This is a genomic window from Dyadobacter sp. 3J3 (assembly GCF_009801115.1).
GTDB lineage: Bacteria > Bacteroidota > Bacteroidia > Cytophagales > Spirosomataceae > Dyadobacter.
The window spans coordinates 57,672-115,342 of record NZ_VTOL01000012.1; the positions used below are offsets into that span (position 1 = coordinate 57,672).

Sequence of the window (57,671 nt, forward strand, 5' to 3'; positions counted from 1 at the left end):
TTTTGGCGTCTTTGATGATGCAGAACTGGTTGTGGGCGTTTGTGCTCCCGGCTGCGCTGTGTATACTAGAAAACAAATGGATGAGCTTACCGACTGGGTGAAACGTCCTCAGATTGGCGCAAAAGGCTTGATTTACGTTCGTTACAATGAAGACGGAACGGTTAAATCTTCCGTTGATAAATTTTATTCAGAAGAAGATCTTAAAAAATGGGTTGTTGCATTTGATGCAAAACCTGGCGATTTGATTCTATTATTATCCGGACAAGGCGACAAAGCGCGCAAGCAGCTTAATGAAGTCAGACTTGAAATGGGATCACGTCTTGGATTCCGTAACCCCGACGATTACCGCGTACTATGGGTTCTGGATTTCCCGTTACTGGAATATGGAGAGGTAGAAAACCGCTGGTTTGCAATGCACCATCCGTTCACAAGTCCGAAACCTGAAGATATTTCTTTGCTGGCAACCGATCTTGGTGCAGTTCGTGCCAATGCCTATGATATGGTAATCAACGGTGTTGAAGTTGGTGGTGGTTCTGTACGTATATTCGAACGTGATTTGCAACAGCAAATGTTTGAAGTGCTGGGTTTCAGCCCGGAAGAAGCACAAAATCAATTTGGCTTTCTGATGAACGCCTTTGAATTTGGAGCACCTCCACATGCTGGAATTGCCTTTGGATTCGACCGTCTGTGTTCTCTTTTTGGAGGCGTTGATTCGATCCGGGACTTCATTGCTTTCCCAAAAAATAATTCTGGACGTGACGTAATGATTGATTCACCGTCTACTATATCTGATGGTCAGCTAAAGGAGTTGTCAATTCGCGTTGAGAACAGGATTTAATAGAAATTTTAATGTATAATTTCTGTATGCAAAATAATCCAAAATATATACAAATGACCATCCCCCTACTCTTGGAAGAGTAAAATTTCAAAACACACTAGAAAACGATAATCGAAATATTAACTTGAAACTGAATTGCTAAACTTTATTTTTTAGATTTGTGAAAAGAATTGATTCTGATAAGAGGTTTTACTATTTCAATTCCATAATATAGTAGCATCACACTAATTTACCGATTATTCGCAGGTTACTCCATGTCATGTACTGAGAGTAACTTTGCGAAAATTGGATTAACATTAAACTTGTTTGCCCTCTTTTCGTGAGAGGTCCTCAATCTTTTGACCCATATGACAATAAAAAAACAGGCCTCTTTCATTTTTGCATTTTCATTTTTTTTGACCTTTTTCTTTGTAACAACTCAAGGACAAACACAGGATCAACCACAAAGAAACTCAGGCGAAACAAGCAAACAGCAATCCAAAAGCAACAATCTCGGCGGTGTCAATGAAGGTAATATGTCCGATGCGGAGGTTCAGGATATTGTCAAACGTATGCGTGATTCGGGATATAGCGAAGCCGAATTGGAACAAGCGGCAAAAGTGAGAGGTATGGACGCAACCCAGATACAGCAGTTCAGAGATCGTGTTAAAAAGCTCGAAAACACAAAAAAAACGGGCACAACAATAGAAGAAAGTAAGAAGCAAGAACGCAGTGAATATAAAAAAAATACTAATGAAAATGATGTAAATGTCTCAAACCGGATATTTGGTTCCCAATTTTTCGGCAGTGCTTTTTCTTCATTCGAACCAAATCTGAACATGCCTACTCCGGCGAATTATGTTATAGGTCCAAGTGATGAACTTTTACTGGATTTAACAGGAGATAATGAAGTAAGCTATAAACTCAGGGTTTCGCCGGAGAGTTTTATTTCAATTGAATATATAGGTCGTGTATCAGTTGGTGGATTAACCATTGAACAGGCAAAAAACAAGATTAAGGCGCAAATGGATAATACCTACCCATCATTACGAAGCGGTAGAACACAGCTTTCCCTAAACCTTGGAAATATAAGAAGTATAAAAGTGATTATTAGTGGTGAAGTCATGAAGCCAGGCACTTACACACTACCTTCTATTACAAGTGTTTTCAACGCTTTATACAGTTCTGGAGGCCCTAACGACAAAGGTTCTTTCAGGACTATTCAGGTCATTCGCAATAATAAGGTAGTTGCTACCGTGGACTTGTATGATTTTCTTCTTAATGGTATCCAAACTGCTAATATAAGATTACAGGATCTGGACGTAATCCATATACCTATATATCAAATTCATGTTGATGTAATAGGAGAAGTGAAAAGATCTATGATTTACGAAATCAAACAGAACGAGTCCCTGTCCGATATTTTAAGGTATGCCGGTGACTTTTCTGACAATGCATATAAAGCAAGAGTTAAAATAATTCAAAATACATTTAATGCCCGCAAAATTGTTGTAGTTCCTTTATCAGATTTCCCAAACTACATACCGAAAAATGGAGACAAGATTTACATTGATTCTATATTAGACAAACTTGAAAACAAGGTTCAAATTAATGGCGCGGTAACCAGGCCGGGACAATTTACATTTAAACCAGGGCTTAAACTTTCAGAGCTAATAAAGCAGGCTGATGGCCTTGCACCTGATGTATTTATGAGCAACGGATATATTATTCGTTTAAATGCTGATAACACTAATTCCATTGTTTCATTTGATTTAGCCGAAGTAATGAAAGGAGGCATTTCGGATATAGAATTAGAAAGAAATGATGTCGCACAAATTTCATCAATATCTGATTTACGTGATCAATATACCGTATCAATAGATGGAGAAGTAAGAAGACCGGGTTCATTTGAATTTGCCGGTAATTTGAGCGTTGAAAACCTGATTCAAATGGCCGGCGGCTTTAAAGAAGGAGCAAATCCAGCAGATATTGAAATTTCCAGAAGGATTAAAGGTGCTGATCTCAGCAAGAGTACCACCGAAGTAGCTCAGATCTTCCATATTGCAGTAGATAGCAGTTTACGGGTAATTGATCGCAATTTTTTGCTTCAACCATTTGACATTGTGTCTGTGCACCCTGTTATAGGTTTTACGCCGTTGCTTAAGGTACAGGTTTCAGGTGAGATAATACGTCCTGGCGTTTACACTATCATTTCAAAAAATGAGCGCATTTCCGATATAGTTAAAAGAGCTGGTGGGTTAACAGCATTTGCCTATCCAGAAGGAGCTTCACTAAAGAGACCAGCCGCCAATATTGTTAATACTGGATTGGATGAGGAAGAAAAAACAATACGGCAATTAAACTTGGCCCGGTTAAGTGAAAATGGAAATGATGAAGGAAAAACTAATCCCGTGGCTCTGGTTAATGTCTCTTCTGATCTGGTAGGTATTGAGCTTGATAAAATTTTAAATAACCCTATGTCGAGAAATGATTTAATACTAAAAGACGGCGATGTAATAGTAGTTCCAAGTTTATTACAGACAGTGAAGATCAGTGGTGAAGTATTACGCCCAATAAGCGTTGTTTATGAACCAGGACGCTCGTTTAGATATTATATCAACAGTGCAGGTGGTTTTACTCACAATGCATTTAAAAAAGGCTCTTTTATAAGCCACTCCAACGGCTCTGTACGAGGAACAAAAAGAGCCTTACTTTTCAACAACTATCCGGAGGTAAAACCTGGATCTGAAATTTCCGTACCCCGAAAGGCCGAAAGGGAAAGAATGTCTGTACAATCATGGGTAGGTTTAAGTACGGCAATAGCATCTTTAGCAACTCTTGTCTTTGCAATAATCAGACGCTAGTTTATCTAATACAAAAAATAATGGAGTAATGCAAAAAAAAGTATACCTCTCGAAAAATAATTTTAATGATGACGAAAATGCTTCGTTAAGAGAGTTAATTCATAGCATACAAGACTGGACGCACTACTTTTCCCACAAATGGCGTTTAATACTGCTTTCTGGTGTGTTTGGAGGAGCTTTGGGCTTAGTTTACGCAATTCTTAAAACGCCTGTCTACACAGCTACTACCAGTTTCGTACTAGAAGAGGGTAACAAAGGTGGCGGGCTTCGAAGCTATGCGGGGCTGGCATCAACCTTTGGTGTGGATCTGGGGGGCGGGGGTGGTGGACTTTTTGAGGGGGAGAATATTCTAGAGTTATACAGGTCCCGCAACATGATAACTCAAACGCTTCTTACGGAAGGAGAGTTTGGTGGAAAAAAGCAATTGCTTATAGATCGTTATATTCAATTTAACGAGCTAAAAGAAAAGTGGGATAAAAAACCCACATTAAGAAACATTAAATTCATTCCAAATAATATTTATAGTACACCTCAACTGCAGCTTTTGCATGACAGTATTATTGGAACCGTTGTGAATACTATAGATAAATCATACCTCAACGCTTTGAAAAAAGATAAGAAGTTAAACATTCTGTATGTGACAGTCACCAGCCCTGATGAGCTTTTTTCAATGACTTTTAATCAAAAGCTCGTTGAAAATGTGAATAATTTTTATCTTGATACGAAAACAAAAAAATCTCTGGAAAATGTGGCCATCTTACAGGCGAAAACAGATTCGGTAAGAACCATAATGACCGGAGCTATCAATAAAGCTGTTGTAATTGCGGATGCCACGCCTAATCAAAATCCAACGCGTATGGCACAACGGATCGCACCTATTCAAAATGCAAAACTTAACGGAGAGATACACCAGCAAGTTCTAGGAACGCTGATACAAAATTTGGAATTAGCTAAAATCTCTCTTTTGCGGGAAACTCCACTTATACAAATTGTAGACTTTCCAGTATTACCTCTGACCAAAGAAAAAACAAGCAAAGCAAAAAGTATTATTTTGGGCGGTATAACTATTGGCTTATTGTTTCTCTTTTTCTTGGCAATCCGACGAATCATAAGAATAGCCTTAGCCTCATCTCCTTTGGTCAAAACAAATAAACTGGCAGACGAACCTATAAATTAGTATCATTTAAAGATTTATTTAGAAAACCATTTTTCAAAATACCCACTATTGCTGGTAGGCTATGTATTCCGGTTTTTTCATAAAGAAATATTATTTAACTAATTACAAGCGGCTGGAACTTATCTTATTTTGAGTTTTGTAGACTAAGCTGCTTGGTCTACAAAGTAAAACTAATCATGAAGTTTAACGTAATAATTTGAAGAACCGACTCATAAGTATTATTCAAAAACTGGATATAGATAGCTCTATTTTTTGGTCAGTCGTAAATAGGGGACTTGGGGTTATCAGGGCGCCACTTACCATTTTTTTTATTGTAAAATATCTTTCCACTGAGGAACAAGGTACTTGGTATACCTTTACCAGTTTGGGAGCCCTGACGATGTTAGCTGACCTGGGTTTTGCCACAATAACAACACAATTCGTTAGCCATGAATATGCACATTTACGTTTTGAAGGAGACCTAATAGCAGGTGATGACGATCGACTGGATAGGTTTATCGCATTTATTTACTTTTCGGTTAAGTTTTACATTAAGGTCTCACTTGCCGCAATAGCTATTTTGATAGGCGCCGGAGTATTGTATTTCGGACCAGTTGATACCCACTTACTGTTCATCTGGATTGCCTATTCATTTATCGGTGGGCTTGGAATGCTTACGGCAATGTTTCAGGCAATATATCAGGGATTAAATAAGGTTAAAGAGATACATATCAATATTCTGTTCAATAGTTTTCTTGTTACATTTTTCACCTGTTTAACCTTATTTCTTGGGTTCAAAATATGGGCATTGGTGATCGGCATTTTTCTAGGAACCCTTCTTGCCACCATTGGGCTTTTTAGAATGGGCAAGGCATTTTGGACGCAAGTGTATTCATACAGGATAAAAGATAAATATAATTTCTTAGACGAAACATTGAGCTTACAGGTTCGATACGCCGTTTCATTTATTGCCACATACTTAATAGCATTTTTGTACGTCCCTGCTATATATAAATTTGTAGGTGCCAAAGAAGCAGGACAAGTTGGATTAATTATCTCAGTTATGATTGCTCTCTCTTCGGTAGCTTACAGCTGGACACAAACCAAAATTCCGACATTTAATATTCTGGTTTCTCAAAACAAGACCAATGAGTTAGACCTGTTAGTAAAAAAAGCAACAATACAATCGGCATTTGTCTTTATCACTTTATCAATTTTGTTAGTGATTATTGTTAGCGTCATGCCAGCTACTTTTTTGGCTAAATATGCTACACGCATACCCGATATCGAAATAATTATTTTATACATTTTTTCTCAGTTTTCTTTGCTTTTACTTAATAGCCTAACTATTTATCTAAGAGCCTTCAAAAAAGAGCCTCTTATGAACATTCAGGTATTAAGTTCGATACTTTTGTTAATTTCTATTGGGTTTATTTTAAAACGAGGCTTGGGACTATATACTTTTTTACTTTCGGTAAATTTATATTCGTGGGCAATAGTTATGCCATTGGCTTATTTTGTATTTCAGAAAAATAGAAAGCTACTTACTAAGAAACTCATTTAGATTATACTCCTGCATTAGATAATAATAAAAAACTTGATTTATTTTAAATCTATTCATATGTCTGAAACAATTAATAATGGATATTTTGCTCTGAAAAAGTTATTCTATTTCCTAGTATCAATACGTAATTTTTTATTTTCAAATAAGTTAGAAAAAAATCAAATAAAAAATATTCCCATCATTATAAATAACAGAAATAGGTTAACATTTTTAAAGTCTCTCATTGATTTTTTAGAAACCGGAGATTATAGGAACATAATAATTATCGACAACAATTCAAGCTATGAGCCACTTCTGAGCTTCTATGCATCTTGTCCTTATCGCATCATTCGATTAGACAAAAACATGGGCTATAATGCTCTAGAAAAAATTGATCTTTATAATGAAGTGAAAAGTAATTACTACGTTTACACAGACTCTGATGTTGTTCCGGATGCGAACTGTCCAACCGATTTTTTAGACTATTTCTATAAACTGTTAAGACAATATCCTTTGGTGCAAAAGGTGGGGTTTTCGTTAAGGATCGATAACCTACCAGATCATTACAAAGACAAAGATAAAGTGATAAGGTGGGAGTCTCAGTTCTACTTAAAAGAAATAAAGACAAACTTATATAGCGCAAGTATTGATACGACCTTTGCTTTACATCGTCCATTTTCGTACATCAGTAAAAGAGGAATATTTAGTATGATCAGAACAGGTGCACCTTATACCGCTTGGCATATGCCTTGGTATAACGACTCCGATAATTTTAGTAGTGAGGAAGAATACTATATCAATTCCGTAGAAATTGGCACTCATTGGAGTAAGGGACTAAACATAGAGGGGCATACATTACTACAAAAAATGCTGTCAAAATTCAAATCAACCAGGGGACTTTAAATTTATTATGGTCATTACTCTAACAGCATTATTTTGCATCTTTGCCTTCATGAGTACGTCTTCATACTTTGATACAAGAGGCGATCAGCTCAGCAAGATTACATTTCTATTAACGACAGTATTTCTAATATCCTTGGCTGGATTTAGGCCTGCAGGTGTTGATAGAGATTATCTTCAGTACGTTAATTTAATGCTAAATGAGGACCGTCCACAAATGGAGCCAACATTTAAATTTATTTCCTACTGGCTTAAATCAATATTTAGTGACCCGGTTTTGCCATTTTTTTTGATATATGCAATAATTGGTGTTACTCTTAAAGTAATTGCCATCAGGAAAATCTCTAATTTTTTTTTATTGTCTATTGTTGTATATTTTTCATATTCCTTTATACTTCATGACACAACTCAAATCAGAGCAGGAGCCGCGATAGGATTTGCACTTTTAAGTATTACACCACTTTACGAACGCAAATTTTTGCAATTTTTATCATTAATTATCATAGCTACATTATTTCACTATTCGTCATTTGTAATTTTGGTGTTATGGTTTCTAAATCCAAAAAAATTCAACCAGCTATCATACTTGCTACTCCTAATAATTAGTTATTTCGCAGTTTCCTATGCAAAATTCTTCGTTATTTTTATGTTTACCTACTTTCCTGAGGATTTTCAATCTCGAGCTGCTTCCTATGATGGGGATTTTGATTCCACCCTCAATATTTTTAATACTTGGCAGCTGATCAGGTGTGTGCTGTGCGTTGTCTTTATAACTTATGCAAATAAACTGTTACTTTATAATAACTATGCATTCCTTTTAATAAAAATTTATGTGGTGGGTACTGCTATCTATGTACTGTTATCGAGTAACCCTGCTTTCGCAGGGAGAATTAGTGACCTTTTTTTTGCCTTTGATATACTAACACTTCCTATGCTAGTGAATTTGTTCCAATACAAGCCTGCTGGAAAAATCGTTATAATTGGAATTGCCTCTACCTATCTGTTTCTAAATTTATATTATCTCAAAATAATTAGTTAATGGATGTCTCAGTAATCATTGTAAACTATAATACCAGTGCACTTCTAAATGACTGTTTAACATCAGTATACACGAAAACATTAGGCATAAAATTTGAAGTTATTGTCGTTGATAATAATTCTGTCGATGAATCAGTAAGGTCGGTAAGAGAAAATTTTTCAGATGTAAAGCTAATTGAAAGCAAGAAAAACCTAGGCTTTGGTAAAGGAAACAATTTGGGGAATTCAATAGCGAGTGGAAAATATTTATTTTATCTCAATTCAGATACAATTTTGATCAATAATGCAATCAAAATTCTATTTGAATTTATGGAAAAAGAAGATAGTAACAATGTTGCTTGCTGCGGTGGTAATTTGTATCACGAGGATGGAAAACCAAATTTCTCCTATTCTATAAGATTCCCCTCTCTATTTGGTATTATACTATATAGAGCTCATTTATCTTCCTTTTTTGGGCATAGCTCTTTTAATGATACTAGTGTAACAAAAAAAGTAGCAATAGTAATTGGAGCAGACATGATGATATCTAAGGAAAAGTTCGACCTGATCGGTGGATTTGACCCACAATACTTCATGTATGTCGAAGAAGGTGATTTACAGTACCGATTTCACAAAAAAGGGTGGAGCTCAATGTCTGTTCCCGACGCTAAAATCATTCACAAACAAGGTGCATCGTCAGGGAATTTATTCAAGCTTAAGTCTGAAATTAAAAGCTATTTGATCTTCTATCATAAGTTTTTCAACAAACCGACAAGCTCAGCTTACAAGCTAATCGAATTATTTTTTGCCGCATTAAAATACATTGCATTTACAATTATAGGTAAGCGCTCAAAACGAAAAGATTACTGGAACATTATTAAATTTTTAATGGGATCTGATGCAATCTAAAATTCGAAAAATAATCGAAAATCCCATTTTATACCTGGGTATCTTTTTGAGAATATTATATTCTTATATTTCATATCCAATTAATTATCTAATCTTTAGGAAAATTGGATTTGGTACTTATATCTCAATTTCGTCTTCGATTAGAAACGCCAAAAGAATTGATTTAGGTAAATATGTGGAAATAAACTCAAATGTAATTTTATGGCCAAGCAGACTAATTGTTTCCAACCATGTTCAAATTAACCCAGGGACCGCAATTTACGGAGATGTGAAAATAGGAAAATATGTAATGATAGCTCCTAATTGCATGATTGCAGGGGGTAACCATGCTTTTGCCAGAATAGATATTCCTATGATTAAGCAGGGTGCGACGACCAAAGGAATAATTATTGAAGATGACGTATGGATTGGGGCCAATTCCACTATTGTCGATGGCGTGACTATACACCAAGGAGCAATAGTCGCAGCAGGCTCTGTTGTTACCAAAGACGTGACTAGCTACGACATTGTAGCGGGCACTCCGGCTACAAGAATTGGCAGCAGGATATAATCGGGTAATCAATTTAGATACTTAATCAATCGTTTGACCTAAGTATGCTCAGAGTCAAACGATTTGCTTAACACGCAATTATTCTTTTTAGTATGTTCGTATAACTTCTGGTAAAAGACATACGATTATAAAGACAATTTTAAGAACCAATTTTGGCATTATTTAAAGAGGTAACAATGATCATAGTTAAACTTCATGGTGGTCTGGGAAACCAGTTGTTTCAGTATGCATTTGGCTTGAACTTATCATTGAAGTATAAGAGGCAAATGTTTCTTGATGTACAAGATCTAAATTCGAATCAACTTAGAAATATTGAAATTGATAATTTCCAAATCGAAATTCAGCTTGCTACCAAACCACAATTGAGGAAATTTAATAAAAGTAGATATGCCAGAGTTAATTATTACTTAAACAAATTACTTTTAAACGGAAAAAACTATTTTTTTGAGCCAAAGGTAAGCAATAGAATAATAGCTGATGAGATGTGCTATTACTGGGGTTACTGGCAGAAACCACAATTTGTCATAGAAATTGATAAGGAGATACGAAAACTTTTCGTTTTGAAAAGTCCTCTAAGTACACAGGCTAAGGCCTACAAGGACAAAATTCTAAATCTAGATGGAGAGTCTGTATCCATGCATATAAGGAAAACTGACTATTTGCTTCATAAAAATAATTTTCTTTCTTCTTGTGAAGCCCAGTACTACTTCAATTCTATCGAGACAATTCGCAAATTGAGATGTTGTAATCTACATTTTTTTATTTTTTCAGATGATTTTAAATGGGTTCAAGACAACTTAAATTTTCAAGGAATTGATTACACTTTCGTAAATCCAACCGTGCAAAATAGACCATCCGAAGATTTGCATCTAATGTCCATTTGTAATCATAATATTATTGCAAACAGTACTTTTAGCTGGTGGGCCGCATATCTAAATAATTACGAGAATAAAATCACAATTTCCCCAAAATTTTGGTTTTCAGACCATAGCAAGAAAAATTTAAATTTAGAAAATTGGATAGAAATCGAAAATAATTAACGGCCATTTATATATCTGTTTACAGGACCTGATATATAAATAAAAAGTATGCCATTGACATCCAAAATACACAACTATACACAAAACAATAAACTCCAAAAACAATGACCGAAACTCTATACATGGACGGAGACTACCTCAAAAATCATCCAAGCTGGCATACCGAGGACTCTGCCTGGAAAGCTGATAAAATAAAAAAAATATTTTCGAAAAATAAAATTGACCCAAAAAGCATATGTGAAATAGGTTGTGGTGCGGGAGAAATCCTCAATCAGCTTCAAATTTCATTACCAAGTGATTGCGAATTTATAGGATATGATATTTCGGAAGATGCAATAAAATTAGCCAAAAAGAGAGAGAAGGAAAGATTATCCTTTTATCATGGTGACTTACTTGTATCCATGCCTCCAGAAGTTTTCGACGTTCTTCTGATCATCGATGTCTTCGAGCATATTGAGGATTATATGGGTTTTCTGAGAAATTGCAAAAAATTTGGCGGTTACAAAGTACTTCATATACCTTTGGATATGACTGTTCAAAAAATTCTCCGTCCCAAGGTTTTAATGGACGCGAGAAACAATGTTGGACACCTTCATTATTTCACTAAAGAGACGGCTTTGGCAACGTTAGTTGATTCCGGCTACGAAATAATTGACTCATTTTACACTCCATGGGGATTTGAAATGGCACAAAAAACGCTTCTCAAAAAAATATTTCAACTTCCACTCCGATTTTTTTATGCTATCAATCCTGATCTAGCTGTTCGTGTAATGGGCGGCAGTTCACTTATCGTTCTTGCAAAATAGGTATTTTCCAGTGTGTGTATTTTAAAACTTCCCTTGATAAAACATAACCCAATTTCTTAACCCGCTTGTTTGTGGTATGGGTGGCAGACAGACAACGCAACAAAGCGTGTCAGCAGGCGCTTGCTAAATAACGACCGCTTATAAACCAGTATGCTGTTTAATTTACCACGTACTTAAACGCAAGCCACCATGACTAAGCTTTTGGCATTTAATGTGCAATAGGAAAATGGCGCCAAGCAGTGGAAGCTCCTTAACCACAGCAAATAATACTGAAAGAATACGAAATTACAACCGATAAATAAAGTCACATTAATGGATGATGTTTTAGTAACTATAGGAATGCCGGTATTCAATGGAGAAGACTTCATTGAAATGGCGGTTAATTCCATTCTCAATCAGACTTTTAAAAATTTTGAATTAATAATAGCGGATGATGGCAGCACGGATAGTACATACGAAATCCTAAAATCATTTAATGATGATAGAATTGTCATTATTAAAGATGGCAAAAATATGAAGGCCCCATATAGATTAAACCAGATGGTAAGTATTGCAAGGGGAAAATATTTTGCCCGAATGGATGCAGATGATGTAATGTTCCCGGATCGTATTAAAATACAAGTTAATGAGTTTGAAAACCATAACATAGATCTTCTACATGGGGATGCAATAAGCATTAATAATAATGGGAACGTGTTAGGATACAAATTTTCCAAACCAGCGAAGTCAAAAAAGAACATTTTAGATGGATTAGTACCAATGCACCCGACAGTGATGGCAAAAACAAGCGTCCTAAGGAATAATCCGTATAAAGGGGAATATTCTCCAATGGAGGATTTGGAGCTATGGTATCGTCTAATAGACAATTGTATTTTTAAAAACATGAATACACCTGTTTTATTTTACCGGGAAGCTAGCACTCCCAATTCTCTAAAACACAAAAAATTCATTAAACACTTTGAGCGTTTTGCCGACGAACATGATTTGTCTTTCATGTCAAAACAGTATCTGGTACTCTTATCACGAATCAAATATTTTACCTTTAGGGTTTTAGAAATGGGAAATATGGCTGAGATATTACTGAAACAGCGATCTAGCAGAATGTCAGATGACGATATAAAAAAATACGAGACAATTTTAAACCTGGCCACTAACCGATGAAAATCTTTCACGTCATCACCTTGGCCGATTTAGGAGGTGCTCAATCGGTTGTTATCAATCTTGCAAACGAGTCGATTCAAGACGGGCATGATGTTATTGTTGTTTCCGAGCAAGATGGGCCAATGTGGGAAGTATTGGACGAGCGAGTAGTAAAAATCCGAATTCCCGAGCTTCAGCGGGCTGTGAGTCCTGTAAAAGAAATATTAGTAGTCCAAAAGCTTAAACAGCTTTATCGGCAATTTGAGCCAGATGTGGTTCATTTGCATTCATCCAAAGTTGGTATTTTAGGTAGGCTGGCTTTTCCATCTAAAAAAATCGTCTACACTATTCATGGCTTCGATTCTATAAGGCTGGCTTATAAAATTTTTTTGCCGTTGGAAAAAGTGTTAAAAAACCGAGCAAAATTTATTGTAGCAGTTAGCCATTATGATCTCAAAAACTTAAAACAGGAAGGTATTGAAGACAACGCAGTAAACATATATAATGGTATTACCGACTGGCCTAACTTACAAAAGACTGATGAGATAGATCTAACCTTTGAAAGGCTAAAAAAAATAAAGGAATCCTGCTTTGTGGTCCTTAGTATAGCTCGCCTAAGTAAACCAAAGAGGTTTGACCTCTTTTGCGAACTTGCCGAGTCTTGCGAACACAAAAGAAATATTAAATTTGTGTGGATTGGCAATAGCTACACCCCACAGAATATACCGCCGAATGTTATCTGTTTGGGAGAAATTAAAAATGCACATATCTATCTACCTTTGTGTGATGTTTTTCTTTTAGCCTCGGACTATGAAGGTATGCCCATGTCTATTTTAGAAGCAATGGCCTATGAAAAACCTGTGTTAGCGTCCAATGTAGGGGGTATTTCGGAAGTATTAGACGGAACTAATGGATTTGCAATAGAAAATACAGTTAGTGCTTTTAAAGAAAAAATACTAGCTTTTGAAGACGGATCTTTGCATTACCATTCATTCTCTAAGGCTGCAAGAAAGTCGTTCGAAGACAAATTTACGGCTACTGTAATGTATCAAAATTATAGAGAACTATATAATATCTTAATTGCCGAAGTGCTAAAATGAAAAAAACCTCGGAGTGAATTAATTATAATCTGAATCCTCCTAATGTTAGCTTAATTAGCACAAATAAGTATGGTTTAAACGAAAGAAAGCACTTCAAATCAAGGAATTACTTTTTTATTATCATAAATTAAACCATATCAAAAAAATATAACTTGCTAATATTAAAATCTAACCACCCTTATTTTTCTTATTTACAATATTTTTGTATAAACTTGTAGTTAAAACACACAACTATCACTCATACACACATCTATCTTCGCATATGAAGAAAACGTATACAGCGCATCATACATGCATTCATCGTTTACGCAGTAAGACTGCGACTACTAATGAGGTACTCATTATCACCAGCTATGATTATTTTCTTCATAAGTATGATCTGGCACTCTTATTAAAAAATTATCAGGAAATTATACTTATACCTCAGTCAACAGATGACGACTTTCTATTAAGTAATGAAGTTAGCCCTCTTCTGGATAAGTTTGAGAAAATTCATCTGGTCGCCAACCCGCAATATGATAACAGATATCATGTTATTTATGAACTGGTCGTGAGAAGGAATAAATCAATTAAAATAAGTACGGTATATGACTTTTGTGAATCCAAATTAAAAAAAGTCTACATTCCAGATAATATTATCGAATCAAACCCAAATATTAGCTCCTTGTTAAATTTTGGAAGAAGAGTACGTTATCCAAAAAAAATAATTGACGTTACTATTTCGGCAACATTGTTCCTTATTAGCCTACCACTTTGGATTATGAGCTATTTCAGGATAAAAATGGAATCTCCTGGACCCGTTTTTTATTTTCAGGAAAGGGTTGGCATGGCTAACAAACATTTTGGATGTATTAAGTTCAGATCTATGCGATTAGATGCGGAAATTAATGGAGCAAGTTTTTCAAGAAAAAAGGATCAACGTATATTTTCTTACGGATCCTTCATGCGTGCCAGCAGGATCGACGAACTTCCTCAAATTATTAATATTTTCCGTAGAGATATTTCCTTGATTGGCCCAAGACCGGAGAGGCCTGTATTCACTGAAACTTTCGATGAAATAATTCCTTATTACAACATCAGACACAATGTAAAACCTGGTATTACCGGATATGCCCAGGTTATGTACCCCTATGGTGCTGGTGTTCGTGATGCTCGTCATAAATTGATGTATGATCTTTATTACATCAAGAACTGGAGTATACAGCTTGAACTTAAAATAATAATGTTAACGATTTGGGTAATATTAGGCAGGAAAGGGCTTTAATATTTATTTTGATAACAGCTAATTTCAAATCTTGCCTACCTTTCCAATGAGGAAAATACCAATACTTAAATTTCTTTTATTTTTTGTTTTAAGTATTGGTATAAACTATGCACAAGATTCAACATTAACTTATTCTTTTAGTCTGCTTGCTTCCGGGGCAAACAACAATACTCCATATTGGTTACAATCAAACCAATATGGAGCCATTCCAAAAAATGGCTCATTTGTTTCAGGGCAATATGGAATTCACAAAATTTATAACCCCGGAAATCCTCGTTTATTTCAATGGTCAGGTGGAGCGGAGTTGATTACTAATGCTAGTAAATTCAGCTCAGTCTTTTTTACGGATTTGTATTTGGCGGGAAAAGCGGGACCGCTAGAAATAAGTATTGGGCAGCGTAGGGAATCAATGGGAATAACGGATAGTACCCTAACATCAGGTTCCCTGGCGATGTCGCAAAATGCTCGTCCTTATCCTAAAATACAAATATCTACACCCAATTTTGTAAATATTATTCCTTTAAATGACATCATTTCGTTCAAGTTTTCATATTCTGATGGCTTATTAGGCTCTTCCCATATTAATTACGGCAATGTGAGCCAAATTCCGGATACCTACATGCACCAAAAATCTCTTTATTTGAGACTGGGAGGCCTAAGTCATAAGATCAGCCTGTATGCCGGATTCAATCATCAAGCTATGTGGGGTGGAGAAGAAAAAATATTTACCGGTGGTTTAAAAACTCCAGAGGCCTATAAATATGTAATTTTGGGAAAACCCTGGGCAGGCAGCAGGGTAGGAAATCATTTTGGAACGATAGACATGGCAGCGGAATGGAGAGGCAATGTCTGGAATGTTTTCTTTTATCGTCAAAGTATTTATGAAGACGGTTCGCTTGCAAAACTTACCAATATTGCTGACGGCCTTAATGGACTAAGAATAAGAAGAAAATATATTGATAAAAAAGATCTTTCCTTTAAACTGAACTCAATCTTAGCTGAGTTTGTGTACACCAAAGAGCAAGGGGGTAACACTTTCGACTTTGATAAAGGAATTTTTGGCAGAGACAACTACTTTAACCATTACATTTATGCACAAGGCTGGTCGTATAAAGGAAGAGCCCTCGGTACACCCTTGATAGGTCCACAGAACATGTACCGGGATAATATTATCCGGGATAATGCTAACTTTACTGCCAATAATAGAATAATTGCATTTCACCTTGGTTTGAAAGCATCCTGGAAGAAGGTTGATTTATTATTTAAAGGCACTTTTTCCCAGAATTTCGGAACTTACAATTTACCATTTCCATCGGCTCTTAATCAAACATCATTAATAATTCGCGCAGAAAGACCAATTTCTATTTGGAATAAAAGTCTTTTAAGTATAAGTTTAGCAGCGGATAAAGGTAAATTATATACAAACAATTCTGCTCTTACCATAGGATGGAGAAAAGTAGGTTTTCTCCATTAACCTTGACCTTCCTTAAAAGTAATATTAAAAGATATTTTAGGTCATTAAATACCTATATTCCAATTCGATGCGTAATTGCTTTTTTATCAGTTTTCTTTTTTTTACCGCATTGCTATCGCAGGCTCAAGACTCTACTTTCCAATATAAAGCTTCTCTTTCTCTGGCTGGTTCTACCGCCCGGTCACCTTTTTGGATGCGTACCAACCAGAACGGTGCGATCCCTTTGAATGGGACTTTTGTAAGCGGTCAATGGGCGGCATACAAAATTTACAACCCAAACAACCCTAGAATTTTTCAGTGGTCTGCAGGTGCCGAATTAATTACCAACTATGGAAAATCAGGATTAGGGAAAAACGGAGATTATTTCCTAACTGATTTATATGTCGCTGGCAAAATTGGGCCGGTGGAGTTTTTAGCGGGCCAGAAAAAGTCGATGACGGGGTTGGTAGATACAGTGCTTACTTCTGGCTCCCTGGCAGTATCCGGTAACGCCAGACCTATACCTGGTTTTAAAATTTCAATTCCCGTTTTCCTGCCAATAGGTTTTACAAACGATTTGATTTCAGTTAAAGCTTCATATTCTGACGGTAGATTAGGAGGTAGTCAAATTTCTTATGGAAGTACCAGTTATGTACCAAACACTTACTTTCATCAAAAATCAATTTACTTTCGGATTGGACGTACCGATAATAAACTCAAAATTTATACTGGCATTAATCACCAAGCAATTTGGGGTGGTGAAAGTGAGATTGCACCAGTTAATCATCTCAGCACACTTAAAGCCTACTGGTATGTAATTTCGGGAAAAACACTGGATTATAGAAAAGTTGGTACCCATTTCGGAACAATAGATATTGCCGGAGAATGGAAAGGCAGCAACTGGAATTACTTTTTATACAGACAAAATATCTATGACACAGGCTCATTATTTAAAGTTAATAATATTGTTGACGGACTGAATGGAATAAGCCTAAAACGCAGCAAACCACTTAGCAAAAATGAAACTTATTTTGCTATCAATTCTTTGTTGTTCGAAGTAATAGGAACACAAAATCAAACCAACAATGCTCCTCTTTCGGGACTTGCCATTTTTGAGAAAGGTGATTATTTCAATTCTTACCTTTACGGCCGCGGTTGGTCCTATCATGGCGCCTCCATAGGAACCCCATTAATTTCAGGCCAAAATTTAACAGATAGTGATCTCCCACGTAACAAAACAAAATTTACAAATAATAACAGAACTTGGGCTTTTCATTCAGGACTAACAGCAAGTTGGTTAAATACCAATTTTCTTTTCAAGGGCACCTATTCACGAAATTTCGGAACATATATCAATCTATTTGACACTGTAAAACATCAGGTTTCAGTTCAGTTAAGTGCAGAGAAAAAAATGAAATTTCTAAGAAACGGGAGTTTTATTGCCAGTTTTTATTCCGATATTGGCAAACTTTATCCTAATTCATCAGGTGCATTAATCGGCTATCGCAAAAGCGGTATGTTTTGGTAGTGTATTAAGTATCGGTTTTTAAGCGTTAGAAAAAAAGTTTTTATACCCAACCCTCTCTTTAATCTTGATTATGCCACACTATATAGAAACTTTTGAATTTAGCTTATGAGACCAATTTCCACAATTTTTATTAGTTTTTTTATTTCAACCATTTGTTTCAGAAGCCATTCTCAATCTGTTTCTGATATAAACATATTTTCAGATTCTACTTCTTCATTTGTAGAACTCACCGGATTTGGAAGTTCCACCTCGCGCACACCTTTTTGGATTCAGGCCAACCAGTTTGGTATTGTTCCCCGTGTGAGCCCCGCCGGAAGCGTTCATGCTGGTTTTGATTATTTCCACAGTCTTTCAAATGATGGAACCAACAAATGGAGAATTGGATTTGGTGTCGAGGCGGCAGGGAATATTACCAAACAACAAAATAAATTTTTGCTACCACAGGCATACGGAGCGATCCGGTTTAAAAACTGGGAATTTTCTGTTGGCAGAAAAAAACAATGGGTTGGATTAGCGGACTCAACACTTGGAACCGGATCTTATGCATGGTCTGGAAATGCGATGCCTATTCCTAAAATCCAGATTGGTACAAGGGGATTCGTTGCTGTTCCATTTACAAAAGGATGGGTTTCTTTTAATGGCTTTTACTCTGATGGATTGTTTGAAAATAACCGCCCGATTACCAGCGACCTAAAACTCCACCAAAAGGCTATTTACATTAGACTGGGAAAATCTAATTCCAGACTTAAGTTATATGCAGGAGCCAATCACCAGGTTCAGTGGGGAGGAAAATCGCCTTATTTAACAATCGATGGTAAAATGCCAAGTGGATTTGCAAATTATATTAAAATGGCTACCGGCAGCTTAGGGGTGAAAGGATCAAGCGCTACCTATTTTGATAGTACCAACAGAATAGGTAATCAATTAGGAAGTATAGATTTAGCTATTGAAATAGAAACATTCGGATCAAGTATTTTGATATATAGGCAAACACCATACGAGGACGGTTCAATCTTTTATTTGACCGGGCTTAAAGACGGATTGAATGGACTTCGTATTCGCAGAAAGAATTCATACGGTTCTAATTTTCAAATTATGGAAGGCGTATTTGAATTCCTTTACACTAAGGATCAGGGAGGAGATAATTTCATAATTACAGACGGAAAAAACAGAGGACATGATAATTATTTCAACCATGCTCAGGTCCGTGATGGCTGGTCATATTACTATCGTACAATCGGCACACCCTTTATCACACCAACATCCGATACTAAAGACAGATGGCCAAGTTATGCTGATAGTTTCACCAGTAACAACCGCGTGAGTGTATTTCACATTGGTTTAAAAGGTACTTTAATGCAGAACATTATCTGGACAACAAAATTATCTTATTCGAGTAATTCAGGAACTTATGATGAGCCTTTTGTAGGATCCCCTACTCAATTTTCAGGCCTGTTGACCATGCAGGGCAAGATCAATATTTTTGGTGGAACTATCCTGAAAGGATCTATCGCTGCGGATTTAGGGAAGTTATACGCTGATACGTATGGATTTACTTTGGGTCTCAGAAAAGAAGGGCTTTTAAGTAAATAAAACAGTTCTGATTATAATTAAAAAGGCCATGAAATTATATTTTAATGGCCTTTTTATTTTACATATTACCACGTATCGCTTTCGCCAAATCAGCCAACTCCTGCTGCGATATTTTTATCTTCTTACTAAAATCAGTATCAGCCATACTATTCAACGGAAGCAGGTGAATATGTGCATGCGGAACTTCCAGTCCGATAACGCTCACGCCAATCCGTAGGCACGGCACCGTTTTTTCCAAAGCTGGAACAATGCTTTTTGCAAATAGGAAAAGTCTGGTATAAGTATCATCATCCAGATCAAAAATATAGTCCACTTCTTTCTTGGGTATTACCAACGTATGTCCTTTGACGACAGGGAATGCATCAAGAAAAGCTAAAAACTCGTCATTTTCAGCAATTTTATGAGAAGGTATTTCTCCGCTGATAATTCTTGAAAATATAGTAGCCATTAATTATTTTAGTTTTCGGATCTGACAAAAAATATAAAATGGAATTACTTAAACTTTAATACGATTTTAAGTAATTCCATTCTCAAAAGTACTTAATATTGTGATCCAAACATTTAAAAATAATAGCGCATGAATTTGACAAAATGGCAAGGATTCGGAAAAACAGCCCTTATCGCCTTGTTTTCACTAGCCCTTTTAGGAAACGAAGCACAAGCTCAAAAAGGAAAATGGGTAAAATTATTTGACGGTAAAACGACAACAGGATGGCATAGCTGGCAGGAAACTTCGGTTTTGCCGCAATGGAAAGTTGAAGACGGAGCCATCGTACTTGCTGAAAAAGGTGGAAAAGACCTGGTAACTGATAAAGAATACGGGGATTTCGAATTAGAGATGGACTGGAAAATTAGCGAAGGGGGCAACAGCGGGATTATCTACCATGTGATTGAAGACAAAAAATACTGCTGCCCATATTCAACGGGTCCGGAAATACAGATTTTGGATGACGTTAAACATCCTGACGCAAAAGCAGGAAAAGACGGAAATCACAAATCTGCTTCGTTATACGATATGCTTCCGCCAAGCGATTTCACAGTTACAAAGCCTGCTGGCGAATGGAACAAAGCGAAAATCATCATTAAAAACGGTCATGGTGAAAGCTGGTTGAACGGCAAGAAACTTGTTGAATTCTCAACGATGGGACCTGAGTGGGAAAAGCTTGTTGCTAACAGTAAATTCAAAACATGGGATGGTTTCGGTGTATCTCAAAAAGGCAAAATTGCCTTGCAGGATCATGGAAACAAAGTTTCTTTCAAAAATATCCGTATCAAAGAACTTTAGTCTTCTGACAAATTCATAGATCCGGCCCAAAATTCGCGGCTGTAAATTCGCCTGACCGGCCAGTTTTTCAGTCGTAGCAGAAGGGGTAAATAAGCGTGTGGTTCTTTTGACGATTTACTTCGGTGGTACAAATCATCGTCCGTCAGGATCAGACCTTTATATACCCCTTCTTCTTTGATTGTTAGATCTGAAAAAGGCAGCTCCTTGTGCAGATCAGGTCTCAGTTTAGCAAGTTTATCTTTCAGTAACCAATTTGACCGGAAACGATCCGTTGCAAGTGGCTGTGGCCGGTAATTCCCTTCCGAAACTTGCTGAGCATAATTCAGATATGCTTTTAATAACCGCGGCCCCTCATTTGCTGTCTGCTCCGTTTGCAATTGTTGAGGCCACACACTGGTTACAAAATAAATTTTTTCTCTTGCACGGGTTACAGCCACATTAAGTCTGTTTTCGCCCCCCTGCATATTCAGACTACCAAAATTCATTGTTATTTTCCCATTTTCATCAGGAGCATAACCCATCGAAAAAATGATGATATCCCTTTCATCGCCCTGAACATTTTCAATATTTTTGACAAATAAATCCGGACCTGTCAATTTTTCTCTATCGAGTGTCTCCTGGATAAGCTGTTGCTGGTAAAAATTAAAGGTAACTACTCCGAGCGTTTTGCCGGTCACGCCAAGTTCACGGATAAGTTCTACTACTTTTTCAGCTTCAACCAAATTCATGTTATTTTTCCACACACCATCCGTTTTAACGTAGGAAATCCCTGGCTCCTCTTTGTTTATCAGATTAAAATCAGGCAGCAGTCTTAATGAATTTTTATAAAAATGCTGATTTGAAAACCCGATCAGATCAAGAGAAAGACTACGATAATGTCCTGATAATTGATATTGATCCAGACTTTGGGCAGCCAGATCAAGCAAAGAAACCACTTCGAGTGCTACTGATATCTCATCTTCATCCGGTTTTTCTTCATACCGGACTTTATATAAATCACTTGGAGAAAGTTGCTTTGCATCACCCGTTACTACAACCTGTTTTCCTCGAAATGCCGCTGGCAATCCATATTCAGCATAACATTGCGACGCTTCATCAAAAATAACCAGGTCAAATAAATCCGCCTGCATTGGAAATATCGCAGAAACCGCCTCCGGAGATGCCATCCAGCAGGGAATAAGCGAAAACACATCTTCTGCATAATTTTCCAAAAGCTTACGGATCGGCCATATTTTTCGCTTTTTAGTTACCTGATGATTTAATTCACGATAGGTAACCCGGTTTCCAAGCCTGTTTTTTTCGATATCCTGATAGGTAGCTTCCCGAAGTTTAATACCAGTTATATCCCGGCTCAAATTCTGTTTTTGCTCGATACTACCTTGCAGCTGCTCCTCCCATTGCTGCATTTTAAGTGAAGTGACCGCTCTTAATTCAGGGAATTTATTTTCAATATGCTCAATCCATTCAAGGGAAATACTGTTTTCAAATAATGCCACCCATTGTTCAGAACTTTTATAGTTTGATTTTTGTGCTTTTGAAATAATACGCGTTGCGACGGTTTGTTCATTAGCATTCATTTCAAACATAATTTTGTCCATCTCAACGAGCGAATCAAAATCATTACTTAAAGAAGAAAGTAATTCTCTGCTGTAAAATTCAGGCTGTAAAATCAGTTTTTCAATTTGGATAGGTAACAGAAACGGGCTCATCATTTCTTCCAATCGTCCCCATGATTTAATCCAACCTGATAGCTTTTCGATATTAGCCCGGAAATCATTTAGATTTTCAGATTGTGAGCTTAAATGAATGATTATTTCCTTCCAGGGCTTTAAAACAGAACGTGAAACCGCATCTGCCGCTTTTTCAGCATCCTGAAAAAAGTGAATAAATTGCTGGTCAAACGAAGTATTAAATTCCAGGTATTTTTCTTCAAAATTTAGTAATGGACTTTGGAGCCAGTTTTCCAGTTCTATTCTGTTACGAAGCCTGAGTTCCAGTTTTTCAAGATCTTCGTAAGAAGTCGTCAGGCCATTTTTGGAAGCGGTATCCGTAACCGCCGCTTTTTCGTTACCAAATAAACTCCACCAAATTCCGGAAACCGATGATTGTTTTGCTTCAATTGCCTTTTTCAATTGTGCACGAAAACCGGGGAGTTCGGACTGCTTTAAGTTTGATTCAATTCCATCCTCGGCAAATCCTTCCAGTGAATCTGTCGTCTGACGGATAAATGCCAGTCTTTCAGAACTGTTTTTATCTGAGTCAATATATTTTTTGAAAAGGTCATAAACAACTTCCTTTTGAATTAGCTCAAATATGTCTTCCAGTCTTTCAAGGATTTCGCTTCTATTTTGGGTGTAATCAATTGAAAATGGTCTTCCCGCTATTTTTTCAAATTTACGACTTTGGAGATTATACGCTTCCGGCCAATCCGAGAGCATTTTTTCCATATTCCGTAAATCTCCGATATTATATCTGGCAAAACTTTTTCTGTTATACCAGGCGTGTTCTTTATTAAATCGTAAATAATAACCCGAAAAAGTTTTCAGCCTCCTTTTGAAATCATCCCATTGATCCAGACGAAAAAAACGATAAAGATCTTTTACATCGATAACTTCCGCTTTGCTATTACAGGTCAGATACAATTCTTTCACAGAAACACCACTCTCCGTTTCATCAAATAATGCGCTTCTGAATATATCAAGCTCCGTAACTGTTCGATCAATCTGACGGCTTTCCTGACTGAATTGTCTTTCCAGAAAAACTGCATCCAGACTATAATTTTGCTGACGATATGATTCTACCTGCTCAATCTGCAAAGCAAACTGCCGGTATAAATCTGCTCTGTCATTTTTAAAATCATGAATAAGTGCTACAAAAGGATCCATTCCTACGGTTTTCAAGCGCTTATGAACAACATCCAACGCAGCGCGTTTTTGGCAAACCAGCAGAACACGTTTTCCTTGCGAAGCAAAATCCGCCATTAAATTACAGATCAGCTGAGATTTCCCACTTCCGGGGGGACCTTGAACCACAACAGATTTCCCGGATTTTACGGCGCGAATAATTCCTTCCTGCGATTCATCAATCGCAAAAGGTGTTAATATCTGCTCTTCTCGTAAAATTGGCTGTTGTTCTTTGCTAACTAAATTTGAAATTCCCTGTGGTTGAAAACTTTCATCAATTTCTTCATTGAGCAGAAGCATATTAAACATTTCTTGCTGGGACAATTCCAGCAGCGTAGTATAATCCGGCACAAGGTAGGAACCAGCCTGCGGGAATATACCCAACACCGCTTCCGGATAAAGTTTTAACTCCCCATTTTTTTCCAAAAGCTGCAAATCTGCACTTTTCTGAACATCAAACGGGCTTAACTTATCATCGAAAAGCTGTTGGTTAAAGTTTATTTTTAGAGGCGTTTCTTTAAGCCACTCGTAAAGTTGTGTCCTGAATTCAAGTATATCTTTTGAAAAATCCTCGAATGATTTTTCAAGTATTTCGTCAGAAATTACAGCCTCATTGAAATGGGCATAAGCCAGGGCAAAACTACGGTTGAGTGTGATTCCAATATCATCACGTTCAAACAAACACCACTGCTCCCGGTCAATCCGGAGGGTTACCGGAAAAAACAATAAAGGTGCATGTATAGGCGTGCCGTCCGACAGTTTTCCACGGACAAAAGGGTAACCCACATAAAGATCCCTTGAACCACGCTCCTCTTCTATAAAATTTTCTGTGCGCGCTATTTTTCGCAACCGTTTGCTCACTTCATTTACCTTTTCAAACCGAGGATCTTGTATATCACAAACTGGAATCCGGTTTTTTCGTTGAATCAGGTTTTGAATAAATTCGAAAGATGATTTTCCAAGAAGAAAATCAGTTTCGTTTAAATCCAGAAATTGCTCAGCCGGAAGGCTCGTTAATAAAAGTGACTTGTTGCGCGTACTGAGATTAGTCAGTCGTTTTAAATAAGCTTTAAGGATTCGGTTCATAGATTTAAAACGACCCTTTCGAATTAACTATTGGATGCGATTTCTTTTACTTCTTCTTTTTCGGGAAAAATAACAGAGGCCAGGATACTTACTGCCAGGATTCCGAGAATCACGTAAAGTGAATAAACGGTCTTGAATCCCATTTCTTCAAGTGGAACATGTGCCAGCATTTTCCCACCGATAAAGACAAGAAGAACGCCCAGTCCGTATTTAAGAAAACGAAAAAGTCCCATAATGTTACTTAAAAAGAAGAACATCGAACGAAGCCCCATGATCGCAAAAATGTTTGAAAAGAAAACAACATAAGGATCTTTTGTCACCGAAAAAACGGCAGGAACGGAATCCACAGCAAAGATCAAATCCGTAAATTCAACAATAAGAACAACCACGAAAAGGGGTGTAACGAGCCACTTCCCCTTTTTCTTCACAAAGAAATGTTCGTAGACATAGCGCGGAAAAACTGAGAAATATTTCGAAGCAAACTTTACGACCGGATGTTTGGCAGGGTCAATTGTTTCATCCTCTTCTTTCTGGAAGAAAATTTTACCCCCTTGATAAACAAGCAGTAAACCAAACAAATAAATAATCCATTCAAAACGCTGGATTAAGGCTGAACCTACAAAAATGAATACAAACCGCATTAAAATGGCACCTAGCACACCCCAGAATAATACCTTTTTATAATATTTGGCGCGCACACCAAAAGATGCGAAGATTAGGATTATTACGAAAATATTATCAACCGAAAGTGCATATTCAAGCAAATAGCCAGTTATAAATTCCAGAGACATATTTTTCCGATATATTTCCAGGCTAGCCTCAAAATTTCCGGGTATAAGCGTTAAATGCGGCGCATATTTGGATTGAATTATGGCAAGTTCTTCGTAATTGTTAACACCGTGCACTAAATCGCCATGCGTTTTAATGACCATGTAAAACACGAGTGCCAAAACAATCCAGGCGACTGTCCAGGCAGCAGCTTCCTTAAATTTTACAACATGATCTTTTTTATTAAAAACGCCCAGATCCAAAAGGAGCATAATGCCAATCACTAAAAGGAAACCTCCAAAAAACAGTACTTCGTTCGAAAACATGAAAAATTATATTTTTAAATCCGGACAACGACAGAGATGAGTTATAAAAATGAGGGAAACAAGTCTCCCTTATCGATATTATACAAAGGTAATCAAAATTTGAAGTGCCCGAGGCTATTTGGACAAACGGTTGTAAGTATAATCATTCACCATAAAAATCGATGAAGTATGGTTTAGAGACCTAATAGAAATCCACTTAATTTTAAATTAAATTTTCTGTGGAATATTTCAAATTGGTACCTCAACCCTATATTTAGACCAAAATCGGGATATCAATTCATAATGTTGAATAAAAATTTAAATTTTTATTTTTGCTAACTATTATGATTTACAATTTGTTAATAAATTGTTTCATTTTTTTTCAAAAATATTTTCATCAAACACTTGCGCCGCATAGGTCATATGAATACCTTTGCACCACGTTAATCAAATAACGCACCAGACAACACGCAGAAGTAGCTCAGCTGGTAGAGCGCAACCTTGCCAAGGTTGAGGTCGCGAGTTCGAACCTCGTCTTCTGCTCAGAGATATCAAGCACCGGAAACGGTGCTTTTTCTCATAAAAACCGACAAACTTGTTTGAAGGTTGATGCCAGGGTGGTGGAACTGGTAGACACGCAGGACTTAAAATCCTGTGAGCTGTAAGGCTCGTACGGGTTCGATTCCCGTCCCCGGTACATCACACGTAAAAAAGACTTCCCAAAAGGAAGTCTTTTTTTTGCCCCCTCTTTAACCTATATTTGATATTTTTCAAATCCCAACGAAGCGAACTATCTCGTGAATGGATAATTTTCGAACGCTGCATCATCGTTTTGCGAAACAAATGTCATGAAAGTATCTACTTCTGAACCCTTTAAGATCATATATTCCATTCTGGATCACGAATATCTTGGCTATATATTCGAATCTTTTGTGGTTCAATTAAACAGCCAGGGAGATTTTTCCTTTCAGATACAAAACATTTCTTCTAAAAATATAGAGGAATTCGGCGCAGGGCTCGACGCAACGGATTTTGAACTGGTAGGCCTGGTAGATGATATTCAGCAGGATACTATTTTAAGGAAATTCAATACAAAAAAACTTTCCACCGTCGATTTTTTTCTGAAAATATATGATCCTCAGAAAGGTGATAAAGTAATACAGGAAGCGATCACAGCGTATCTTGAAAATAGTAAAGCACGGATTCTGGAAAAACTTTCGGGCAAGGACATTTTTATTATGGGCAGCGATGGAAATCCTCTCTGGAAGGCTGTGGAATGGGAAAAAGAAAAAGCTACTATCCGCTTTTATTTCATGCGCAATGAAGACAACACCCACTATTTCCCTACCATCCGTCATCAACAAAAGAAGCTCGATTTTCAATATAAAAACGCCATTATTCTTTGTGAGGAGCCTGCCTGGCTGGTGGTGGACGGGCATTTATATCATTTTGAAGGAAATGTAGATGGCAAAAAAATAAAACCTTTTCTGGCAAAAAAATTTATTGCCATTCCCCGTAAAATGGAAGAGCAGTATTATGAGCGTTTTGTAGCACCACTCATCGCTTCTTACGACGTTATTTCTAAGGGTTTTGATATAAGAAATATTTCAACCGTCCCTAAACCAATTCTTACTATTGCAGATGTAAGTATTAAAGGAAAAACCGCTCCTGCTTTATTATTTGCAGAGGCGGGCACAGAGGATTCAACCCAAAATGATACAGAAGATGGTGAAGTATCTTTGGGAATAGCATTTCAATATGGGCACTATACTTTCGCCTTTGACAGCCTTGCTGGCCCATCCAGTGTTTTTATCGATAAGAAAGAAGAAAATTACACTTTTTATAAAGTAAAACGTGACACTATCGCCGAACGCCACAATCTAAATCAGCTTAAAGAATGGGGCCTTGGGATAAAAGAAGGTCAGGTTTTGATGCCAAAATCAGAAGCTTTCGGCTGGCTTCAAAGTAAGGCCAAAACATTAGCAGAACACGGTTTTATTCTTCGTCAGAATAATGCAGACGCCAAAAGATATTTTCTCGGATACTCATCTTTGGATGTTTCTATTGAAGAAGGACGCGATTGGTTTGATATCAACGCGAAAGTTCAATTCGGTGAATTTGAAATTCCTTTTATCCAATTAAGAAATTATATTCTTCATCAAAAAAAGGAATTTACACTCCCAAATGGTGAAATCGCAGTAATTCCGGAATGGTGGTTTACAAAATATTCCGAGCTGTTTGCTTTTTCGGAGCATGATCAAAATACCGATGGAATCAGGTTGCGCATGCACCATTTGGCACTGGTACAGGAATTAAAAGAAGAAAATCTGGCAACAGCTATTATCAGCCATAAACTTGAAAGACTTCGGGATTTCAACCAGATTGATGCCAGCGAAGCTCCTAAACATTTCAAAGGAACACTTCGTCCATATCAAAAAGCAGGTTATGATTGGCTGCAATTTTTAAATCAATATCGATTTGGCGGATGTCTGGCGGATGATATGGGTTTAGGGAAAACCGTGCAAACCTTAGCTTTACTACAATCACAAAAAGAAGCCGGAATTAAGGAGCCATCTCTTTTGATCATGCCGACTTCCTTATTATACAACTGGGCGCTGGAAGCAAAAAGATTCACGCCGAAGTTAAAAGTAATGCTTTACACGGGTACTTACAGGGAAAAAGACACCAAACAGTTTGAAGGTTTTGATTTGGTGTTGACATCGTATGGAATTGTCAGACTTGATATTGAACTTATACAATCATTCCGGTTTAATTATGTCATTCTGGATGAATCGCAGGCGATTAAAAATCCAACTTCGATCATTACAAAAGCCGTTAGAAAGCTAAATTCTGCAAACCGGTTAATATTGACTGGTACCCCGATTGAAAATAACACGATGGATCTATGGTCCCAGATGTCATTTGTAAATCCGGGACTTTTAGGAAGCCAGACCTATTTCCGGGATGAATTTCAAATTCCGATTGAAAAGAAAAACGATGAAGAAAAATCCAAACGCCTTTATAATCTGATAAAACCATTTATTCTTCGCCGGCATAAATCGCAGGTAGCAACGGACCTTCCTGCGAAAGTGGAAAGTATCCAGTACTGTGAAATGTCGCAGGAGCAGGAAAAGGCATACGAGGAAGCAAAGGCGTATTATAGGAATCTAATTTTACAAAGTATTGATTCGGACGGGATAAATAAATCTCAGCTTGTTGTACTTCAAGGTCTTACCAAGTTGAGACAACTGGCGAATCATCCAAAAATGGTTGATCCTGAATACACAGACGGTTCCGGAAAGTTTGAAGATGTAATTCATAAAATGGAAACGGCCATTAGTGAAAATCATAAAATCTTGATTTTCAGCCAGTACATTAAACACCTCGATCTATTCCGTACTTATCTCGATAAAGGAAACATTACCTACGCTTACCTTGATGGCTCTACCAAAGACCGTCAGGCAGAAGTTGAAAATTTTCAAAATAATGAAAGCGTTAAAATATTCCTGATTTCCCTAAAAGCCGGTGGTTTAGGATTAAATCTTACAGCTGCTGATTATGTATTTATCTTAGATCCCTGGTGGAATCCTGCTATTGAAGCACAGGCCGTGGACAGAGCACACCGAATTGGCCAGGACAGAACTGTTTTCACTTACAAGTTTATTACGAAAAATTCGGTTGAAGAAAAGATTCTGGCTTTACAGAAAACCAAGAAACAGCTGGCAGATGATTTGATTTCGAATGAAGATGGATTCATTAAATCGCTTTCGAGAGAAGATGTACTTTCTCTTTTAGACTAACCGGGTCAAATTATTTATGATACTTAAAAACTAAAAACCGCTTGAAACATGACGTTTCAAGCGGTTTTTAGTTAACTCCTATATTTTTATCTCAGTTCAAAAGAGCCGTAGTTTCACGTGTAATTAACGCTTCGCGATCAGGACCTGTTGAAATAAATGTAATTGGCAATCCAAGTTCTGCTTCAAGGAATTTCACATAAGCCATCAATTGCTCAGGAATCGCATCAAAATCACGAATTCCATCAAGCGACTGCTGCCACCCTGCGAAATCTTTGTAAACCGGCTCAACGGTATCATCACACAAATCGTATGGAAGCTGATCTGTCAAAGTTCCGTCTGGCAAACGATACTGCGTGCAAATACGAATTGTGTCAAAAATCGTCAAAACGTCAACTTTCATCATGATCAGCTGCGTTACGCCGTTGATCATAATCGCATATTTCAAAGCAGGCAAATCCAACCATCCACAACGACGCGGACGACCAGTTGTAGCTCCGAATTCACGACCCTCCTGTCTCATTTTCTCACCCGTTTCTTCGAGTAATTCTGTTGGAAAAGGACCGCTTCCTACACGTGTACAATAAGCTTTGAAAATACCAAAAACTTCTCCAACAGCGCTTGGTGCAATACCAAGACCAGTACAAGCACCGGCAGCCATTGTTGTAGAACTCGTAACAAAAGGATATGAACCGAAATCGATATCAAGCAAAGAACCTTGTGCTCCTTCTGCCAAAACTGTTTTTCCTTCTGCAATCGCTTCGTTAATAACATACTCGCTATCAACCATTGTAAATTGCTTCATGAATTCAATCGCAGCAAAGAAATTTTCTTCCGACTGAGGAAGTACCGCAGCGTAATCGAAAGAATAAAAGTCAAGGATAACTTTATGCGCATCAACCAATTTCTTGTACTTATCAGCAAAATTCGGAGACAAAACGTCACCAACACGCAATCCAAGACGAGCTACTTTATCCTGATAAGCTGGCCCGATTCCACGTAAAGTTGAACCAATTTTTGAATCCCCTTTTGAACGTTCGTAAGCGGCATCAAGCAACGCATGCGTTGGCAGAATTAATGATGCTTTTTTAGAAACGAATAAATTACCAACTAAATCAAGATTGTATTTAGCTAAATTATCAATTTCTCTTTTGAAAACAATTGCATCCAGAACAACACCGTTTCCGATTATATTCTGAATATCACTACGGAAGATACCGGATGGAATCTGGTGCAAAACATGCTTAATACCATCAAATTCCAAAGTATGTCCTGCATTAGGACCGCCCTGGAATCTTGCTACTACCTGATAGCGTGGTGCAAGTACATCCACGATTTTACCCTTACCTTCATCTCCCCACTGGAGACCAAGCAATACGTCAACTTTCATCCAATAAATGGTTATTAAAAACTATTATTTGCTAAAATGATAAGGCGTAACAAACCATAAAATGTCTGTTACGCCTCATCGATACTATTCTCTTATTTCGTGTCCGACAGCGACTTCTTCATGTTCCTTTCTGTTCTGGCAATTCTCCTTTGTGCAGTTGCCATAAAAAATAAGGGAATGATGCAGTACACTGAAATTTAGCATTTCACCCACCATATTCTGGATGGACTGAATTCTCGGATCACAAAACTCCATTACTTTGTGACAGTCCGTACAAATCAAATGATCATGCTGCTTGTTTCCGTACGATTTTTCAAATTGTGCAAGGTTCTTTCCGAACTGATGTTTGGTTACCAAATCACAATCTACAAGTACGTCTAACGTATTATACACCGTTGCCCTACTCACACGATAACGTTTGTTTTTCATGCTGATGTAAAGCTCATCCACATCGAAGTGGTCTTCACGTGTATAGATTTCTTCCAATATCGCAAACCTTTCAGGGGTCTTGCGAAGTCCTTTATTTTCTAGGTAAGCCGTCAGAATTTTCTTGGCGGCTTCAAAATTTGGTTTGCTGGCTTGTGGCATATCTTTTGAAAATCTTGCGCAAATTACGTGCTTTTTTTCTTAAATCACAGTAGTAATTATGCTGCGGTTGTCATTTGAAGCTTTCAGGTATTGCCCGTTACCGGGTCAATACTATTATATAAACCAATTGATTAACAAGTCAAACGAATAATGGTTCAATATTTAGATGCTTCCTGTCAGGTTCGTATCAAACCTTTGTACATTATAAACTCCCTCAACCTGCTCCAACTTACTGATCAGAATATCCAAATGGCGTGTATCCTGAACGTAAAGCCTGATATCACCATTGAAAACACCATCTTTGGTATCAATCGTAAGCCCACGCATGTTGATATGCAGTTCATTGGAAATGATCCTGGTAACGTCGTTTATCAGTCCTACCCGGTCCGTCCCTGAAATATATAAACCAGCCAAAAACGCTTCGTCCTTGTTCGATTCCCATTTTGCTTTGATGATCCTGTTCCCATGTTTGGACATTAATTCGGCCGCATTCGGACAGGTCGTTCTATGAATTTTGATACCTTCGTTAATCGTCACAAATCCAAAAACGTCATCTCCGGCGATCGGATTACAGCAGGGAGCGAGTTTGTAGTCAATTTTATCCATATCATCCCCTATCAACAGCGTATCACTGTCGGCACGGTCGCCATGAATATTTTTCAGAAGCTTGGTGTAAGTTTTACCATCAGCTCCTTCAATTGGTGGAATGACGGTATTCGTTACTGCTTTTCTTTCCTTCGCTTCTTTATCACGCTTGAATCGTTTTAATTCGTCAAGCTGGACATATCCTTTTCCAATTTTATAAAAGAAATCCGCCGCCGTTTTACTTTCAAAAAATGCCCGTAGCTGGTTCACAACTTCCGCGGTCAACTCAATACCAAGCACTTTAAGCTTCCTTTCCACCATCTGACGACCGTCTGTTTCATAATGACGGTTGTCTTCTTTCAGGAAATCCTTTATTCTGGCGCGGGCTTTCGAAGTCCGTACTACCCGAAGCCAGTCTTCGGTAGGTTTTTGTTTATTTGAGGTGATAATTTCAATCTGATCCCCATTACTTAACACGTAACTAATTGGAACCAAGATCCCTCCTACCTTTGCAGCCATACAATGCACGCCCACTTCGGAATGTATGTCAAAAGCGAAATCCAGCGCCGTAGCACCGCTTTGCAATACTTTCAGTTCTCCTTTTGGGGTGAAAACAAAAACTTCTTCATTAAAAAGATTCGTCCTGAATTCATCCAGAAACTCGATCGCAGCAGTTTTATCGCCGGAACCCGTTTCCAGTGTTTCCCTTACCTGGCTGATCCAATGTTCAATATTTCCACGGACCTTGGTATCATTTCCTTTGTATTTCCAATGCGCCGCATAGCCTTTTTCCGCAATTTCGTCCATGCGCGAAGTTCGGATCTGCACTTCAACCCACTGTCCGCTTTTACTCATAACAGTGGAGTGAAGCGACTGATAGCCATTCGCACGTGGGGTACTAAGGAAATCTTTCAGCCTGTCCGGATTGGGTTTGTAATGATCTGTAACGATGGAATACGCCTGCCAGCAAAGTGCTTTTTCACGGTCACCCTCCTGCGGAGATTCCAAAACAATACGGATTGCGAATAAATCATATATTTCTTCGAAAGGTTTATTCTGCTTTCGCATTTTATTCCAGATCGAATAAATCGATTTGGGACGTCCTTTGATGATATAATTCAATCCCGCTTTTTCAAGATCTTCCGCAATCGGCTCGGTGAACTTCGAAATAAAACGATCACGAGAACTTTTGGTTTCTCTCAGTTTCCTGGAAATCGCGCGGTATTCCTGAGGCTCGGTATATTTCAGATATAATTCTTCCAACTCAGACTTGATACTGTAAAGTCCAAGTCTGTGTGCAAGCGGGGCATAAATGAAAATAGTTTCCGATGCGATTTTCAATTGCTTGTCGCGCGGCATACTGTCAAGTGTCCGCATGTTATGCAAACGGTCCGCCAGTTTTACCAGAATTACACGAACATCATCCGAAAGTGTAAGCAGCATTTTCCGAAAATTTTCGGCCTGCTGTGAAGTTCCGTATTCAAACCTTCCTGAAATTTTGGTAAGTCCGTCAATAATTTTCGCAACTTTCTTTCCAAATAACCTGTCAATATCTTCAATACGCATATCCGTATCCTCGACCACATCATGTAATAATGCGGAAACGATGCCGGTCGTACCCAATCCAATCTCCTCAACTACAATTTGTGCTACTGCAAGCGGATGATAAATGTACGGTTCACCTGACCGGCGGCGCATGTCTTTATGCGCCTCGACAGATGTATAAAAGGCTTTCTTGATTAATTTTGCATCATTGTCCTTCAAAAACGGCTTGGCTGTTCGTAACAACCTGCGATATTTTTTGAGGATATCCTTACGCTCCTGCTCCAGATCTATGTTCAGGGTTTCAACGAATTGCTCCAATGCTTAATAGTAATTAGTACGCTTCACCAAAATAACAAATTTTAGCGAGATTATTCAATAAAATAATTTTTTCAAAAATATTTTTCTAAAAGTTTGCATATCTAAAACAAACTTTGCTACCTTTGCACTCCCAACCAACGACAAGGGTTGAAGGAAGGGACGAAAAAATAAGAGCGGGCGTGGCGGAACTGGTAGACGTGCTAGACTTAGGATCTAGTGCCGCAAGGCGTGGGGGTTCGATTCCCTCCGCCCGTACAACTAACAAGGGACTGACGGGGCGTCATATTTCCTATCTGAAATAAGAAGATGAACTGCTCCGAATTAACCCGTCAAATGCCCTCAGGACACTGTTTTGAGGGCATTTTTGTTTTGCGTTTTATCTAAAAAAAGCACATTTACTAATAGCAATAAGCATGGAAGTTTTATTAGAGAAGAATTCGCCAACATTGGCCTCTCTTAAAGTTACGCTAACCAAAGATGATTATCAGCCAAAAGTTGATAAGTCTATCAAGGATTATTCGAAACGTGTGAATTTAAAAGGCTTTCGTCCTGGCAAAGTACCGTCCCATGTAATCCAGCGCATGTATGGAAAAAGCATATTGGTTGACGAAGTGAACAGTCTTTTGAGCAATGCAGTAAGCACTTATATCCGCGAAAATAAATTACAGGTTGTTGGGGATCCTATTCCTAACCGCGAAAAAGCAGAAGAAGCTAACTGGGACAAACCAGGCGATTTCGAATTTAGCTACGACCTTGGTGTTGCGACTGATTTCGAAGTTAATCTTTCTGAAATTCCAGCTGTAAAACGTTATACGATCCAAACTGACGAAAACGAGCTGACAAAAACAGTTGACAGTCTTCGTGAAAGATTCTCTGACAGCACGCACCCGGAAGTTAGTGAATTGGGTGATATGATTTTTGGTGAATTGAAACAGGAATCTTCTGAATTTACAACACGTACTGCTATTCCTACAAAACAGGTTGCAGAAGAAAATCAGGCTAAATTCTTAGGCTTGAAAAAAGATGACGTTGTAACTTTTGATATTCAAAATACTTTTGCTGACCAGGCTGCGATTGCGCATGTTACTGGTAAGAAAAAAGAAGATATTGGTGAACTTTCAGGTGATTTCACTTTGATCGTTGAAGATATCACGCGTTCAGCACCGGGAGAAGTTAACCAGGAGTTTTTTGATAAAGTACTTGGACCAGGTGTTGCTGACAGCGAAGAAGTTTTCAATGAAAAAGTTACGGAGGTAATTAAAGGAAACTACGAGCGCGAAACAGAAGCATTACTTCGTCGCGATCTTGAAACGGCTTTGCTTGATTCAATCCAAATTGATCTTCCTGGGGATTTCCTAAAAGATTGGCTGGAACGTACCAACGAAGGCAAATTTACACGTGAGCAAATTGAAGAACAATTCGAAGATTTCCAGAAATCATTGAAATTGAGTTTGATCAAAAATAAAATTGCTGATTCTCAGGGTGTGAAAGTTGAATATCCTGAAATCCTTGAATTTACAAAACAAATGGTTCGCGGACAATTTGGAATGTACGGTGATGATGACAGCATGGGCGACACAATTGACCGTGTTGCGGCTGGTTACCTTGCAGACAAAGAACGCGATAACTATTCTCAGATTTTCAATCAGGTTTTTGATAACAAAATCATCGATATCGTTCGCAGCCAGGTTGCTACGGATGAGCAAACTATCGATGTTGCTGAGTTCGAAAAACTTGCAAAAGGTGAAGTTGCTTAGTTTTTAAGTATTTCATTTTGATAAAATAAACGAGGTCAGCTTTTTCGAAAGTTGACCTCGTTTGTTTTATGACTATAATTCACGTTGGTAAAGCTGCCGTGGAAAGTTAGAGCTTAAAAGGAAAAGAACAATCGCTGCACCCGGCGCCCACAGGATCCGGAACAAATGTGAAAGGTAATTTAGTCTCACTAACTTACGGCAATTATTAAAACGATATTTTGATTTGTGAGATGACAATTTGATACAGTTTTTGAATCATCTTTGAGCAGTCAAATCACGGCCGGCTCCGGTATTAGGAAACGGACGTTTCTGAGACAATGTAGGCGTCCAGAGACGACAGGCATACGAGATTCAGAGTCCAAAAACCGGGTGTGCCCCTCCCATTCAGACGGTTCGAATTAGATTTTCAGCATACCTCTCCAGTAGTCAATACCTAAATTGATACAAAAGTGATCATTAGGCCTCAGTCGAAATACACCGAGAAAGGCAACGTGAAACGATACGGAATCCGCACGCCATTTGCCGTGCCGGGAGTCCATTCAGGAATTCGGTCGAAGACGCGGTCCATTTCGATCCGGATGTCGTTCTGAACTTGCCGAAGATGGCTGACGGAAATTCGCTTTGCCCGGAATTTCATTCTGGTAAAATTAATACTGTCGATCTCAGGAACGCCTTCGGTGTCTACCGTAAAATGAATGTCAAAAACACCTTCGTAAGAATACTTGTTAACCGAGAGCGGTATTCTGAAATGGCGGTTCACCGTTTTGATAAATTCATTCCCGCCTTCCGGGTACTGAGCCGGAATCGAGTCAGTTGCGCCGGCACGATTAGCCGCAATAAATTCTTGGGAAAAAGATAGATTTGAAATCAAACACAGAACTACAAAAACAAAACTTCTGAACATTTTTAGAGGGTTGTTAGCGATTGCCGCCATTCATAAAAAGCAATATTCGCTCAAAGATAGAAATTTATGTTTTTGGGTACAACTCATAAACAGCGCCTACGGCAGGGAAATTATTCCATCTTGCAGTTGTGGATTGGGATCCTGGTGCTTCAGAGCAACTAGCCTGGCCAATGAGAGCCAGAAAATAATGAGGGGCACTATGCGAATTTTCATATAGAGCTTATTTATGATTCAGAGACACTTAAACGAGATAAAAGGTGTATCCATTACAAGTGATAGATCTCAATTGGCCCCTTTTAAAACAACTCACCCTAAAGTAACTTCGGATCCAGAACATAATGAGAAAGTCCCATCTCCTTGTACTATATCAAGAACTTTTACAAACCGCTGCTGGCCTCTTGTTCTGTGTTTTGTTATTTAACATAAAAAGGGTTACGAAACTTTTTGAGATGAATTCAATTTAATTTCTCCGGGCTGGACTTTTTCTCGCATTGCCGTTTGTCCTTCAATGCCTTCTTGATCGTTTCCGGAATCGGCTTATCAAATTTTATATGCTTTTCCATTTAAAATCGTGGTTAGCTTTTTTAAGACACAAATTTATTTTTTACACAAACTGGTTATCAATTTAAGTATGAAATATAATTTATTCCTAAAAAGCATAAACGCCTAACTCAAAAACCAATCGGCTCCCGATGCTGTTGCACCTGTCTCCCAATTTCCAAAGTCACCAGAGACCCGAATCTTTTTTTCCACAGATCCAGCTCATTTTGCAGTTTGCCGTTAGTCGATAGTAATCTTTCATTTTCCTGACGCAGCCATTCTGTTTCTGAAAGCGTTTTTGATTCAAAACCCAGCAATTCAGGTAATGAAACATCCAGCAGTTTTGCAATATTTTCAAGACGGGAAAATGAAAGTTCGGTTCTCCCCCTTTCCATATCACCATAAGCGGTTGTTGAAAGTCCAAGCATGTCTGCCATGTTTTCCTGTGACAAATCTTTTTGCAGACGCAGCTGCCGTATTTTTTCGGATGGAGTGTTCGTATTGTTCATAGTCTGATCGACAGAATAAATTTTAATACTGATTTTCTGAAAGACTAAATTTTACTCGTATTATTGGCTTTTTACTGATAACAATTGCAAGTTAAAAAGCATTCAATGAATAGCTTCTCGCAATTTTCGATAAATTATAACCGAAACAGACAAGGATTATTCATGGAAATAATCAATTTTGTGAAGGACAAAGAAACAAATCAGCTTTTTCATATTCGAAACTAAGCGGTGCAGCTTTTTGTTCTTTAAAAGATGTACTCTATCCAATACATATTATTTTTAAATTAAAGTTTATTCATGAATCACGGAAATGAATTTAGAAAATATGCCGTTCACCATCTTGGGATGAGTGGCCTTACAGTTGACGGTTTAATGAACCACACTGTTGAAAACATGACCCGTTCGGTAATTGAAGAGCGTCCGATGAACTTTCGTGAAGTGGATGTATTTTCAAGATTAATGGCGGATCGTATCATCTTTATGGGAACAGGTGTTGATGATAATATTGCCAATATAGTTGTTGCACAATTGCTTTTCCTGGAATCTGCTGATCCTAAGAAAGATATCCTGATGTATATTAATAGCCCTGGAGGATCTGTTTATGCAGGTTTGGGAATTTATGATACGATGCAGTATGTTCGTCCGGACGTTGCTACGGTTTGTACAAGCCTTGCCGCTTCCATGGGTGCCGTATTACTTGCAGGTGGCGCAGCAGGAAAACGTTCTGCACTTCCTCATGCGCGCGTTATGATTCACCAGCCATCAGGTGGAGCACAGGGTACTTCGGTTGATATCGAAATTACAACCCGTGAAATCGTAAAACTACGTCATGAATTATATGATATTCTGGCGCAGCATACAGGGCAAACTGTTGAACAAATCGGTATCGATTCTGACCGTGACAAATGGTTACGTGCTTACGAAGCAAAGGAATACGGACTTATCGACGAAGTTTTAACACGCGATAAATAAGTTTTTAAAATATCTTATTAAGAAAAACCACCCGTTAAGTAATTTTCGGGTGGTTTTTCTTTTATGGTGCCAACTGGAATTTTGTAACAAGTTTAAAAAGCCCGAACTTTACGAAATCATTATATTTCATTTCGTTAATGTAAAGTCATTCACTGCGAATTTTTCTGCTTTGTAATTGTGGCACGATTTGTTTTTAGTAGTATTATTAATCCGTTATTGTTGAAAGCATTAAACAGTAATTCAGTCTTTTGAACAATGCGTCTGATCCTTTTGTTATAAACCCATATTCTATCCTAGTGATTCTCACATTACCAAATGCTGGTATGTGCTTAATATAGTAATTCAATAATTGTATACATTCACAGATGGCACAAGTAAGTTGTTCGTTTTGCGGACGCAAAAAAAATGAAGTAGAACTTTTGCTCTCAGGTATTGATGCCCACATTTGCAATCACTGCATTGCACAGGGATATCAGGTTATTACCGAAGAGCTAAATTCCAAAGACGATAAAAAAGACAAGAAAACGAAATTACCAAAGTTGAAATCGATCCCTCCAACGGAGATCAAACGTTTTCTTGAACAATATGTGATAGGTCAGGATGATGCCAAGCGTTCATTAGCTGTGGCAGTTTACAACCATTACAAACGCCTGAACCAGGTAGTTACTGACGATGATGTAGTGATTGAAAAATCGAATATCATCATGGTAGGTGAAACCGGAACTGGTAAAACCTATCTTGCAAAATCGATTGCGCGGATTCTTCAGGTACCTTTTTGTATCGCAGATGCAACCGTTGTAACGGAAGCAGGTTATGTGGGAGAAGATGTTGAAACCATTTTGACTCGTTTGCTACAAGCAGCAGATTATAATGTTGAAGCAGCAGAACGTGGTATCGTTTATATTGATGAAATGGATAAAATTGCCCGTAAGTCGGACAATCCATCCATTACACGTGATGTAAGTGGCGAAGGTGTTCAGCAGGCGCTTTTAAAATTACTGGAGGGTTCTTCTGTTAACGTTCCGCCGCAAGGAGGCCGTAAACATCCTGACCAGAAAATGATTACGATCAATACTGAAAATATCCTTTTCATTTGCGGAGGAGCATTTGATGGTATTGAACGTCACATTGCGAAACGGATCAATACCCGTCCAATCGGATTTTCGGGAGATAACCGTATCATTGAAATCTTTGATAAAGGAAATTTAATGCGTTACGTAACCGCTCAGGATTTGAAATCTTTCGGATTAATTCCTGAATTGATCGGCCGTCTTCCTGTACTTACACATTTGGAACCGCTTGATCGTGATACGCTTCGTCGTATCCTGACTGAGCCTAAAAATGCATTGGTAAAACAATACAGCAAGCTTTTCGCTATGGAAGGAATTAAACTTCACTTTACCGAAGATGTACTTGATTTCATTGTGGATCAGGCAATGCTTTGTAAATTGGGTGCTCGTGGACTTCGTGCCATTTGTGAGTCAATCATGACGGATGCCATGTTTGATTTACCATCTCAAAAAGACGTGAAGGAATTCACGATGACGTTGGACTACGCTCAGGAAAAATTTAGCAAATCATCTATGTCTTTGCTTCGTTCAGTAGCATAAGTTTACGATTTATAGTTAAAATAAGGCACCTTGTTGTTTCTGTTTTCAGAACGACAAGGTGCTTTTATTTTAAATTCTATGGTAATAGTTCTATTTTGCATAAAAATTAGAACGTATGGAAAACTGGCTGACAAATAAATCAATCGTAATTATCGGAGGTACAACGGGTTTGGGATTTTCTGCGGCCAAAGCTTTTGTAAAACATGGCGCAAATGTGGTAGTGGTGGGGAGAAATCCGGAAAACTGCCTTGTGGCCGAGTTACAATTAGGAAGCCAGGCCCGCGCCAAACAAGGTGACGCCACGCAGCCCAATACTTCTTTGGAAGCAATACAATTGTGTATTCGTGAATTTGGAAGTTTTGACGGACTTTATCATGTTGCCGGTGGAAGTGGAAAAAAATATGGTGACGGCCCGTTGCATCAACTAACATTAAGTGCCTGGAACAGTACGCTTGATCTTAATCTGACTTCGCTTATGTTATCGAATCAGGCTGCCGTTCAGACATTTCTTGGGATGGGAAAAGGTGGTGCTATTTTAAACATGAGTTCCGCCCTTGACTTCACCCCTTTTCCCGGGCATTTTTCGGCGCATGCTTACGCTACTGCAAAATCTGCTGTTATCGGTTTTTCAAGATCGATTGCGGCTACTTACGCGCCAAATAATATCCGGATCAATGTCATTGCGCCTTCCATTATTGAAAATCCAGAGAACAAAGATTTACAAATTGAAGAATTCATCAGTGCCAAACAAACACTGAACGGAGGGCGTTTTGGCTTACCGGCAGATCTGGATGGAGCCGCTGTTTATTTTATGTCTGAATTTTCAAAATTTACAACAGGCCAAACGTTAACCGTTGATGGCGGCTGGAATCTTACCGAAGGGTAGTAACTAAAATTGTCTTTGTGACAATTTGAAAACAAAATGGCAGAAACGACGGTTACTTTTCTATTTATATTATCGTAATTTGGTTTATATAAATGCATAACTAACAACGGGTTTCTATTTAATATAAATTTACTACAAAAAATATGGCTACCGGACCGATTGTAACACTAACCATTAACCCGGCTCTGGATAAAAGTGCAAATGTAGATCGCATTTTCCCGGATTATAAGCTGCGTTGTGACACGCCTAATTTCGAAGCTGGCGGAGGTGGAATTAACGTAGCAAAAGCAATTCACAGGCTGGGTGGAAATCCTGTCGCGGTCTTTACGATTGGCGGTCCAACAGGACAGCGGCTGCACAAACTAGTAAAAAGTGAAGGCGTGGAGACGCTGGTCATTGAAACAAAACAATGGACACGTGAAAATTTCCATGTTTTAGAAACCAGTACAGGTTTCCAGTACCGTTTTGGCGTTCCGGGCTCTGAACTGATGCCGACAGAGGTCAGATCGATCTTGGAAACTATTGAAGAATTCGATCCGAAACCTTCTTATATTATTGCCAGCGGAAGTTTACCACCCGGCGCCCCCGACGATTTTTACGGGCAAATAGCAAAAATTGCACACAAGCAAGGAGCCAGATTTATTGCGGATGCATCTGGTGATGCACTTAAATCCGCAACAGAGGCGGGTGTTTATTTGTTAAAACCGAATATTACTGAACTTAGTCAACTAGTCGGAGTAGATAAACTGGAAATGGACGATGTTGATGATGCGGCGCGCGCACTTATTATACGTAATCAATGCGAAGTCGTTGTAGTTTCTATGGGGGCTATGGGGGCTATGCTCGTCACCGCGGATCAGGTAGAACATATTCCCGCACCGCCGGTGAAGAAAAAAAGCGCTGTTGGCGCCGGTGATAGTATGGTTGCCGGAATTGTTTGGACACTTTCGCAAGGGAAATCGTTGCGCGAAGCTGTACGCATGGGCGTCGCCTGCGGATCCGCCGCAACAATGAGCGCAGGAAGCGAATTATTTAGAATGCAGGACGTGAATAAATTGATGGACTGGTTGAATCGTTATGGAAAACGCTACTCAGGCAACTCATAATTAGTTTTTTGTTAACGATTCTGTAACATCAACAAATCCTGAAAGGATGGCATTATTATAGAAGTGGCTGAATTATCGCTAATCTAAACCCTGAAAGGGTGACCTAATAATTTATTCTAAATTCATTCTATCTAACATAGAATCCAGGACCTTGCAACCAAAAATTTGCAAGGTCTTTTTTGTGGAAAATAGATAGAAAATAAACTTCCCTGTCTTTTCTTGGAAAAACTCTTTTCATGAACGAGAACCATTCCCGCCGCCAATTCGCCAAAGTTGCAGCTGTAACCGCAGCAGCCCTTACTTTCAAACCATTTTATATTCTTCATGCTAAACCAAAAGCAGATGGAGAAATTATAGGTCACGGAACGCATCGCTACCGTGTACATCAGGGTTGGGGAAATCTGGATGCTTCCAAATTTCCCATAAACAACTGCCACGAAATGGTAGAGGATAGCAAAGGGCGTTTAATTATGGTGGGTGACGAGGTAAAAAATAATATTTTAATTTACGACCGTTCCGGTAAATTATTGGATAGTTGGGGACACGATTTTCCTGGCGGACATGGACTTACGCTATGGAACGCCAACGGAGAAGAATTTCTGTTCGTCTGCGATCCGAATATTGGAAAAGTTTTTAAAACAGATCTGAAAGGAAAAATCCTGATGACGATCGAGCATCCTTCAAAAGTCGGAGCGTATAAAGAAGCAGATGCTTTCAAACCTACCGAAACTGCGATTGGACCTGACGGTACAATTTACATTGCCGATGGATATGGCTCGCAATGGATTTTAAGATATACACCAAAAGGCGAATTTATTGATAAATTCGGCGGTCCGGGTGATGGGGACAGCCAGTTTTCCACAGCGCATGGAATTGCGATTGACAGCCGGGATAAAGCAAATCCCACGCTGCTGATAACCTCACGTGCACATAATGCCTTCAAAAGATTTACGTTAGATGGAAAATATCTATCAACTATTTTTTTGCCGGGTGCATTTGTTTGTCGTCCTGTTTTTGATGGCGACACATTATATTCCGGTGTTTGCTGGTCAAGGCTGCGTTATTTAAACCAAACACCAGACTCGGGTTTTGTAACAATTCTGGACAAAAACAATAAGGTAATTTCCAATCCAGGCGGTACTAAACCTGAATATTTAAATGGAAAATTACAGATGATGGTGCAGGACAAACCAATTTTTATGCATTGCCATGACGTTTGTATTGATCAGGACAAAAACATTTATGTTTGCCAGTGGAATGCAAAAAAAACCTATCCGGTGAAGTTGGAACGGGTTTAAATCTCCTGACTTTGTTTTCGTATCAATCTTATAGCAAGTCCATTGACCGACATGGTAACAATGGCCAAAATTCCGTATGCCAATCCAACCTGCATAATCGGTACCAGCCACCATACGCCGATCAGAAAAATCACAAAACCATAACTGGCAGAAAGTAATCCGAAAAGTATTCTGGCTGTTGCCTGCGACCCTTGCTGTATATGCGTAAAAACGGCCAGCGTAGAAGTCATGATAGGAAATGGTGTTAAAATTCCGCTCCATGTAGGACCCAGTTTATCGGCAAGCTGCGTTAACAAAACGACAAATACAGTAGCGACAAACATTCGTAACGGAATGTCGTAAAAGGGGTACTTTTTATATTCAGGTTTATCTTTTGGTTTTGGAAAAATGTACAAAACTCCTGTCAAAACAATCACATTTAATGCAACCGCAAAAGGAAGTGATGGCGTCCGTCCCAGGGATGCCAAGGCAACTACAAAAAAAGACAAATAACTAAGTAAAAGTGCGGGAAGCCAATGCATTCTCGGTGCCGCAATTGAATAAATCAACGCAAAAAAAGTTGTCCCGATAGATCCCATCAAAGCAGATGGAACCGTTGAGGCTGCAAAATCAGAGCCATTTTCCATCGCTATAAAAAACGAGATTGGACCCGCAATCCAGGGAAACCCTCCTAGCCAACCCCCAAAACCTTCTCCCCATTTACGAACAGAAAGCGTTACACCGGCTATCAGCGGTGGCATCAGCAATATTTTAATCAGTAGAAGATTGGGCACATTATCAGGATTTACGGTAAACTGAACAGCCTATTGCCAAACGTTCAGCAATCAAATTTACAAGCTTAAAACAAAAAGCTGAGAAGAAAATTCAAATTTATATTGCAACATAGTTGCATAAATTATACTTTTGCAACGTTGTAGCAAAAAGGATAATTATCAAAATTGTCATTTCACTCCTGATCTTGAACATAACCCGGAGAATATAGGATTAAGAAGATTTTCATGATGAAAATTGATTCTTTATTAAAGTCTCCCCGCTAATATCCAATGAAAAAATATTTTTACATATGTCTGATAATTCTGGTTTCATCCCTTAGCCATGGCCAGAATTCTTCGTGTACATGCTTTATAAAAGGAGTCATTCGCGATCTGCATAGCGGACAGCCCATCGCGGGGGCCACAATTTTATTAACTGGAACAACCAATGGAGTTTTTACCGATGAAAAAGGAAAATATGAAATCAGGAATTTATGTCCCGGTATCTATCAGCTTGAAGCCAGGATTGTTGGATACAGCACTTATAAACAAACCATAGACCTTATTATTAGCCATGAAGAAAATTTCACACTTCTCGAACAGGAAGTTCATTTAAAAGATGTAGAAATCACCGCCCAACGAACCGACGCTCCCGCCTCACAACCTTTAACGACACTATCGGGTAACGATCTTGAACAAACGCGTGGACAAACGCTTGGTGAAAGCCTGAAAGGTATTTCCGGTGTAACGTCCATGCAAACGGGATCTTCTATTTCTAAACCTGTAATTCACGGTTTACATAGCAACCGGGTATTGATCATGAATAACGGCGTCAGGCAGGAAGGCCAGCAGTGGGGTTCGGAGCATGCCCCGGAAATTGACCCTTTTGTTGCAACACGCCTTTCCGTGATTAAGGGAGCTGCGGGAGTGCGGTATGGTTCTGATGCGATTGGCGGCGTAATTCTGGTTGAGCCGGAAGAATTACCGTTCAATAAAACATTGAGCGGAGAAGTAAATCTAGTTGGATTTACAAATGGACGCCAGGGTGTCTCCTCCTCTACTCTGCAAGGTGGGATCAAAGGATTACCCGGTTTTGGCTGGCGTGCACAAGGGACTATCAAACAAGGGGGAAATATTCGTACGCCGAATTATTTTCTTGATAATACCGGAATCAGTGAAAAAAACTTTTCGCTCGGTGCCGGATATCGCAACAAAGGTTTTGGTATTGACCTTTTTTATAGTCGGTTTGATACAAAAATCGGAATTTTTTCAGGCTCACATATTGGCAGTATTACCGATTTACTCAACGTTATTAATAATGGCGAACCCTTTGTCAAATCTGGTTTCAGTTATACCATTGGAAGACCCAACCAGAACGTAACGCATGATTTATTAAAAGCGGAAACACATTATAATTTCCAGAATGGAAACCGTTTGCAGTGGACTATTGCGCAACAGGTAAATCATCGGAATGAGTACGATTTACATATTCCAAGAAACGATTCCATAGCTGCCCTCAATCATCCGGAATTAACTTTTAAACTTAATACTTTAACAAACGATGTGACCTGGGACCACAAACCGATCGCCGGGAAAATCGCAGGGCAAATTGGTGTGAGTACATTATACCAATACAATCTGATGACGGGCAGACCTTTAATCCCAAACTTCAATCAATTCAATATAGGGGTTTTCTGGATCGAAAGGTATGTTAAAAATGATTGGGAATTTGAAGCCGGTCTTCGCTATGATTATCGCACTTTAAGTACGCACCGGATTGTAAGTCGTCAGAAAATTTCCAATCATTTTGATTTTCACAATGGATCCGGAACAATCGGAGCGACCCGAAATTTTACCGGAAATTTGTCTGCGCGACTAAATGCAGGTACAGCGTGGCGAGCGCCGAATGTAAGTGAATTATTTAGTGATGGTGTACATCACGGCGCAGCAGCTTTTGAAAAGGGAGATTCTACTTTGCATCCTGAAAAAGCCTTTAATTCCATAGCCAGCATTAAATATGCAAGTGAAAAACTGACCATTGAAATTGGTGGTTATTTCAACTATATCAAAGATTTCATATATCTCAAACCTCAGCCTCAACCGATTTTAACGGTCAGAGGCGCTTTCCCCTATTTTAAATATACACAAACAGATGCATCTTTTAAGGGAATTGATATTTCGGCTGCTTGGCAGTTTGTCAAAAATTTTTCTGCAACCAGCAAGCTAAGTTATTTGAAAGCATACGATACCCGGAATGATAACTATCTGGTGATGATTCCTGCAAACCGGTGGGATAATCAGTTGAAATATGAAATTCCCTTATTGGCCAACCTGCATAATGTTTTCTTTTCAGTTGGAAATCTCTGGGTTGCCCGCCAGAAACGTGTTCCGCCGAAAAGTGATTTTATGCCTCCCCCAGCCGCTTATTCGCTGTGGAATATTCAGGCGGGCGGTACAATTCATTTGTCAGCAAAACAACAGCTTGAAATCGGAGTATCTATTCAAAACTTGTTCAATACCGTTTACCGGGATTATATGAATCGCTTCCGGTATTACTCGGATGACATCGGCCGTAATGCTTCGCTGCGTTTGAAATGGAAATTCGGAGCCTGAAAATCTTATTTTTTTATTATTAACTAAACACAAATAACATGAATCGTAAATTAACCTGGATGTTACTTTTTGGAATAGCAGCATTATTCACGCAGTGCAAAGACTCGGGAGATGAGGTTGAAGCCGATGATGAAAACGAATTGATCACGTCTGTCACGCTGACTTTTACTGAGGTGGGTACCGGAGCTGTTACCACATTCGCCTACAAAGATCCGGATGGAGATGGTGGAAATGCGCCAACAAAATTTGATACAATTTCACTAAAAGCCAACACAAGTTATACGCTGACACCAGCATTCCTGGACGAAAGCAAAACGCCAATTGATGATATTACGGCGGAAATTAAAGAAAAAGCATACGAACATTTATTGGTTTATACGCCAAATCCAACAACGTTGCTGACTTACGCTTATGGTGATCAAGACACGAATGGATACCCGATCGGTTTGACCGGAACTGCAAAAGCAGGAGCCGCGGGTACAGGAACGTTGAAAGTACAGCTTCGTCATCAGCCAAATGCCAAAAATGGTACGATCACGCCGGGCAGCGATGATGTCAACCTTGATTTTAATCTAAAAGTTAAATAGATGGAAGTAATGAAGAAGGAAGACTGGTGTTTTACCGGTCTCCCTTTTCATATTTATTCAGCAACACATTCAGGACAAGTTCCCTGAATCAGTAAGTTAAAACTTGCAGGCTGATATCCCTGTGGCAAAGCAATGTTTGGGATATGTGAATTTTCAAGACAATTCGTTTTCCCACATGCATTGCATTTAAAATGGATATGGTCATGCTGATGTTTTTCTTCCGAACATTGCTGTGAACAAAGTGCATAACGCAGTCCTTCATCATCCAGAACTTTATGAATAATTCCTTTTTCCAAAAAGGTTTTTAAAGTACGATAAATCGTTACGCGGTCGTAGCTCTCCCCCAACGCCCCTTCCAGATCACCGTGTGAAAGCGCATTTTTCTTATTTATAAAAGCTGAAAGAACATCCTCACGACACGTTGTTGTACGCAAATGATGACCTTTTAGTGTTTCTCTTAACTGATCCATTATGTGCCAATTTAAATTCTTTGCAGGTACTGGTTACATCAAAAACCGTTCCTGCCAAAGTTAAGTTCGAAGTTCAAGAAAAACGTCGTAAAGACAAATTCTTTTCCTTTTCTTCTCCAAATAACGAACAAAATATTTTGCAACAGTGTTGCATTTAATAGAGTGAAGTTTTACTTTTGTACCCTTATCTTTCAAAATCAGTGATGACGCATTCACACAACAAGGCAGATTATTTAGGAATTTTAGGATCCGTTTTATGTATTATACATTGCATAGCCATGCCTGCTCTTGCCATGGGAACTGCATTTACGCACAACCATCACACGCATATCGGGTTTATTTCGCTTGATTATTTTTTTATATTAATCAATGGAGCAGCTGTTTATTTTGCAACAAAAGATCACAAATCGATTGCGTTGAACATCCTGCTTTGGGGAGCGTTATTGATTTTTGCAGTTTCACTTATTTTTGATGGGAAACATTATCTATTTCACTGGTTGGGATATATCGGATCTGCCTTGCTGATTATTGGCCATTTTTTCAATCTTTACATCTGCCAGATTGCGCCAAGAATTAAGCTAAAAATATCCTGATTTATTTGTCGTACCGAACTTCAAAACGGCCAAGATCGGGACGGTTTGCACGATGTCTTTCCAATTCGTAATCAAAAACAGCCTTTCCTATATCACGCATAAACGGCAAACCTATCTCATCATAATCGTATTTATTGTCGTTGAAAATCTGATCTTCGTTACAATAAATAACGGCCGTCAGCATAAATTCAATTCCTTTTTCAAAGTCTGCGATATAGGCGTTGTCCAGCAAATAGCCATAAGCATCACCACATTTATTGAACAAACGGATATGCCTCGGAAGCCGGGTTTTTGTTCCTCCAAATAATAAAAACTTCACATAACCGTCATAGTAATCGTCGGTATAATTCGCGGGAAATTCCGTTTCCACCGGGAATTGTGACATGTATTGATATACAAAACGGTAATCTTCGTTAGTCAGATTAAAACGTTCTTTGGCCGGAACACTTTCCGGAAAGAAAAGTGCTTTTAAAAGTTTATGCTGATCTTCGAGCGCAAAAAAGTTCTTTTCAGTAAAGTCAAACGGCTCATTAACCAGCGTTCCATTTTTCATATACCCCTTCCCTCTTTTAATCGGTTCAGGAGAAATAAATTTTTGATCCGAATATTTTCCCGGCTGCTCGTAAACCAGCTTTCCATCTTTTTCAAAACGGATTGGATTGGTGTAGCGATTATTTTCAGTGCCGATCGGAGATTCCAGTCTGTGAGATATTCTTACATCCTTATACCCTTTGGCGTGCATGGAATCGTTAAAATCCTTTTGTCCAATAAATTCGTAAAGTCTGTTGAAAGCATCATTGTCGCTCGCCAATAATATCTTTTTTGCATAATGTGCTACCGAAGGTAATTTATCCTCAGCTGTGGTATCAGCTTTCACCGCCGTTTCCTCCTGACGATCTGCGCCCGTAAACATTGGTGTGTACTTGTCAATTCCCAGTTTATTTACCTTTTCCAATGCAAGTAGTACCGCCGGAAGTTTGACCGTACTGGCCGGATAGAAATATTTCGAATTGTTAACATGATAACCATAGGTTGTAAACTTTGGCTCATTTTTATTATTCCGGTCAATTTTGGTATATAAAATCTGGACTTCGTATTTATCAGGATTATCCAAAACATTCGCCAGATGCGCTGAATGTTTTTTAAGCAGTTTTTCCAGAAACTGTCCGTTATTAATCTGAGCGCTAGATGGCATGGCTATCATGCTAATGAAAAAGCAGGTTAATAGTTTCAAAAAAGACAAACGGATAATATCGGAATAAATCATAGTGTATCAGCAGGCACGTGGTTAACGAAGATACTATATTTTACTTTTTAAAGGACTAACGGAATTATATTTAACGACTTCCTGCCTTTACTAATCGAATATAAACAATGGCGACTCATGGGAGAAAATAAATTACGCAGCCGAGGCTGGTTTGGAAAAGAAGGAAAAGACGGATTTATATACAGAGCATGGATGAAAAATCAGGGTTATCCGGCTGACGAATTTGAAGGACGACCTGTAATTGGTATCTGTAATACGTTTTCCGAATTGACACCCTGCAACGGACATTTTCGAGAACTGGCCGAATCTGTAAAAAGAGGTGTCTGGGAAGCAGGTGGATTTCCGCTTGAATTTCCGGTAATGTCTTTGGGCGAAACATTGATAAAACCTACCGCCATGTTGTACAGAAATCTGGCGAGTATGGATGTGGAAGAATCCATTCGTGCTAATCCGATTGATGGTGTCGTATTGCTTTGTGGTTGTGATAAAACAACTCCTTCCTTGGTTATGGGTGCAGCCAGTGTAGATATTCCAACCATTGTCGTTTCTGGCGGACCGATGTTAACAGGTCGATATCGTGGAAAAACAATTGGTACCAGCGACGTGTGGCGTTTCAGTGAAATGTACCGAAAAGGAGAAATTTCCCAGGAAGAACTGACAACTGCGGAAGCCTGTATGTGCCGCAGCCAGGGACATTGCGCCGTAATGGGAACGGCTTCAACCATGGCTTGTATGGTAGAATCCTTAGGTTTGACTTTGCCAGAGAATGCTGCAATTCCTGCAGCAGATTCCAGACGAAAAGTAATCGCACATTTATCTGGGCGCAGGATTGTGCAAATGGTAAAAGATGATTTACGTCTTTCTCAAATATTAACAAAAGACGCTTTTGAAAACGCCATTATGCTGAATGCAGCAATTGGCGGTTCTACCAATTTCGTAATTCACTTGCTGGCGATTGCGGGCCGTATTGGGGTTGATCTTGCCTTGGATGATTTTAATGCGCTTTGCGAAAAAATCCCGTTACTACTAAATCTGCAACCGTCTGGCGGATATTTCATGGAAGATTTCTATTACGCGGGTGGATTGCCAGTTGTAATAAAAGAAATGCTTTCACTTTTACATCAGGATGCGATTACAGCAAACGGAAAAACGGTTGCAGAAAACTGCGCTTCCGCCGAATGTTTTGACAATGAAGTAATCGGAACTTTGGATGAACCAGTGAAAGATCTTACCGGGCTGGCGGTAGTTCGTGGAAATTTGAGTATCAACGGAGCAGTTATAAAACCATCGGCCTCATTGAAACCAGAACTTATGCAGCATCGTGGAAAAGCAATTGTTTTCGAAGATATTGATGATTATAAAGCACGACTGGATGATCCAAACCTGGATGTGGACGAAAACAGTATTCTCGTCCTGAAAAATGTTGGCCCAAAAGGTTACCCAGGAATGCCGGAAGTTGGTAATATGTCTTTGCCAAAAAAATTATTGGAAAAAGGTGTTATCGATATGGTTCGTATTTCCGACGGCCGTATGAGCGGAACCGGTTTTGGAACCGTTGTTTTGCACATTTCCCCGGAAGCAGCCGTCGGCGGTGTATTGGCTTTGGTGCAGGATGGCGATTATATTGAGCTGGATGTAGAAAATAGAAAGTTAAACCTGGAAGTATCTGACGAAGAGCTCGAAAGACGGCGCGCTTTATGGAAACCTTTGGAATTGGGTTATAACCGCGGATATGTAAATCTTCATATCAATCACGTGATGCAGGCACATGTTGGCGCGGATCTTGACTTTTTGAGAGGTGGATCCGGGGATAAGGTTACGAGGGATTCGCATTGATGTTTTGTCATTAAGACCTTTGACTAGGAATAACTTTAATCGCATTTTAAAATTTTCAATACCCGTCTGGGCGACCCCGTCCAACGGTAGTAAAAACCGTCGGACGGGTGGCAAGTAGCAAAGATTTTGGAGTGAGCGACCCGTCGGACGGCTTTTTCCGCCGTCCGACGGGTAATAAAACGCCTGAGTGATTAACCGACCCAAAATCACATGATAAACTAAAAAACATTTCACCACACACTAACACTTCATGGAATTCAAACCAAACACACTCTACCATGTGTACAATAGAGGCAACAACCAGCAAAAGATATTTTTCAATTATGGTAATTACCTCTATTTCATTAAGAAAATAGAAAAATATCTTTTGCCTCATTGCGACTTACTAGCTTATTGTCTCATGCCAAATCACTTTCATTTTTTGATTGAAACAAAAGAAAAATCTGAGGAGCAGAAAATTAGTAAAGCATTTCAAATCATATTAAGCTCATATTCCCAAGCTATTAATAAACAAGAAAACAGAACTGGTTCGTTATTTCAGCAACATACAAAGGCGAAGTTGTTAGAAACAGTAAATGCTTTATATGCTGAAATATGTTTTCATTATATTCATCAAAATCCGGTGAAGGCGGGTTTGGTGAAAGTAATTGAAAGGTGGGAATTTAGTTCTGTGAGGGAATATGCTTTGTTGAGAAATGAGAAGTTATGTAATCATGAGAAGGCTCATTTGCTATTGAATATTCCACAGGATGGAAATGAGTTTTTGAAACTTTCTGGACAGGTGCTTTCGGAGGAAATGATTGATAGGATATTTTGATGATGTTGATATTATTTGAGCTATGAAATAGTTTTTACTACTCAATAGCGAGATTTTTGAACGAGCCACCGGTCGGACGGCTTTTTCCGCCGTCCGACCGGTAATAAAAGTTGGAGTGCTTACCTAATTATTCAACTCTGTAATAGAGTAAAATTGGTATTCGAATTTAAAGGAGTCTTTACTACCCGTCTGGGCGACCCCGTCCGACGGTAAAAAAAACCGTAGGACGGGTGGCACGTAGCAAAGATTTTGGAATGAGCGACCCGTCGGACGGCTTTTTCCGCCGTCCGACGGGTAATAAAAAGCCTGAGTGATTAACCGACTAATCACCCGACTAGAAATAAACCTAACCTACTAAAATAATGAGTAACGAGATATTTAATAATCAGGTCGCCATAGTAACCGGTGCAGGACAAGGCATCGGGTTTGAGATTGCGAAACAATTGGCATTAAAAGGAGCCGGTGTGATTTTAAACGATTTTGATGCAGATTTAGCCACGCAGGCTGCTAACACAATCCGTGGATTGGGTGGAGAATGTATCGCTTTTGCGGGCGACGCTTCACAATCCGATATAATTGATGGCATGGTCGCAGAAGCTGTTAGCTGTTTTGGAAAATTAACCATAGCCGTAGCAAATGCAGGTATAACTCTATTTGGCGATTTTTTTGATTATCCAAAAGAAAATCTTCAAAAGGTTCTGGAAGTCAATTTGATGGGCTCTTTTTTGTTAACCCAGGCTGCGGCCAGGCAAATGAGATTGCAAAAAACAGGTGGGCGGGTTTTGTTAATGTCATCCGTTGTAGGGCACCAATCGCATAAATTTTTGGGTGCGTATGCCATGACAAAAGCGGGACTGGAAATGCTTGCAAAAAATCTGGTGCTGGAATTATCTCCTTATGGAATTACGATCAATGCCGTCGCGCCGGGAGCAACTTTGACTGAAAGAACATTGGCAACTGATCCTACTTACCCAAAAATGTGGTCTGGAATTACGCCTATGGGACGGCCAGCAATCTGTGAAGACATTGCCAACGCAGCATTATTCCTTCTTTCTCCAACATCAGGACATATCACAGGACAAAGCCTGATTGTCGATGGAGGCTGGACTTCGGTTAGTCCGTTACCGGATTTAAGTAATCTGGATACTTAAAGAAAAAGCATTAATCCTCTAACCCTTCTGCAAACAACTGAGCTTCCAAATCGTCAATATTTCCTTCCTGTGAAATAAAAAGCTCTCTTGGTTTTGTAGAAGCCGCTGGTTTTACCGTCATAAATGTGCGGTATTGTTCGTCCGTAATTATTCTCAATTGCATGGCTCTTTTCAAAACCATTGGAAAAGGCACCTTGAAAAAATTAGCAATATCAGAAGCCAGGAAACTTGGAATTTTTAAAATATCATCTCGGAAAAAACTCTCCACGTCTTTGTATGGCAACAAAGCATCAAAGATCAATTGCTCAGAGCGATTTGCCAAAGAAGCCGAACTGGCATAGGAACTGTGTAAACCAAGCGATACAGTCAATAAATGAATATGGTAATTCCGTTCGTTAATTTCGGAAGCTGCATTTACAAACACCCATCCTTTTTGATGATACATGCAGGCAAAACCTTTGAATGTTGTATCGATATTATGAAGTTGAGCAATTTTAATTCCTTCCGGATAAGGCAACTTATGACCGATCTGATGTACGATATCCTGCGCGTACGAAACATCTGCAACTTCTCCGGCAGGTTCAATAACCCAGTCCCCTTTTACTAATCCATCAAAAAGCTGATTCGCAAATTTCTGGCTTTCCACTTGTCCTAAATGCAGAATAATTCTATTTCCACGAACTGAGAAATCAAGAGGGAGCTGATTTTTGATTTGCTTTCTGGCCATTTTTATGAAGAAGTGTTAATATTTATTTCAAAGATACATTCTTCCTGTATTCGCTACAAGATTAAAGATGACTTTATCTCCACCGCAATGTGTTCAAAAGATGGATCATATCCTTCTGAATAAAATTAACAACAGGTGCAAGCGAATCATTTTTTGTAGCCGTTGAAAAGTAAATAGCGCCCCGTAAGAAATGCTTTGTACTATCCGTCGTATAGAATTGGTAAGGACTTGGCACATCTCCTTCAATCTTGAAAATCATCACGGTCAGATCGTTAGTGGTAACCAATTTTTGTGCCTGAATAGACGATGCGCGCACCTGATGTTTACCCGTTAATTTGAAAGAATCATTGATATAATCCTGCAAACGTTTCGGATCGTTGTTGATGTCTTTATATGTCAGCTGGATATTGGCCTTAAACTGCGGATAATAAACAAAAATCCAATCCTTTTGCGCCGTTGCAAAAGTATCAGGTACAATCCTGGCCGATTTGGAATATTCAAAAGTATAAGGATGTTTTTCTGTCAGTTTTTGATAAGCCTGCGTCGGAAGATCAATTCGATTAAAACCCTTGGGTCTAGGAACATAAGCCTGCTGATCATCTCCACAAGAAAAAAGAAATGATGAAAATAAAACAAGAAGTGTAAAATGAGGGAAACGGTTTTGCATTGATTTTTTTGATTTCTTCCGGCAGAAATTTAGCACGCAAAGCTAACGAAAAGAGCTAAACAATATTTTGGTTTACTGATTTAACGTATTATTCAAAACAAAAAAAAGAAACTGCCACAATTAGACAATTCCTTTTTTCATATTTATAATAAACTAAAAATCAGTTAATACTATTCCACCGTCACTGATTTGGCGAGATTTCTTGGCTGATCAACATTTCTTCCACGCATCACCGCAATGTAATAAGAAAGTAATTGTAAAGGAATGACCGAAACCAGAGGAGTCAGTATTTCATGAACTTCCGGCACTTCAATCACAAAATCCACCATACCCGGAATCAACGTATCGCCTTCTGTGACAATTGCTATGACACGACCTTTACGCGCTTTTACTTCCTGAATATTGGATACGATTTTTTCATAAGATCCATCTTTGGTTGCCAGAAAAACAACTGGCATATCTTCATCAATTAAAGCGATCGGGCCATGTTTCATTTCCGCAGCCGGATATCCTTCTGCGTGGATATAGGAGATTTCCTTTAATTTAAGTGCCCCTTCCAAAGCGACCGGAAAGTTCAATCCACGTCCCAGATAAATAAAATTCCTGACATAGGTAAAAATGAAAGCGATCTCCTTGATTTTGGCAGCATTTTCGAACACTTTTTCAACCTTGGCTGGAATTCCTTCAAGCTCCGTTAAAAGCTGCTGATATGTTTCTTCCGAAATAGTACCTTTCCGTTTTGCAACCGCGATGGCGATTAATGTCAAAACGGTTACCTGGGCCGTAAATGCTTTTGTACTCGCTACTCCGATTTCCGGTCCGGCGTGTGTATAAGCTCCTGCATGTGTTGCGCGTGCAATGGATGATCCAACGACATTACAAACGCCAAAAATTGTGGCACCTTTTGATTTCGCCAATTCAATGGCAGCCAGTGTATCCGCCGTTTCGCCGGATTGAGAAATGGCAATTACAATATCGTTTTTCTTGATAACCGGATTTCTATAACGGAATTCAGAAGCATATTCGACTTCCACATTAATCCTGGCCAGCTCTTCAAAAAGATATTCTGCAACTAATCCAGCATGCCAGGAAGTTCCACAGCCTACAATCACAATTCTGTCAGCAGCTGCTAATTCATCAATATAATCTCCCAGTCCGCCTAGTTGTAAATGTGCATCGGAAGCTCTCAGTCTTCCGCGCATACTATCTGCAATGGAGCGTGGCTGTTCAAAAATTTCCTTGATCATGAAATGGTCGTAACCACCTTTTTCAATCGTTTCCAGTTCCATTTCCAGCTTCTGGATGTACGGAACTTTCTGGGTATTATCAAGATTCTGGATGCTCAGCTTGCCATCACGAATGATCGCAACTTCATAATCGTCCAGATAAACTACATTTTTTGTGTATTCAATAATCGGTGTAGCATCCGAGGCAAAGAAAAATTCATCTTCTCCAATGCCAATAACCAAAGGACTTCCTTTTCTGGCAGCGATCAGCTGATCCGGAAAATCCACTGACATGATAACAATGGCATAAGCGCCTACGACTTCTAAAAGCGCAAGCCTGACAGCCTCCTCCAGTGAAGTACCCGTTTCCTTCTGGACATCTTCAATAAAATGAATCAGTACTTCTGTGTCGGTTGCACTATGAAAAACGTGTCCTTTTGCCACAAGATTTTGCTTGATCGAAGCGTAGTTTTCAATAATACCATTGTGAATAATGGCAAGTTTGTGATCATTAGAAAAGTGAGGATGTGCATTGACATCATTAGGCTCACCATGCGTGGCCCAGCGTGTGTGCCCGATGCCTATTGTTGAATTTGACTGTTTACCGTTAAGCTGACTTTCGAGATCAGAAACCTTACCCTTTTTCTTATAAATATTCAATTCAGCATCTTCCATTAACGCAACTCCCGAACTATCATAACCTCGATATTCCAGACGTTTCAGGCCTTTGATAATTAATGGATAGGCTTCTCTGCTTCCTACATAAGCAACAATTCCGCACATATTTTCTTAAAATTTATTTGGGATGTATGTATAGTATTGAGTGCAAATAAAGAATAAGCAGAATTAGATAACAAACTAAATCCTAAAAATTATCCAATTTTGGTGGAGTGCTCGAACACACACTATACTATTCACAATGAAGGATTTATATCTTAAAAAATATTAAAAATTCCTTATATAAACATTCCATGACGATCTGGAAATTTCCCTGTATGTTATAATTTTTAAATCACACTTAAAAAAGAAGAACAAAAAAAATGGCGGCCAGAATCTGGTCGCCATCTATCAATTCGTTTTTCTATTTCTAGCTCATCAAATCTGTGTACAGATTGTAGTAAGATTCAGAGAAT

45 protein-coding genes and 3 tRNA genes (2 of these 48 cut by a window edge) are annotated in these 57,671 nt (G+C 38.6%); 33 read left to right on the top strand and 15 right to left on the bottom strand.

Going from position 1 to position 57,671, the window contains the following annotated elements; genetic code table 11:
• From aspS to FZF08_RS23595, 16 genes are all read left to right on the top strand, one after another.
• Nucleotides 1-838: the 3' portion of an aspartate--tRNA ligase gene (aspS, locus tag FZF08_RS23520; RefSeq protein ID WP_159474318.1), read on the top strand. Its footprint begins 929 nt before the window's first position; only the last 838 of its 1,767 coding nucleotides appear in the window; its start codon lies off the left edge, out of view; it ends in the stop codon at nucleotides 836-838.
• Nucleotides 839-1,185: 347 nt separating this feature from the next.
• A complete protein-coding gene (locus FZF08_RS23525; protein WP_159474321.1) occupies nucleotides 1,186-3,681 on the top strand; it encodes an SLBB domain-containing protein in 2,496 nt (831 codons plus the stop codon).
• Nucleotides 3,682-3,709: 28 nt separating this feature from the next.
• Nucleotides 3,710-4,858 (top strand): exopolysaccharide biosynthesis protein, encoded by a 1,149-nt coding sequence (locus FZF08_RS23530; protein ID WP_200837157.1) that lies wholly within the window; start codon nucleotides 3,710-3,712, stop codon nucleotides 4,856-4,858.
• Nucleotides 4,859-5,054: 196 nt separating this feature from the next.
• Entirely contained in the window at nucleotides 5,055-6,401 is a 1,347-nt protein-coding gene (locus FZF08_RS23535) for an oligosaccharide flippase family protein (RefSeq protein ID WP_159474324.1), read from the top strand.
• A 57-nt stretch (nucleotides 6,402-6,458) separates the two neighbouring features.
• Entirely contained in the window at nucleotides 6,459-7,283 is an 825-nt protein-coding gene (locus tag FZF08_RS23540; protein ID WP_159474327.1) for a glycosyltransferase, read from the top strand.
• Between the two features lie 49 nt (nucleotides 7,284-7,332).
• The gene (locus FZF08_RS23545; RefSeq protein ID WP_159474330.1) at nucleotides 7,333-8,319 is read left to right on the top strand and encodes an EpsG family protein; all 987 of its coding nucleotides are present in this window, start codon (nucleotides 7,333-7,335) and stop codon (nucleotides 8,317-8,319) included.
• The gene (locus FZF08_RS23550) at nucleotides 8,319-9,206 is read left to right on the top strand and encodes a glycosyltransferase family 2 protein (RefSeq protein WP_159474333.1); all 888 of its coding nucleotides are present in this window, start codon (nucleotides 8,319-8,321) and stop codon (nucleotides 9,204-9,206) included. Before FZF08_RS23545 ends, FZF08_RS23550 begins: the two co-directional genes overlap by 1 nt.
• Nucleotides 9,196-9,756, top strand: a complete 561-nt coding sequence (locus FZF08_RS32095) for a DapH/DapD/GlmU-related protein (RefSeq protein ID WP_159474336.1) — start codon at nucleotides 9,196-9,198, stop codon at nucleotides 9,754-9,756. Before FZF08_RS23550 ends, FZF08_RS32095 begins: the two co-directional genes overlap by 11 nt.
• A gap of 176 nt (nucleotides 9,757-9,932) precedes the next feature.
• Nucleotides 9,933-10,796: an alpha-1,2-fucosyltransferase gene (locus tag FZF08_RS23560; protein ID WP_159474339.1), complete on the top strand. Its 864-nt coding sequence runs from the start codon at nucleotides 9,933-9,935 to the stop codon at nucleotides 10,794-10,796.
• Nucleotides 10,797-10,900: 104 nt separating this feature from the next.
• Entirely contained in the window at nucleotides 10,901-11,602 is a 702-nt protein-coding gene (locus FZF08_RS23565; protein WP_159474342.1) for a bifunctional 2-polyprenyl-6-hydroxyphenol methylase/3-demethylubiquinol 3-O-methyltransferase UbiG, read from the top strand.
• A gap of 312 nt (nucleotides 11,603-11,914) precedes the next feature.
• Nucleotides 11,915-12,763 (top strand): glycosyltransferase, encoded by an 849-nt coding sequence (locus FZF08_RS23570; protein ID WP_159474345.1) that lies wholly within the window; start codon nucleotides 11,915-11,917, stop codon nucleotides 12,761-12,763.
• Entirely contained in the window at nucleotides 12,760-13,842 is a 1,083-nt protein-coding gene (locus tag FZF08_RS23575) for a glycosyltransferase (RefSeq protein ID WP_159474348.1), read from the top strand. Before FZF08_RS23570 ends, FZF08_RS23575 begins: the two co-directional genes overlap by 4 nt.
• Nucleotides 13,843-14,104: 262 nt before the next feature.
• A complete protein-coding gene (locus FZF08_RS23580; protein ID WP_159474351.1) occupies nucleotides 14,105-15,106 on the top strand; it encodes a sugar transferase in 1,002 nt (333 codons plus the stop codon).
• Nucleotides 15,107-15,152: 46 nt separating this feature from the next.
• Nucleotides 15,153-16,580 carry a capsule assembly Wzi family protein gene (locus FZF08_RS23585; RefSeq protein ID WP_159474354.1) on the top strand — a complete coding sequence of 476 codons (1,428 nt, stop codon included), beginning with the start codon at nucleotides 15,153-15,155 and terminating at the stop codon, nucleotides 16,578-16,580.
• 67 nt (nucleotides 16,581-16,647) lie between these two features.
• Nucleotides 16,648-18,087 (top strand): capsule assembly Wzi family protein, encoded by a 1,440-nt coding sequence (locus tag FZF08_RS23590; RefSeq protein WP_159474357.1) that lies wholly within the window; start codon nucleotides 16,648-16,650, stop codon nucleotides 18,085-18,087.
• A 105-nt stretch (nucleotides 18,088-18,192) separates the two neighbouring features.
• Nucleotides 18,193-19,680, top strand: coding sequence for a capsule assembly Wzi family protein (locus FZF08_RS23595; RefSeq protein WP_159474360.1), 1,488 nt, complete (start codon nucleotides 18,193-18,195; stop codon nucleotides 19,678-19,680).
• A gap of 58 nt (nucleotides 19,681-19,738) precedes the next feature.
• Here FZF08_RS23595 and FZF08_RS23600 read toward each other — a convergent pair whose 3' ends face one another.
• Nucleotides 19,739-20,128 (bottom strand): HIT family protein, encoded by a 390-nt coding sequence (locus FZF08_RS23600; protein WP_159474363.1) that lies wholly within the window; start codon nucleotides 20,126-20,128, stop codon nucleotides 19,739-19,741.
• Between the two features lie 129 nt (nucleotides 20,129-20,257).
• Between FZF08_RS23600 and FZF08_RS23605 the strand changes: the two genes are divergently transcribed.
• A complete protein-coding gene (locus tag FZF08_RS23605) occupies nucleotides 20,258-20,965 on the top strand; it encodes a DUF1080 domain-containing protein (RefSeq protein WP_159474366.1) in 708 nt (235 codons plus the stop codon).
• On the opposite strand, the gene FZF08_RS23610 is transcribed toward FZF08_RS23605, so the two are convergent.
• A complete protein-coding gene (locus FZF08_RS23610; RefSeq protein ID WP_159474369.1) occupies nucleotides 20,962-24,954 on the bottom strand; it encodes an AAA domain-containing protein in 3,993 nt (1,330 codons plus the stop codon). The genes FZF08_RS23605 and FZF08_RS23610 overlap by 4 nt on opposite strands.
• Before the next feature lie 23 nt (nucleotides 24,955-24,977).
• Nucleotides 24,978-26,048 (bottom strand): TerC/Alx family metal homeostasis membrane protein, encoded by a 1,071-nt coding sequence (locus tag FZF08_RS23615; RefSeq protein ID WP_159474392.1) that lies wholly within the window; start codon nucleotides 26,046-26,048, stop codon nucleotides 24,978-24,980.
• 449 nt (nucleotides 26,049-26,497) lie between these two features.
• Here FZF08_RS23615 and FZF08_RS23620 point away from each other — a divergent pair.
• The 3 genes from FZF08_RS23620 to FZF08_RS23630 all read left to right on the top strand — a co-directional run bounded on the left by FZF08_RS23620 (nucleotide 26,498) and on the right by FZF08_RS23630 (nucleotide 29,827).
• Nucleotides 26,498-26,570: transfer RNA gene (locus FZF08_RS23620), tRNA-Gly, on the top strand.
• A 68-nt stretch (nucleotides 26,571-26,638) separates the two neighbouring features.
• Nucleotides 26,639-26,724 (top strand) — tRNA-Leu (locus FZF08_RS23625).
• A 151-nt stretch (nucleotides 26,725-26,875) separates the two neighbouring features.
• The gene (locus FZF08_RS23630) at nucleotides 26,876-29,827 is read left to right on the top strand and encodes a DEAD/DEAH box helicase (protein WP_159474395.1); all 2,952 of its coding nucleotides are present in this window, start codon (nucleotides 26,876-26,878) and stop codon (nucleotides 29,825-29,827) included.
• Nucleotides 29,828-29,918: 91 nt separating this feature from the next.
• On the opposite strand, the gene FZF08_RS23635 is transcribed toward FZF08_RS23630, so the two are convergent.
• The 3 genes from FZF08_RS23635 to FZF08_RS23645 form a co-directional block, all read right to left on the bottom strand.
• Entirely contained in the window at nucleotides 29,919-31,214 is a 1,296-nt protein-coding gene (locus tag FZF08_RS23635; protein WP_159474398.1) for an adenylosuccinate synthase, read from the bottom strand.
• A gap of 84 nt (nucleotides 31,215-31,298) precedes the next feature.
• Nucleotides 31,299-31,802, bottom strand: coding sequence for a Fur family transcriptional regulator (locus FZF08_RS23640; RefSeq protein ID WP_137340301.1), 504 nt, complete (start codon nucleotides 31,800-31,802; stop codon nucleotides 31,299-31,301).
• A 162-nt stretch (nucleotides 31,803-31,964) separates the two neighbouring features.
• On the bottom strand, nucleotides 31,965-34,250 hold the full coding sequence (locus FZF08_RS23645; RefSeq protein WP_159474401.1) for a bifunctional (p)ppGpp synthetase/guanosine-3',5'-bis(diphosphate) 3'-pyrophosphohydrolase: 2,286 nt from the start codon (nucleotides 34,248-34,250) through the stop codon (nucleotides 31,965-31,967).
• A 173-nt stretch (nucleotides 34,251-34,423) separates the two neighbouring features.
• Between FZF08_RS23645 and FZF08_RS23650 the strand changes: the two genes are divergently transcribed.
• Both FZF08_RS23650 and tig read left to right on the top strand, forming a co-directional pair.
• Nucleotides 34,424-34,505 (top strand) — tRNA-Leu (locus FZF08_RS23650).
• Between the two features lie 158 nt (nucleotides 34,506-34,663).
• On the top strand, nucleotides 34,664-36,007 hold the full coding sequence (gene tig, locus FZF08_RS23655) for a trigger factor (protein WP_159474404.1): 1,344 nt from the start codon (nucleotides 34,664-34,666) through the stop codon (nucleotides 36,005-36,007).
• A 463-nt stretch (nucleotides 36,008-36,470) separates the two neighbouring features.
• Here tig and FZF08_RS23660 read toward each other — a convergent pair whose 3' ends face one another.
• Entirely contained in the window at nucleotides 36,471-36,911 is a 441-nt protein-coding gene (locus tag FZF08_RS23660; protein WP_159474407.1) for a hypothetical protein, read from the bottom strand.
• A 671-nt stretch (nucleotides 36,912-37,582) separates the two neighbouring features.
• A complete protein-coding gene (locus FZF08_RS23665; RefSeq protein ID WP_159474410.1) occupies nucleotides 37,583-37,960 on the bottom strand; it encodes a helix-turn-helix domain-containing protein in 378 nt (125 codons plus the stop codon).
• 297 nt (nucleotides 37,961-38,257) lie between these two features.
• On the opposite strand from FZF08_RS23665, the gene FZF08_RS23670 reads away from it, so the two are divergent.
• The 5 genes from FZF08_RS23670 (at nucleotide 38,258) to FZF08_RS23690 (ending at nucleotide 43,832) form a co-directional block, all read left to right on the top strand.
• Complete coding sequence (locus tag FZF08_RS23670) at nucleotides 38,258-38,932, top strand: ClpP family protease (RefSeq protein ID WP_159474430.1); 675 nt, start codon at nucleotides 38,258-38,260, stop codon at nucleotides 38,930-38,932.
• 365 nt (nucleotides 38,933-39,297) lie between these two features.
• Nucleotides 39,298-40,542, top strand: coding sequence for an ATP-dependent Clp protease ATP-binding subunit ClpX (gene clpX, locus FZF08_RS23675; RefSeq protein WP_159474433.1), 1,245 nt, complete (start codon nucleotides 39,298-39,300; stop codon nucleotides 40,540-40,542).
• 115 nt (nucleotides 40,543-40,657) lie between these two features.
• Nucleotides 40,658-41,428, top strand: a complete 771-nt coding sequence (locus tag FZF08_RS23680; protein ID WP_159474436.1) for an SDR family NAD(P)-dependent oxidoreductase — start codon at nucleotides 40,658-40,660, stop codon at nucleotides 41,426-41,428.
• Between the two features lie 143 nt (nucleotides 41,429-41,571).
• A complete protein-coding gene (locus FZF08_RS23685) occupies nucleotides 41,572-42,534 on the top strand; it encodes a 1-phosphofructokinase family hexose kinase (protein ID WP_159474439.1) in 963 nt (320 codons plus the stop codon).
• Nucleotides 42,535-42,770: 236 nt separating this feature from the next.
• Nucleotides 42,771-43,832 carry a 6-bladed beta-propeller gene (locus FZF08_RS23690; RefSeq protein WP_159474442.1) on the top strand — a complete coding sequence of 354 codons (1,062 nt, stop codon included), beginning with the start codon at nucleotides 42,771-42,773 and terminating at the stop codon, nucleotides 43,830-43,832.
• Here the strand turns inward: FZF08_RS23690 and FZF08_RS23695 are convergent.
• The gene (locus FZF08_RS23695) at nucleotides 43,829-44,572 is read right to left on the bottom strand and encodes a hypothetical protein (RefSeq protein ID WP_159474445.1); all 744 of its coding nucleotides are present in this window, start codon (nucleotides 44,570-44,572) and stop codon (nucleotides 43,829-43,831) included. The genes FZF08_RS23690 and FZF08_RS23695 overlap by 4 nt on opposite strands.
• A 303-nt stretch (nucleotides 44,573-44,875) precedes the next feature.
• Between FZF08_RS23695 and FZF08_RS23700 the strand changes: the two genes are divergently transcribed.
• Nucleotides 44,876-47,197 (top strand): TonB-dependent receptor, encoded by a 2,322-nt coding sequence (locus FZF08_RS23700; RefSeq protein ID WP_159474449.1) that lies wholly within the window; start codon nucleotides 44,876-44,878, stop codon nucleotides 47,195-47,197.
• Nucleotides 47,198-47,235: 38 nt separating this feature from the next.
• Nucleotides 47,236-47,784: a hypothetical protein gene (locus tag FZF08_RS23705; protein WP_159474452.1), complete on the top strand. Its 549-nt coding sequence runs from the start codon at nucleotides 47,236-47,238 to the stop codon at nucleotides 47,782-47,784.
• Between the two features lie 53 nt (nucleotides 47,785-47,837).
• Here the strand turns inward: FZF08_RS23705 and FZF08_RS23710 are convergent, their stop codons facing one another.
• Nucleotides 47,838-48,254 (bottom strand): Fur family transcriptional regulator, encoded by a 417-nt coding sequence (locus FZF08_RS23710; protein ID WP_159474455.1) that lies wholly within the window; start codon nucleotides 48,252-48,254, stop codon nucleotides 47,838-47,840.
• 203 nt (nucleotides 48,255-48,457) lie between these two features.
• On the opposite strand from FZF08_RS23710, the gene FZF08_RS23715 reads away from it, so the two are divergent.
• Nucleotides 48,458-48,847, top strand: coding sequence for a MerC domain-containing protein (locus FZF08_RS23715; protein WP_159474458.1), 390 nt, complete (start codon nucleotides 48,458-48,460; stop codon nucleotides 48,845-48,847).
• Between the two features lies 1 nt (nucleotide 48,848).
• Here FZF08_RS23715 and FZF08_RS23720 read toward each other — a convergent pair whose 3' ends face one another.
• Nucleotides 48,849-50,042 (bottom strand): serine hydrolase, encoded by a 1,194-nt coding sequence (locus FZF08_RS23720; protein ID WP_229216666.1) that lies wholly within the window; start codon nucleotides 50,040-50,042, stop codon nucleotides 48,849-48,851.
• A gap of 189 nt (nucleotides 50,043-50,231) precedes the next feature.
• Between FZF08_RS23720 and FZF08_RS23725 the strand changes: the two genes are divergently transcribed.
• The 3 genes from FZF08_RS23725 to FZF08_RS23735 all read left to right on the top strand — a co-directional run bounded on the left by FZF08_RS23725 (nucleotide 50,232) and on the right by FZF08_RS23735 (nucleotide 53,918).
• Nucleotides 50,232-51,950, top strand: a complete 1,719-nt coding sequence (locus FZF08_RS23725) for an IlvD/Edd family dehydratase (protein WP_159474464.1) — start codon at nucleotides 50,232-50,234, stop codon at nucleotides 51,948-51,950.
• Nucleotides 51,951-52,200: 250 nt separating this feature from the next.
• A complete protein-coding gene (locus FZF08_RS23730; protein WP_159474467.1) occupies nucleotides 52,201-52,767 on the top strand; it encodes a transposase in 567 nt (188 codons plus the stop codon).
• 362 nt (nucleotides 52,768-53,129) lie between these two features.
• Nucleotides 53,130-53,918, top strand: a complete 789-nt coding sequence (locus FZF08_RS23735) for an SDR family NAD(P)-dependent oxidoreductase (RefSeq protein ID WP_159474470.1) — start codon at nucleotides 53,130-53,132, stop codon at nucleotides 53,916-53,918.
• A 10-nt stretch (nucleotides 53,919-53,928) separates the two neighbouring features.
• On the opposite strand, the gene FZF08_RS23740 is transcribed toward FZF08_RS23735, so the two are convergent.
• The 4 genes from FZF08_RS23740 to FZF08_RS23755 form a co-directional block, all read right to left on the bottom strand.
• Nucleotides 53,929-54,645 carry a hypothetical protein gene (locus FZF08_RS23740; RefSeq protein ID WP_159474473.1) on the bottom strand — a complete coding sequence of 239 codons (717 nt, stop codon included), beginning with the start codon at nucleotides 54,643-54,645 and terminating at the stop codon, nucleotides 53,929-53,931.
• 73 nt (nucleotides 54,646-54,718) lie between these two features.
• On the bottom strand, nucleotides 54,719-55,312 hold the full coding sequence (gldD, locus tag FZF08_RS23745; protein WP_159474476.1) for a gliding motility lipoprotein GldD: 594 nt from the start codon (nucleotides 55,310-55,312) through the stop codon (nucleotides 54,719-54,721).
• Nucleotides 55,313-55,482: 170 nt separating this feature from the next.
• Nucleotides 55,483-57,321, bottom strand: a complete 1,839-nt coding sequence (gene glmS, locus FZF08_RS23750) for a glutamine--fructose-6-phosphate transaminase (isomerizing) (RefSeq protein ID WP_159474479.1) — start codon at nucleotides 57,319-57,321, stop codon at nucleotides 55,483-55,485.
• Nucleotides 57,322-57,625: 304 nt separating this feature from the next.
• Nucleotides 57,626-57,671 carry the 3' end of a glycogen/starch synthase gene (locus FZF08_RS23755; RefSeq protein ID WP_137339094.1) on the bottom strand. Its footprint extends 761 nt past the window's final position, so only the last 46 of its 807 coding nucleotides appear in the window; its start codon lies beyond the right edge, outside the window — the gene reads right to left on this strand; the stop codon is at nucleotides 57,626-57,628.

Excerpts from the sequence above, each read along its gene's own strand:
- FZF08_RS23545 (WP_159474330.1), top strand. The coding sequence starts at position 7,333 with ATGAGTACGTCTTCATACTTTGATACAAGAGGCGATCAGCTCAGCAAG.
- FZF08_RS23525 (WP_159474321.1), top strand. The coding sequence starts at position 1,186 with ATGACAATAAAAAAACAGGCCTCTTTCATTTTTGCATTTTCATTTTTT.
- FZF08_RS23610 (WP_159474369.1), bottom strand. The coding sequence starts at position 24,954 with ATGAACCGAATCCTTAAAGCTTATTTAAAACGACTGACTAATCTCAGT.
- FZF08_RS23725 (WP_159474464.1), top strand. The coding sequence starts at position 50,232 with ATGGGAGAAAATAAATTACGCAGCCGAGGCTGGTTTGGAAAAGAAGGA.
- FZF08_RS23730 (WP_159474467.1), top strand. The coding sequence starts at position 52,201 with ATGGAATTCAAACCAAACACACTCTACCATGTGTACAATAGAGGCAAC.
- FZF08_RS23590 (WP_159474357.1), top strand. The coding sequence starts at position 16,648 with ATGCGTAATTGCTTTTTTATCAGTTTTCTTTTTTTTACCGCATTGCTA.
- FZF08_RS23530 (WP_200837157.1), top strand. The coding sequence starts at position 3,710 with ATGCAAAAAAAAGTATACCTCTCGAAAAATAATTTTAATGATGACGAA.
- FZF08_RS23565 (WP_159474342.1), top strand. The coding sequence starts at position 10,901 with ATGACCGAAACTCTATACATGGACGGAGACTACCTCAAAAATCATCCA.
- gldD (WP_159474476.1), bottom strand. The coding sequence starts at position 55,312 with ATGCAAAACCGTTTCCCTCATTTTACACTTCTTGTTTTATTTTCATCA.
- FZF08_RS23710 (WP_159474455.1), bottom strand. The coding sequence starts at position 48,254 with ATGGATCAGTTAAGAGAAACACTAAAAGGTCATCATTTGCGTACAACA.
- FZF08_RS23695 (WP_159474445.1), bottom strand. The coding sequence starts at position 44,572 with ATGCCACCGCTGATAGCCGGTGTAACGCTTTCTGTTCGTAAATGGGGA.
- FZF08_RS23715 (WP_159474458.1), top strand. The coding sequence starts at position 48,458 with ATGACGCATTCACACAACAAGGCAGATTATTTAGGAATTTTAGGATCC.
- FZF08_RS23550 (WP_159474333.1), top strand. The coding sequence starts at position 8,319 with ATGGATGTCTCAGTAATCATTGTAAACTATAATACCAGTGCACTTCTA.
- FZF08_RS23575 (WP_159474348.1), top strand. The coding sequence starts at position 12,760 with ATGAAAATCTTTCACGTCATCACCTTGGCCGATTTAGGAGGTGCTCAA.
- FZF08_RS23615 (WP_159474392.1), bottom strand. The coding sequence starts at position 26,048 with ATGTTTTCGAACGAAGTACTGTTTTTTGGAGGTTTCCTTTTAGTGATT.
- FZF08_RS23690 (WP_159474442.1), top strand. The coding sequence starts at position 42,771 with ATGAACGAGAACCATTCCCGCCGCCAATTCGCCAAAGTTGCAGCTGTA.
- FZF08_RS23640 (WP_137340301.1), bottom strand. The coding sequence starts at position 31,802 with ATGCCACAAGCCAGCAAACCAAATTTTGAAGCCGCCAAGAAAATTCTG.
- tig (WP_159474404.1), top strand. The coding sequence starts at position 34,664 with ATGGAAGTTTTATTAGAGAAGAATTCGCCAACATTGGCCTCTCTTAAA.
- FZF08_RS23570 (WP_159474345.1), top strand. The coding sequence starts at position 11,915 with ATGGATGATGTTTTAGTAACTATAGGAATGCCGGTATTCAATGGAGAA.
- FZF08_RS23735 (WP_159474470.1), top strand. The coding sequence starts at position 53,130 with ATGAGTAACGAGATATTTAATAATCAGGTCGCCATAGTAACCGGTGCA.
- FZF08_RS23605 (WP_159474366.1), top strand. The coding sequence starts at position 20,258 with ATGAATTTGACAAAATGGCAAGGATTCGGAAAAACAGCCCTTATCGCC.
- FZF08_RS23585 (WP_159474354.1), top strand. The coding sequence starts at position 15,153 with ATGAGGAAAATACCAATACTTAAATTTCTTTTATTTTTTGTTTTAAGT.
- FZF08_RS23560 (WP_159474339.1), top strand. The coding sequence starts at position 9,933 with ATGATCATAGTTAAACTTCATGGTGGTCTGGGAAACCAGTTGTTTCAG.
- FZF08_RS23540 (WP_159474327.1), top strand. The coding sequence starts at position 6,459 with ATGTCTGAAACAATTAATAATGGATATTTTGCTCTGAAAAAGTTATTC.
- FZF08_RS23740 (WP_159474473.1), bottom strand. The coding sequence starts at position 54,645 with ATGGCCAGAAAGCAAATCAAAAATCAGCTCCCTCTTGATTTCTCAGTT.
- FZF08_RS23670 (WP_159474430.1), top strand. The coding sequence starts at position 38,258 with ATGAATCACGGAAATGAATTTAGAAAATATGCCGTTCACCATCTTGGG.
- FZF08_RS23595 (WP_159474360.1), top strand. The coding sequence starts at position 18,193 with ATGAGACCAATTTCCACAATTTTTATTAGTTTTTTTATTTCAACCATT.
- FZF08_RS32095 (WP_159474336.1), top strand. The coding sequence starts at position 9,196 with ATGCAATCTAAAATTCGAAAAATAATCGAAAATCCCATTTTATACCTG.
- FZF08_RS23700 (WP_159474449.1), top strand. The coding sequence starts at position 44,876 with ATGAAAAAATATTTTTACATATGTCTGATAATTCTGGTTTCATCCCTT.
- FZF08_RS23680 (WP_159474436.1), top strand. The coding sequence starts at position 40,658 with ATGGAAAACTGGCTGACAAATAAATCAATCGTAATTATCGGAGGTACA.
- FZF08_RS23600 (WP_159474363.1), bottom strand. The coding sequence starts at position 20,128 with ATGGCTACTATATTTTCAAGAATTATCAGCGGAGAAATACCTTCTCAT.
- FZF08_RS23630 (WP_159474395.1), top strand. The coding sequence starts at position 26,876 with ATGAAAGTATCTACTTCTGAACCCTTTAAGATCATATATTCCATTCTG.
- clpX (WP_159474433.1), top strand. The coding sequence starts at position 39,298 with ATGGCACAAGTAAGTTGTTCGTTTTGCGGACGCAAAAAAAATGAAGTA.
- FZF08_RS23580 (WP_159474351.1), top strand. The coding sequence starts at position 14,105 with ATGAAGAAAACGTATACAGCGCATCATACATGCATTCATCGTTTACGC.
- FZF08_RS23665 (WP_159474410.1), bottom strand. The coding sequence starts at position 37,960 with ATGAACAATACGAACACTCCATCCGAAAAAATACGGCAGCTGCGTCTG.
- FZF08_RS23660 (WP_159474407.1), bottom strand. The coding sequence starts at position 36,911 with ATGTTCAGAAGTTTTGTTTTTGTAGTTCTGTGTTTGATTTCAAATCTA.
- FZF08_RS23635 (WP_159474398.1), bottom strand. The coding sequence starts at position 31,214 with ATGAAAGTTGACGTATTGCTTGGTCTCCAGTGGGGAGATGAAGGTAAG.
- FZF08_RS23685 (WP_159474439.1), top strand. The coding sequence starts at position 41,572 with ATGGCTACCGGACCGATTGTAACACTAACCATTAACCCGGCTCTGGAT.
- FZF08_RS23720 (WP_229216666.1), bottom strand. The coding sequence starts at position 50,042 with ATGCCATCTAGCGCTCAGATTAATAACGGACAGTTTCTGGAAAAACTG.
- FZF08_RS23705 (WP_159474452.1), top strand. The coding sequence starts at position 47,236 with ATGAATCGTAAATTAACCTGGATGTTACTTTTTGGAATAGCAGCATTA.
- glmS (WP_159474479.1), bottom strand. The coding sequence starts at position 57,321 with ATGTGCGGAATTGTTGCTTATGTAGGAAGCAGAGAAGCCTATCCATTA.